The sequence below is a fragment of the Streptomyces sp. NPDC001220 genome (assembly GCF_053597895.1).
In genome coordinates this window covers 1-57,671 of sequence record NZ_JBSFJE010000020.1, presented here as the reverse complement: position 1 = coordinate 57,671, position 57,671 = coordinate 1, and the positions used below count along the sequence as shown (strand labels likewise).

The 57,671-nt window shown below is 71.1% G+C and carries 37 protein-coding genes (1 of these 37 running past the window's edge); 27 read left to right on the top strand and 10 right to left on the bottom strand.

What is annotated here, in order from left to right:
• The 4 genes from ACWDGI_RS36950 to ACWDGI_RS36935 all read left to right on the top strand — a co-directional run.
• Positions 1 to 6,797 carry the 3' portion of a polymorphic toxin-type HINT domain-containing protein gene (locus tag ACWDGI_RS36950; protein ID WP_450766763.1) on the top strand. 85 nt of this gene lie to the left of the window's left edge, so only the last 6,797 of its 6,882 coding nucleotides appear in the window; the start codon falls outside the window, past its left edge; it ends in the stop codon at positions 6,795 to 6,797.
• Positions 6,798 to 6,842: 45 nt separating this feature from the next.
• The gene (locus tag ACWDGI_RS36945) at positions 6,843 to 7,055 is read left to right on the top strand and encodes a hypothetical protein (protein ID WP_450766761.1); all 213 of its coding nucleotides are present in this window, start codon (positions 6,843 to 6,845) and stop codon (positions 7,053 to 7,055) included.
• A 407-nt stretch (positions 7,056 to 7,462) separates the two neighbouring features.
• Positions 7,463 to 7,918: a hypothetical protein gene (locus tag ACWDGI_RS36940; RefSeq protein WP_450766759.1), complete on the top strand. Its 456-nt coding sequence runs from the start codon at positions 7,463 to 7,465 to the stop codon at positions 7,916 to 7,918.
• Positions 7,919 to 8,155: 237 nt separating this feature from the next.
• Positions 8,156 to 8,617 carry a hypothetical protein gene (locus ACWDGI_RS36935; RefSeq protein WP_450766757.1) on the top strand — a complete coding sequence of 154 codons (462 nt, stop codon included), beginning with the start codon at positions 8,156 to 8,158 and terminating at the stop codon, positions 8,615 to 8,617.
• Between the two features lie 731 nt (positions 8,618 to 9,348).
• Here ACWDGI_RS36935 and ACWDGI_RS36930 read toward each other — a convergent pair.
• A complete protein-coding gene (locus tag ACWDGI_RS36930; RefSeq protein WP_450766755.1) occupies positions 9,349 to 12,192 on the bottom strand; it encodes a glycoside hydrolase family 3 C-terminal domain-containing protein in 2,844 nt (947 codons plus the stop codon).
• Positions 12,193 to 12,547: 355 nt separating this feature from the next.
• On the opposite strand from ACWDGI_RS36930, the gene ACWDGI_RS36925 reads away from it, so the two are divergent.
• The 7 genes from ACWDGI_RS36925 (at position 12,548) to ACWDGI_RS36895 (ending at position 23,637) form a co-directional block, all read left to right on the top strand.
• Complete coding sequence (locus ACWDGI_RS36925) at positions 12,548 to 14,239, top strand: extracellular solute-binding protein (RefSeq protein ID WP_450766753.1); 1,692 nt, start codon at positions 12,548 to 12,550, stop codon at positions 14,237 to 14,239.
• 27 nt (positions 14,240 to 14,266) lie between these two features.
• The gene (locus tag ACWDGI_RS36920) at positions 14,267 to 15,307 is read left to right on the top strand and encodes an ABC transporter permease (RefSeq protein ID WP_450766751.1); all 1,041 of its coding nucleotides are present in this window, start codon (positions 14,267 to 14,269) and stop codon (positions 15,305 to 15,307) included.
• Positions 15,304 to 16,242 carry a carbohydrate ABC transporter permease gene (locus ACWDGI_RS36915; RefSeq protein WP_450766749.1) on the top strand — a complete coding sequence of 313 codons (939 nt, stop codon included), beginning with the start codon at positions 15,304 to 15,306 and terminating at the stop codon, positions 16,240 to 16,242. The genes ACWDGI_RS36920 and ACWDGI_RS36915 overlap by 4 nt, the downstream gene beginning before the upstream one ends.
• A 275-nt stretch (positions 16,243 to 16,517) precedes the next feature.
• Positions 16,518 to 18,713, top strand: a complete 2,196-nt coding sequence (locus ACWDGI_RS36910; RefSeq protein ID WP_450766747.1) for a 1,4-beta-glucanase — start codon at positions 16,518 to 16,520, stop codon at positions 18,711 to 18,713.
• A complete protein-coding gene (locus ACWDGI_RS36905; RefSeq protein WP_450766745.1) occupies positions 18,710 to 20,695 on the top strand; it encodes a beta-galactosidase in 1,986 nt (661 codons plus the stop codon). Before ACWDGI_RS36910 ends, ACWDGI_RS36905 begins: the two co-directional genes overlap by 4 nt.
• Positions 20,692 to 22,887: a glycosyl hydrolase family 95 catalytic domain-containing protein gene (locus ACWDGI_RS36900; protein ID WP_450766743.1), complete on the top strand. Its 2,196-nt coding sequence runs from the start codon at positions 20,692 to 20,694 to the stop codon at positions 22,885 to 22,887. Before ACWDGI_RS36905 ends, ACWDGI_RS36900 begins: the two co-directional genes overlap by 4 nt.
• 36 nt (positions 22,888 to 22,923) lie before the next feature.
• Positions 22,924 to 23,637 carry a glycoside hydrolase family 12 protein gene (locus ACWDGI_RS36895; RefSeq protein WP_450766741.1) on the top strand — a complete coding sequence of 238 codons (714 nt, stop codon included), beginning with the start codon at positions 22,924 to 22,926 and terminating at the stop codon, positions 23,635 to 23,637.
• 47 nt (positions 23,638 to 23,684) lie between these two features.
• Here ACWDGI_RS36895 and ACWDGI_RS36890 read toward each other — a convergent pair whose 3' ends face one another.
• The 3 genes from ACWDGI_RS36890 to ACWDGI_RS36880 form a co-directional block, all read right to left on the bottom strand.
• The gene (locus tag ACWDGI_RS36890) at positions 23,685 to 24,872 is read right to left on the bottom strand and encodes a sulfotransferase family protein (RefSeq protein WP_450766739.1); all 1,188 of its coding nucleotides are present in this window, start codon (positions 24,870 to 24,872) and stop codon (positions 23,685 to 23,687) included.
• A gap of 116 nt (positions 24,873 to 24,988) precedes the next feature.
• Entirely contained in the window at positions 24,989 to 27,043 is a 2,055-nt protein-coding gene (locus ACWDGI_RS36885; protein ID WP_450766737.1) for a glycoside hydrolase family 31 protein, read from the bottom strand.
• A gap of 65 nt (positions 27,044 to 27,108) precedes the next feature.
• A complete protein-coding gene (locus tag ACWDGI_RS36880) occupies positions 27,109 to 28,122 on the bottom strand; it encodes a LacI family DNA-binding transcriptional regulator (protein WP_450766735.1) in 1,014 nt (337 codons plus the stop codon).
• A 324-nt stretch (positions 28,123 to 28,446) separates the two neighbouring features.
• Here ACWDGI_RS36880 and ACWDGI_RS36875 point away from each other — a divergent pair, with 324 nt between their 5' ends.
• Positions 28,447 to 30,381 carry an acyl-CoA dehydrogenase family protein gene (locus tag ACWDGI_RS36875; protein WP_450766733.1) on the top strand — a complete coding sequence of 645 codons (1,935 nt, stop codon included), beginning with the start codon at positions 28,447 to 28,449 and terminating at the stop codon, positions 30,379 to 30,381.
• Positions 30,382 to 30,393: 12 nt separating this feature from the next.
• Here ACWDGI_RS36875 and ACWDGI_RS36870 read toward each other — a convergent pair whose 3' ends face one another.
• Both ACWDGI_RS36870 and ACWDGI_RS36865 read right to left on the bottom strand, forming a co-directional pair.
• Positions 30,394 to 30,813 carry a PIN domain-containing protein gene (locus ACWDGI_RS36870; RefSeq protein WP_450766731.1) on the bottom strand — a complete coding sequence of 140 codons (420 nt, stop codon included), beginning with the start codon at positions 30,811 to 30,813 and terminating at the stop codon, positions 30,394 to 30,396.
• A complete protein-coding gene (locus tag ACWDGI_RS36865) occupies positions 30,810 to 31,019 on the bottom strand; it encodes a type II toxin-antitoxin system VapB family antitoxin (protein WP_217554895.1) in 210 nt (69 codons plus the stop codon). The genes ACWDGI_RS36870 and ACWDGI_RS36865 overlap by 4 nt, the downstream gene beginning before the upstream one ends.
• Positions 31,020 to 31,128: 109 nt before the next feature.
• Here ACWDGI_RS36865 and dxr point away from each other — a divergent pair, with 109 nt between their 5' ends.
• From dxr to ACWDGI_RS36835, 6 genes are all read left to right on the top strand, one after another.
• Positions 31,129 to 32,409: a 1-deoxy-D-xylulose-5-phosphate reductoisomerase gene (dxr, locus tag ACWDGI_RS36860; RefSeq protein ID WP_450766729.1), complete on the top strand. Its 1,281-nt coding sequence runs from the start codon at positions 31,129 to 31,131 to the stop codon at positions 32,407 to 32,409.
• Positions 32,410 to 32,417: 8 nt separating this feature from the next.
• On the top strand, positions 32,418 to 33,710 hold the full coding sequence (locus ACWDGI_RS36855; RefSeq protein ID WP_450766932.1) for a M50 family metallopeptidase: 1,293 nt from the start codon (positions 32,418 to 32,420) through the stop codon (positions 33,708 to 33,710).
• Positions 33,711 to 33,880: 170 nt separating this feature from the next.
• Complete coding sequence (gene ispG / locus ACWDGI_RS36850; protein ID WP_351747546.1) at positions 33,881 to 35,038, top strand: flavodoxin-dependent (E)-4-hydroxy-3-methylbut-2-enyl-diphosphate synthase; 1,158 nt, start codon at positions 33,881 to 33,883, stop codon at positions 35,036 to 35,038.
• Positions 35,039 to 35,404: 366 nt separating this feature from the next.
• Positions 35,405 to 36,253 carry a GNAT family N-acetyltransferase gene (locus ACWDGI_RS36845; protein WP_450766727.1) on the top strand — a complete coding sequence of 283 codons (849 nt, stop codon included), beginning with the start codon at positions 35,405 to 35,407 and terminating at the stop codon, positions 36,251 to 36,253.
• A gap of 177 nt (positions 36,254 to 36,430) precedes the next feature.
• Complete coding sequence (locus ACWDGI_RS36840; protein ID WP_450766725.1) at positions 36,431 to 36,976, top strand: GNAT family N-acetyltransferase; 546 nt, start codon at positions 36,431 to 36,433, stop codon at positions 36,974 to 36,976.
• A 73-nt stretch (positions 36,977 to 37,049) separates the two neighbouring features.
• On the top strand, positions 37,050 to 38,756 hold the full coding sequence (locus tag ACWDGI_RS36835) for a proline--tRNA ligase (RefSeq protein WP_450766723.1): 1,707 nt from the start codon (positions 37,050 to 37,052) through the stop codon (positions 38,754 to 38,756).
• 319 nt (positions 38,757 to 39,075) lie between these two features.
• Here the strand turns inward: ACWDGI_RS36835 and ACWDGI_RS36830 are convergent, their stop codons facing one another.
• The 3 genes from ACWDGI_RS36830 to ACWDGI_RS36820 are packed head-to-tail and all read right to left on the bottom strand — an operon-like array spanning position 39,076 to position 41,022.
• Positions 39,076 to 39,969: an aminoglycoside phosphotransferase family protein gene (locus tag ACWDGI_RS36830; protein ID WP_450766721.1), complete on the bottom strand. Its 894-nt coding sequence runs from the start codon at positions 39,967 to 39,969 to the stop codon at positions 39,076 to 39,078.
• Positions 39,970 to 40,000: 31 nt separating this feature from the next.
• A complete protein-coding gene (locus ACWDGI_RS36825) occupies positions 40,001 to 40,477 on the bottom strand; it encodes a ferritin-like domain-containing protein (RefSeq protein WP_450766930.1) in 477 nt (158 codons plus the stop codon).
• Positions 40,478 to 40,497: 20 nt separating this feature from the next.
• The gene (locus ACWDGI_RS36820) at positions 40,498 to 41,022 is read right to left on the bottom strand and encodes a hypothetical protein (RefSeq protein WP_450766719.1); all 525 of its coding nucleotides are present in this window, start codon (positions 41,020 to 41,022) and stop codon (positions 40,498 to 40,500) included.
• Between the two features lie 216 nt (positions 41,023 to 41,238).
• Here ACWDGI_RS36820 and rimP point away from each other — a divergent pair, with 216 nt between their 5' ends.
• The 9 genes from rimP (at position 41,239) to ACWDGI_RS36775 (ending at position 53,259) form a co-directional block, all read left to right on the top strand.
• Entirely contained in the window at positions 41,239 to 41,748 is a 510-nt protein-coding gene (gene rimP / locus ACWDGI_RS36815) for a ribosome maturation factor RimP (protein WP_450766717.1), read from the top strand.
• A 2-nt stretch (positions 41,749 to 41,750) separates the two neighbouring features.
• Entirely contained in the window at positions 41,751 to 42,737 is a 987-nt protein-coding gene (gene nusA / locus ACWDGI_RS36810) for a transcription termination factor NusA (RefSeq protein ID WP_450766715.1), read from the top strand.
• Between the two features lie 135 nt (positions 42,738 to 42,872).
• The gene (locus ACWDGI_RS36805; RefSeq protein WP_362572456.1) at positions 42,873 to 43,142 is read left to right on the top strand and encodes a YlxR family protein; all 270 of its coding nucleotides are present in this window, start codon (positions 42,873 to 42,875) and stop codon (positions 43,140 to 43,142) included.
• Positions 43,143 to 43,296: 154 nt separating this feature from the next.
• Complete coding sequence (gene infB, locus ACWDGI_RS36800; protein WP_450766713.1) at positions 43,297 to 46,428, top strand: translation initiation factor IF-2; 3,132 nt, start codon at positions 43,297 to 43,299, stop codon at positions 46,426 to 46,428.
• A gap of 159 nt (positions 46,429 to 46,587) precedes the next feature.
• The gene (locus tag ACWDGI_RS36795; RefSeq protein WP_450766711.1) at positions 46,588 to 46,881 is read left to right on the top strand and encodes a DUF503 domain-containing protein; all 294 of its coding nucleotides are present in this window, start codon (positions 46,588 to 46,590) and stop codon (positions 46,879 to 46,881) included.
• 40 nt (positions 46,882 to 46,921) lie between these two features.
• Entirely contained in the window at positions 46,922 to 47,401 is a 480-nt protein-coding gene (gene rbfA, locus ACWDGI_RS36790; protein ID WP_450766709.1) for a 30S ribosome-binding factor RbfA, read from the top strand.
• Positions 47,398 to 48,303, top strand: coding sequence for a tRNA pseudouridine(55) synthase TruB (gene truB, locus ACWDGI_RS36785; protein WP_450766707.1), 906 nt, complete (start codon positions 47,398 to 47,400; stop codon positions 48,301 to 48,303). The genes rbfA and truB overlap by 4 nt, the downstream gene beginning before the upstream one ends.
• 255 nt (positions 48,304 to 48,558) lie before the next feature.
• A complete protein-coding gene (locus tag ACWDGI_RS36780; RefSeq protein WP_450766705.1) occupies positions 48,559 to 52,188 on the top strand; it encodes a trypsin-like peptidase domain-containing protein in 3,630 nt (1,209 codons plus the stop codon).
• 120 nt (positions 52,189 to 52,308) lie between these two features.
• Positions 52,309 to 53,259: a bifunctional riboflavin kinase/FAD synthetase gene (locus ACWDGI_RS36775; protein ID WP_450766703.1), complete on the top strand. Its 951-nt coding sequence runs from the start codon at positions 52,309 to 52,311 to the stop codon at positions 53,257 to 53,259.
• A gap of 81 nt (positions 53,260 to 53,340) precedes the next feature.
• Here ACWDGI_RS36775 and ACWDGI_RS36770 read toward each other — a convergent pair whose 3' ends face one another.
• On the bottom strand, positions 53,341 to 56,994 hold the full coding sequence (locus ACWDGI_RS36770) for an SCO5717 family growth-regulating ATPase (RefSeq protein WP_450766701.1): 3,654 nt from the start codon (positions 56,992 to 56,994) through the stop codon (positions 53,341 to 53,343).
• Positions 56,995 to 57,671: the final 677 nt, after the last annotated feature.

Here is a 57,671-nt window from a genome sequence, read left to right as displayed (position 1 = left end):
CGGTGTGGGCAACCCAGCCACACGGGCACCACACGGTGCACGCACCGGATGTCAAGAACGGCACCGCCGTGCCCTTCAAGGCCAAGAAGGCCACGAGGAAGGACCCCGCCAAGGCGGCCGCCACCCGTACCGCCAGGCAGATCGCGCAGCCGGCACACTGGCCGACCGCGTCCGCCGTCACCGTACCCGTGGCAGCCGAGAAGGCCCGTGCCAAAGCCACTTCGGTGGGCGGTGTGCCGGTCGAGGTGAGCGCGCCGGCCACCGGCACAGCCCCGGCCAAGGTGGCAGTCAAGGTGGCTGCACACCGCACCGCAGCCGCCCTCGGCATCAACGGCACCGTACTGTCTCTCGCCCGCGCCGACGGGAGACAGGGAACGGGCAAGACCCGGGTGACCCTGGACTACTCCGGCTTCGCCCACGCCTACGGTGGCGACTACGCCTCCCGGCTGACCTTGATGCGTCTGCCCGCCTGCGCGCTCACCACCCCCAGCGTGAAGAAGTGCCAGGCCACGACCCCGATTGCTACCCAGAACGACGTCACACACCACACCCTTACGGCCACCACCGCCGTCAGTGCCTCCGCTGCGACGGCCCTCGCCGCGACCGCCGCCGCCAAGTCCGGAGCCGGCTCCTTCCAGGCGACCTCCCTCAACCCGTCCGCTTCCTGGAGCGCGGGCGGCTCCAGCGGTGACTTCACCTGGTCGTACCCGCTGGCCGTGCCGCCGTCCAACGGCGGGCCGGCCCCCAACCTGGCCATCACCTACGACGCACAGAGCGTCGACGGACGGCTGCCGTCCACCAACAATCAGCCGTCCTGGATCGGCGAAGGCTTCGACCTCACCACCGGATACATCGAGCGCTCTTACGACTCCTGCGACGACGACGGCCAGTCCGGCAAGAACGACGAGTGCTGGGCGAACGACAACGCCACCCTGGTCCTCGGCGGCAAGTCCAGCCCGCTCATCAAGGATTCGACGACCGGCGAGTGGCATCCCAAGGCCGACGACGGTGAGCGTGTCACCCACTCCACGGGCGCGACCAACGGCGACGACGACGGCGAGTACTGGACCGTCACCACCCCGGACGGCACCCAGTACGTCTTCGGCAAGAACCGTCTGCCGGGCTGGGCCACGGGGGATGCGGTCACCAACTCCACCTGGACCGCCCCGGTGTTCGGGGACGACTCCGGTGAACCGGGTTACGACCAGGGCAGCAGTTTCTCGAGCCGGGCGCTGACCCAGGCCTGGCGCTGGAACCTGGACTACGTCGTGGACCCGCACGGCAACGCGATGTCGTACTGGTACACCAAGGAGAGCAACTACTACGCCAAGAACGGCACCACGACCGACAACGGTACGGTGTACGACCGCGGCGGCTACCTGAGCCGGATCGACTACGGGATCACGTCCTCGACGGTGTTCAGCAAGGCGCCGGAGAAAGTCTCCTTCACCACCGCCGAACGCTGCCTGGTGACCAGCACCGAGAACTGTTCCTCGCTCACCTCCAGCACCGCCTCGCACTGGCCGGACGTGCCGTTCGACCAGGTCTGTGCCTCCGGAAAGGTGTGCACGGCGACCGGACCGACGTTCTTCTCCCGCAAGCGGCTGACCGGTGTGACCACCAGCGTCTGGGACGCGAGCCTGACCACCCCGGCCTACCGGGACGTCGACACCTGGGCTCTTGACCAGTCCTTCCCCGACCCCGGCGACGGCACCTCCGCAGGCCTGTGGCTGAAGTCCATCACCCGCACCGGCAAGGACGGCTCCACCAAGGACATGCCACCGGTCACCTTCGCCGGCGTCCAGTTGTTCAACCGGGTCGACACCACCCACGATGACATCGCGGCGCTGGTCAAGTGGCGGGTGCGGACGATCACGTCGGAGACCGGATCGGTCCTGACCGTCAACTACTCCGACCCGCAGTGCGTGGCGGGTAAGACCATGCCGAGCGCGCCGGATTCCGACAACTTGCGCTGCTTTCCGACGTACTGGCAGCCGCCGTTCACGGCCGATCCCCAACTCGACTGGTTCCACAAGTACGTCGTCACCCAGGTCACCGAGTCCGACCCGACCGGCGGGGCCCCGCTGAAGGAGACCGACTACACCTACAACGGCTCCCCGGCCTGGCACTACGACAGCGACAACGTCACCGCCCCGGCCAAGCGTAAGACCTGGTCGCAGTGGCGCGGCTACGGCAGCGTCACCACGACCACGGGCGATGCGCAGTCCACACGGACGAAGACCGTAGCCACCTACTTCCGCGGCATGGACGGCGACAAGCAGTCCGACGGCACCACACGCAGCGCCAAGGTCACCGACTCCACCAAGACCTCGGTGACCGACGACGATCCGCTCGCCGGAAACGTCCGCGAGTCGATCACCTACAACGGCTCCGCCGAGGTGTCAGGCACGATCACCGACCAGTGGACCCACCAGACAGCAACGGACGGCACCCGCAGCAGCTACTTCACCCGCCCGGCGGCCGTGCACACCCGTACCGACCTGGCCTCCGGCGACCCCCGCAACACGCTGGTCTCGACGACGTACGACCCGACGACCGGTGCGGCGCTGACGGTCGACGACCAGGGCGACACGGCCGTCCAGGGCGACGAGCAGTGCACCCGCACGACGATCGCGAACAACACCACCGACTGGCTGATGGCCTTCCCCACCCGGGTCGAGACGGTCGACGTGGCCTGCGACGCGGCGACGACCCGCCCCGACGACGTGGTCTCCGACGTTCGTACCCTCTACGACAGCCAGTCCTACGGCGCCGCCCCGACGCTCGGCGACGAGACGTCGACACAGCGCCTGTCGTCGTACAGTAACGGCAGCCCGGTCTACCAGACGGTGTCCACCTCCCACTACGACACGCAGGGCCGGGTCGACTCGGTCAAGGACGCGGACCAGAACACGGTCAGCACCACCAAGTACACGCCCACCACCGGCGGCCCGTTGACCAGCACGGTCACCACAGACGCCAAGAACTACTCGACCACCACCACCTTCGACCCGGCGCGTGGCCTTGCCACCTCGGTCGTCGACCCCAACAGCAAGCGCACGGACTACGCGTATGACGGCCTCGGCCGGCTGACCAGCCTGTGGCTGGCCAACCGCAGCAAGTCCTCGGGACAGTCCGCGAGTCTCGTCTACACCTACGCGATCTCCAACACCGCGGCCTCCGCGGTCTCCACGGGCAAGCTCAACAACGACGGCACGACGTACGACACGACGTACGCCCTGTACGACGCGCTGCTGCGACCTCGCCAGACCCAGACCCCGGCGCCGGGCGGCGGCCGGGTCATCGCGGAGACCAAGTACGACAGCCTCGGTCTGGCAGTCGAGTCCGACGCCGACTACACCGACAACACCTCCCCGTCCGGGACCCTGGAGAACATCACCTCCGCGGTCCCGTCCCAGACCCTGACCACGTTCGACGGCGCGGGCCGCGCCACCGCGAAGGACTTCTACGCCCTCGGCACCAAGCGGTGGACGACGTCCACGGCGTACGGCGGTGACCGCACCACCGTGACCCCGCCCAAGGGCGGCATCGCGACGACGACCCTGACCGACACCCTCGGCCGCACCATAGAGACCCGGCAGTACGACAACGGCACCCCGACCGGCACCTACACGTCCATCAAGTACCACTACGACGCGAAGAGCCGGCTGAAGGAGGTCGTCGACGACGACGGCAACACCTGGTCGTACGGCTACGACCTGATGGGCCGCAAGACGACGTCGACGGACCCCGACACGGGCACGACGCAGACGACGTACGACGACCTGGACCAGGTCGCCTCGACCACCACGGCACTCGGCACAGCTGACGAGAAGACGCTCAGCTACAGCTACGACATCCTCGGTCGCAAGACCGACATGTACGACGGCAAGGTGAAGGACGCGGCGCACGAACTGGCCAAGTGGACCTACGACTCGGTGGCCAAGGGGCTGCCCACGTCGGCGATCCGGTACGTCGGCGGCAGTTCGGGCTCGGCGTACGTCACCCAGGTCGGTGCGTACGACTCGCTTTACCGGCCGACCCTGACCCGCGTCACCATCCCCTCCGTCACCGGCGAGGAGGCGCTGGCCGGCGCGTACACGTCGACGACCGGCTACAACCTCGACGGAACCATCCAGGTCACCTCCGACCCGGCGGCCGGCGGACTTCCCGCCGAGTCGCTGGAGTACGGCTACAACGACCTGAGCATGCCGACTACGCTGAACGGCGCCACCGGCTACGTCCAGAACACCAACTACACCAAGCTCAGCGACATCAGCCAGCTCACGCTGGGGGTTTCCTCCTCGGACACCGCCAAGTGGCTCCAGATCACCAACACCTACGAGGACGGCACCCGCCGCCTCCAGCGGGAACTGGTCACCGACGACGCGCAGAGCGCACCCGTCCAGGACACGACGTACACCTACGACGACGCGGGCAACCCGACGAAGGTCGCCACGCACGCCGACGGCCTCGACGACGTCCAGTGCTACCGCTACGACGGCCACGACCGGCTCACCGAGGCCTGGACGGCCACCGACGGCTGTGCCGCCGCGGCGTCCACGGCGGTCCTCGGCGGCCCGGCACCGTACTGGCACAGCTACGCCTACGACGACCTGGGCAACCGCAAGACCGACGTCGACCACGCGACCACGGCCGGCGGTTCCGACACGTCGACCTCGTACGGGTACCCGCCAGCGGGCGGCACCCAGCCGCACACCCTGTCGTCGTCGACGACGACCAAGGGCTCGACCACCACCAAGAACAGCTACACCTACGACGCCGCGGGCAACACCCACACCCGTACGCTGGACGGCAAGACCCAGACGCTGGACTGGGACGGCGAGGGCCACCTCACCAAGGTGACCAACGCGGATGGGACGTCGGCCTCCTATCTCTACGACGCAGACGGCAGCCGGCTCCTCTCTCGCGACGACTCCGGCACCACCCTCTACCTCGGCGACACCGAACTGCACGTCGCCAAGGGCGCGGCGACGGCCACGGGCACGCGCTACTACACGTGGGCCGGCCAGACCATTGCCGTGCGCACGAGCACGGGCGGCCTTCAGTGGCAGGTCACGGACGCCCACGACACCGCCGAGATCGCGGTGGACGCGACGACACAGTCGCTGACCCGGCGGCGGCTCGACCCGTTCGGTAACGCCCGCGGCACCCAGCCGAGCTCGGGTTCCTGGCTGGGTGACAAGGGATTCGTCAGTGGTGTCGTAGACGCCACCACGGGGCTGACACACCTCGGGGCGAGGGACTACGACCCGACGATCGGCCGCTTCGTCTCGGACGACCCGGTCCTCGAGCTGACCGACGCCCAGCAGATCGACGGGTACACGTACGCGGCGGACAACCCGATCACGGGCAGCGACCCGACGGGCCTCATGAACGTGATGGATCCCGGTGGCGACGGCGGCTGCCCTTCCACCGGATGCACAGCCCCCTCCACCACAAGTGACGGCGACGGAGGCGGCACCCACCACAGCAGTGGTGGCGGCGGTGGCAGCTCGCACCACAGCTGCGGCTGGTCTTTCTCCTGCTACGCCAAGAAGGCCTACCACGTCGTCCAGCGGCACCCGGTGATCGCGGCCGTGGTCGCCACGGCGGTGGTGGTCGGCGCGGTCGCCTGCGTGGTGGCCACAGCAGGAGGTTGCGCAGCTGTCCTGGTCGCAGGTGCGACGGGCTTCGCCGAAGGTGCTGAGGCAGGCAGCCTCGCTGCTGCCGTGGTCGGTGCCTCAACCGGAGTTGCGGCTGAGGGCGGCGCTGTCGTCGCTGGTACGGCGAGTATCGCCAGCGCGGGCGCCGGTGCGATAGAAGAAGGTGCCCAAACCGCCTCCGCGTCCAAGGCGGCAACCGAATCCGGCGCCAAGGCGGCCGACAGCGCGGCGGAGGGAACTGCCGGTTCCGGTGCGGCCAAGGGTGGCGAACGTGCCGACACTGCCGCGCCCAAGACCGGCGCAAGCGGCTGCAACCACAGCTTCCTGCCCGCGACCAAGGTCCTCATGGCCGACGGTCATGACAAGAAGATCAAGGACATCAAGGCTGGCGACAAGGTCCTGGCCACCGACCCGGAAACCGGAAAGAGCCAGTCCCGCACAGTCGAGAAGCTCATCACCACGAAGCACGACAAGGACTTCGCCACCGTAACCGTCCGCAGTGGCGGCAAGTCATCGAAGATCGTTGCGACGGTCACCCACCCCTTCTGGGTCGCAACCAAGAGGGCATGGATCGACGCCGGCCACCTCAAGCCCGGAATGCGCCTCCTGTCCGCTTCCGGCGCCACCGTCGTAGTGTCGTCGGTCAAGATCTGGCACCACCAGCACCTCACACACGATCTGACCGTTGATGTCACGCACACGTACTATGTGCTGGCGGGGGCGACGCCGGTCCTGGTCCACAATTGCGGAACCGAGACACTTGGACCGAACACCTATTCCTGGGAGCATGAGGAATCGGGAAGCCTGTTCGAGGCAGAGGTTGATGAAAATGGGACAATGACGATGCTGGCTGGGACAAAAGAGAGCCCTGTGCGAGGCATCGACTTGTTCAACAGGGCGCTTGATCACTTTGGCGATCGAGTCACATCTATCAATGGCAATCTCATTGAAGAGAATAGGGCTACATTTAATGCGCTCACGGGCGGAGGTATGTCGCCAGAGGAGGCGATCCTCGAGACATGGACAGGGAAGCTGGCCACCAGAAGCGGGTTCAGTACGCTGAAGTCTCTTAAGCTTATTGGCGAGCCTGGAAATTATTCCAAGGTTGAGCCGATCTTCACAAAACCCTAGGGGGACGTGGTGACTCTAGATGACTGGATCGTACGAGCTCTCCGGATGCAGCAAGACGGGGCGACGATCGTCGACCTAGCCGGCTTCCTTCGAGAATTCGAGGAGGGCGGCGGCAGGAAAATTAACGCAGCATCCGCCCTTGGTAAGGAATACGGCTGGTCAGTAAAGCAGAAGCTTGAACTGCTGAGCTGGGTCGAAGGTGGAGTCACTGATGAAGAATTGATCTCCTTCGGCTCGCCCTGGTTTCCTGGTGAATAATCTGTATTTCTCGCTGGTGATGCCGGAATGCAGTACGTCGGGAACGGATTTATGCAATCCATGCAGGCTCTGATTTCTGAAACCTGGGACAAGGCCTTCTTCTGAAGGGCGTAGTCTCAAATCCTGCATGAGGGTCCGCCGGTTTGTTGGTGCGTCGCTTGTGCGTCTACGTGGGACGCCACGGCGTGGTGCTGCCGGCGGAGTTCTTCGAGCGGATGCGGGGGTTAGGGTGGAAGCTGCCTGCAGAGGCCGTCGACGCGTCGCTGGCGCGCCTGGGCTTGACCGCCTGGCAGGTCGGCTGACGTGTTCAGCGGCATGACGGATGAGATCACGGATATCAGTCACCGCGTGAATTCGGACCGCCGCGGGAATTTCGTCGGCACGGTACTGAGGTTGGGGAGTGGGAAGTGACAGGCGCACGCGCGGAACGCCGTTCCGCAGGCACCGAGACTCTGGTGGACGTACTGCTGCGCTGGGCGTGGATCCGGCGCCGCACACCGGCGCGGGACATCGTGGACTTCGACGGCGGGCAGCCGTTGCGGGTCGTCGGGTTCACGCAGAGTATCGGTGGGACGGTCAAGGTCTCGGTCGGCAGGGGCAAGCAGATTGCGCGGTTGAGGCAGGGCTACCTTCGGCTCGCCGCCGGGGAGGCGCCGGTCTGGAACGACGCGCGAGGAGGCCGGAGTGCGACCCTCCAGGCGCCGTTCCGGTTGAAGCCGGCGGCCGGGAAGGTACGCCTGGCCCGGAAGTTCGAGCGATACGAACTCGTCACGGGCGCTGGGACGTATGACCTGACGGTGCCCAGGAAGGACGGGGAGCTGATACGGCACGCGTTGGGCGGCGATGTTGGGACTCGCTGTTGATTCTCGGCAAGCTCTAGCAATTCGCTAATCACTTCAGCTTCCACGGCACGTCATCATGTCGCACGGAGTTAGTCCCTGGAACACCGTCGGACCGATGGCTGGTATGTAGTCGAGGGAGGTCGTGCACCAGCGTGGAGTGACCCCTTGAGGTCCGACACTTCCGTTTTATGCGGCGAGGTGGAGTCGTTGTCTGTAGCGGGTCCTGGCCTGGTGTGGGGTGAGGTAGCCGATGGTCGAGTGGATCCGCTCCCGGTTGTAATACTGCGCGATCCATCCGAATACACGACCGCCCAGGAGCGATGGGGCCCGTGCGCGGACGATGGCGACGCGGAGTTGTTCGGCGGCCGGGCCCTGCTCCACACCGACTTACGGCCGGACAACATCCTCATCACCGACAGCCAGGCATGCCCGGTCGACTGGGCGTCTTCCACCCGGGGGGCGGCCTGGATCGAGCCATTCCTGTGGGCCCTGCAGATCATGCAAGCAGGGGAGGCGGTGGCAGTGGCGGTGAGCTGGGCGCGTCAACTGTGGTCCTGGCGCGAAGCAGCCCCCACAACGCTGCGGGCGTTCGCGGCTGCTGTCGCACGCTTATGCCACAGCACTGCCGCCACCGAGAAGTCCCGTGAGGCGATCCATGCGGCGGCCTGTGCCGCTGAACTACGGGCCTACCTCACCCTGGGTCCTGAGACCGGAACATGACCGCCACGCCCGGGAGTTACGGGCGCGTGTTCGACAGCGAACATCCTGGACTAACTCATATGGGTGACTGAGGGGCGTTGTTCACATTCATCTAGTCACGGTGCATAGTTCGCGGTTAAATGTCATCCGTGTTTCTGGCCGACGGCCGTTACATCTGACAAGCTGCCGCGCTGAGACGCGGTGGGTGGTCCCTCGTTCATGCTCCGCAAGTTGGACAGAGGGCACCACGGTGGGGCCCGGCGGCGGGACGTGCCGCCGGGCCCCATTGCGTTCTACGGCAGGAAAAGGCTTGCTGGTTGCAGGAGGGCCTGAAACTCCGCACAAGCGGACGCAGCCTGTCGACCGCGCGCCCCCTGCGGGATGCCTTTTCGGTCGTCTTGCTGGAGTCCCGCCCCGTGAGCCGTCCAGCGTGAAGAATGCGCAGGTGGGAACGGCGGCCCGGCTGGATGTTCTCGCCGGTGTTCCCACGGGAACACCCTTCGACGCGTGGACGGCTTCAGGCGGGCTGAAGCGGCTCAGTCCGGGCTCAGACGGGACGGATTCGCCCTGGTCACAGCAAACCAGCAGGTCAGGCCCCCTGTAGAGGGCTCACTGTGCGGGGGCTCCGGCCGCGGTGAGCCGTGGGGGCGCCGGTGAGCTTTGTCGACGGGTGATCGTCGTCCCCTCGAAGGGGCCCGGCGCCGATGCCTTCCGGTGCCGGGCCCCTTCTCGGTGCCGGCCGCTCCGGACCCTCAACCGGAGAAGCCGACGTGCGCGAGCCGCAGCGGGCCGCGCAGTCTGAGGTGGACGTCGTGCACACCCTCGGCGACGATGCCGGCGGTGAGCGAGGTGTACGCATACGGACCCGGCGTCGGCTCGGCGAGCGTCAGCACCGCCAGCGACGGGCCGCCGTCCAGGGAGAGTTCCAGCGAGCCGGCGCCCGACACCCGCGCGGTCACCTGCGCCACCCCCTGACCGAAGTCGCAGTCTCGGTAGACGAGTTCACCGAGGCCGTCGCCCTTCGGCGTGACCGCGTCGCCCGCCGTCCTCGTACGGTCCACGATCGCGATCCCCGACTGCTCGTCGAAGCCGGCCGCATCCAGGCCGCGTTCGGAGGTGACATCACGCGGTGCCGCCTGCTCGCCGTCCAGGACCACCGTCGTACGCAGCCGGATGTCCTCGCTGGACGCGCCGACCAGGACGTCGTACGGCCCCTGCTCCAGGCGTCGTCGGTCCCGCGCCACGTCCCAGAACGCGAAGGCGGAGAGCGGGACTTCGAAGGCCAGCCCGGTCCGCTCGCCGGGGGCGAGGGTGATCCTGCGGTGGGCCAGGAGTTCGCGGCGCGGGCGCACCGACGACGGCTCGACCGCCCGGGAGTAGAGCTGGGCCACCTCGTCCGCCGTCACGTCACCGGTGTTGGTGACCGTGAACGACACGTGGAGCGTCCCCGTCGCCGCCTCGGCGACCAGGCCGGCGTAGGAGAAGGACGCGTACGACAGTCCGTGGCCGAACGGGAAGAGCGGGGTGCCCTCGAAGTAGAGGTACGTCTGCCGGGCGCCCAGTACGTCGTAGTCGAGCAGGTCGGGAAGGTCCGCGTCGGCGGCGTACCAGGTCTGCGGAAGACGGCCGGCGGGGGAGACGTCACCGGCCAGGACGCGGGCGAGCGCGGAGCCGGCCGCCTGGCCGCCGTGCGCCGTCCACAGGACGGCGGGGAGGCGGCCCACGTCCACCGCGTAGGGGTAGGCCGAGGTCAGGGCCAGGACCGTCCGCGGGTTCGCGGACCGGGCCGCGCGCAGCAGGCGCTCCTGGTGCGGGGGCAGGGCCAGGGTCGTACGGTCCTCGGTCTCGCGGCCGTTGATGTGCGGGTCGTTGCCCGCGACGACCAGGACCGCGTCGGCCGCCGCGGCCACCCTGGCGACGGCCTCCGTGCCCCGCTCGACGATGATCAACTCGAAGATCGACGCGTTGTCGGCGGCAACCCGTACGCCGTCGGCGGCGACACAGAGGTGGTGACCGGTGCCGAGATGCCGGAGGAGGTGACCGTTCTCGTGGGGTTCCAGGCGGAACGTCTCCTGGACGACCCAGCCGCCGGGCTGGTCGGCGGAGGCGCGGACCCGGCCGTCGTCGGCGACCGACAGATAACGGCCGTCGGGGGCGCGGAGCGTCAGCACGCCCTCGCCCCAGTCGACGAGGGCGAGTTCGGTGCCCGTGGCGTCGGTGGTCAGCGGGGGCAGGTCGGTACGGCCCGCCAGCAGCGCCGGGTCCAGGGCACCCGCCGCGCCGCGTGCCTCGTCGGCGGCCTCGGGGGCGGGCGGCACCTGCAGGAAGGTGCCGTCCGCGAGCCTCAGTCGGACCCGGTCCACGCCCTCCGCGAACTCCACCCGCTCCGCGCCGAACCGTTCGTACAGGCCCTCCAGCGGGGTGGAGCGGTGCAGCAGCGTGCCGCTGTACCAGTCGAGCTTGCACTCGTCGGCGAGCAGGCCGACCACCGCGATCCGGGTGTCGGGCGCGAGCGGCAGCAGGTCGTCGTCGTTCTTGAGGAGGACCACCGCCTGTTCCGCGGCCTCCTGGGCCAGCGCGCGGTGGGCCGGGGTGTCGAAGTCGGACGTGTGCGCGTACGGGTCGTCGTGCGGGTCGAACTCGCCGAGGCGGAAGCGGACCGAGAGCTGGCGGCGCACGGCCGTGTCGATGTCGGCCTCGGTCAACAGGCCCTGCTCCAAGGCCCCGTTGATCCGCGCGACGATCCGCGAACCGTCCGTGCCGTGGTCGGTGAAGCTGTCGACACCGGCGAGCAGGGCGGCCGCGGTGGCTTCCTCGTGGGTGTCGAAGTAGTGCTCGTGGTCGACCAGGTTGCTGGGCGCGCCGGCGTCCGAGCAGACCAGCAGATCCTCCTCCGTCCAGGTCCGCAACCGCTCGCGCAGATACGGGGAGACGTGGTTGGGGCGGCCGTTGACCAGGTTGTACGCGGGCATCACCCCGGCCACCGCGCCCGCCCGTACGGTCTCCTCGAAGGCGCGCAGGTCGTACTCGTGCAGCACCCGCGGGCGGACCGAGGAGGAGGAAGTGGCGCGGTCCGTCTCGTTGTTGTGGGCGAGCCAGTGCTTGAGGACGGGCGCGGTGCGCCAGTACACCGGGTGGTCGCCGCGCAGGCCGCGGGTGTAGGCGGTGGCGATGGCGGAGGTGAGCCTCGGGTCCTCGGAGTAGCCCTCCTCGTTGCGGCCCCAGAGCGGGTGGCGCAGCAGATTCACCGTCGGTGCCCAGACGTTGAGGCCCACGCGGTCGTCGCGGGCGCGCATCGCCCGGACCTCCTTGGACACCGCCTCCCCGACCCGTCGTACGAGATCGGTGTTCCAGGTCGCGCCGAGGCCGACCGCCTGCGGGAACACCGTCGCCGGGCCCATCCAGGCGACCCCGTGCAGGGCCTCCTGACCCGTGCGGAAGGCGGCGACGCCCAGGCGTTCCACGGCGGGCGCGCACTGGTGCAGGAAGGAGACCTTCTCGTCCAGGGTGAGCCGTGCCAGCAGGTCGTCGATGCGCTTCGCGAACGGCAGGTGCTGATCGCGGAAAGGCGGCGTAGGCGGCGTTTGAGCGGTCACGTGCGGTTCCCCTTGCGATGGAGCGACGAGGAGCTTTCGAAGCGCTTCGATGCTCATTCGACGCACCGTCGGGTGTCAAGAGACGCTCACCAAAAATTCAAGCGGCACATACGAAGAGGTCATCCCCGGCACCTCGGAGGAATCTTGGGAGCGACCCTTGTGCACCCCCGGGTGTTCACTTAACCTCGCAGCAACATCGAAGCGCTTCGACTAGCCGATTCGCCGGTCCGCCCAGGGACGCACGACGGTGGTCGACCGTGGTCGGGGGATCGCTTCGGCTCAGCCAGTTCCACTCGAGACACCGCAGCCGACGGCCACCGCCGGGTGTCCTGGTGCGCCATGAAGGGTTGACGCAATGACGCCGAACGCCACTTCCGCCCCCTCCGGGCCGAGCCGGAGAAGTTTCCTCGCCTCCACGGCCGTCGCCACCGCAGCGGTGGCGGGCGGGATGCCGCTGCTCGCCGCCTGCGGAGCGTCGGACAGCGGGTCGGGGGGCGGCTCCTCCTCGGGCAAGGACGCGAAGAAGCTGCTGCCCTCCTACGTCGCCAACAACGTGGTGACCCCGGACATCCCGGCGAAGAACGGCTCGGCGATCGGCTTCACCGCGAAGCTCGACCTGGCGACCCTGAAGACCTCGGTGCCCAAGAAGCTCGGCAAGGGGGGCAAGGTCACGGTCATGTCCCCGTTCTGGGGCTCCCCGCCGAAGGACGACAATGCCTACTACCAGGCGATGAACGACCTGATCGGCGTCGACGTCCAGTGGCAGAACCAGGACGGCAACACCTACGACCAGAAGCTCGGCGCGGTCCTCGCCTCCAGCGACGTACCGGACGTGGTCGTCGTCCCGAACTGGAACATGGGCGGCAAGATACCCACCGCCATCATCAGCAAGTTCGCCGACCTCGGGCCGTATCTGTCGGGTGACAGGGTCAAGGACTACCCGAACCTCGCCGCCATCCCGACCGACGCCTGGCGGCGCTGCATCTTCGGCGGCAGGCTGCGCGGACTGCCGATGCCGTCCTCCTACGTCACCAACATCGTGCCCCTCTACCGTAAGGACGTCTTCGACAAGGAGGGCTACGAGGTCCCGCGCTCGGCCGACGAGTTCCTCTCCCTGGCCAAGGAGATCACCAACGCCAAGGCCAAGCGCTGGGCCTGCACGGACATGAAGTGGACCGCCTGGCAGATGTTCAGCGTCCTCTCCGGCAGCGAGAAGCCGCTCGGCTGGAACCTGGTGGACGGCAAGCTGGTCAACCGCATCGAGACGGACGAGTACCTCGAAGCCCTGGAGTGGACCCGCAAGCTCTTCGCCGCCGGTGTCGTGCATCCCGACGCCAAGCTGGGCAAGAACGCCCCCGACCCGGGCCCCAAGTTCGCGGCCGGCGAGTTCCTGATCTACGCCCAGGACATCAGCCAGTGGTGGAGCCGTACCGCCGAACAGGCCACCCAGAACCCGGACTACAAGATCTGGGGCATGGACGTCTACGCCCACGACGGCGGCGACCCGCAGGTCTGGGCCGAACAGCCGGCCGGCATCTTCGCCTTCATCAACAAGAAGGCCTCGGAGTCCGTCATCCACGACGTGCTGGCCGTCGCCAACGTCACCGCCGCGCCGTACGGCACCAAGGAGTACATGGCCACCAACTACGGCGTCGAGGGCACCCACTACACCGTCAAGAACGGTGTGCCCACCAAGACCACCCAGGGCAACAACGAGGTCCTCAACGCCTACGTCATGGTCGCCAGCCCCGCCGCCACCATCGCCCACCCCGACTTCCCCGACGTCGCGAAGGCACAGGTCGAGTGGCAGCAGCGGATGGGCTCCTTCACCAGGAAGTCCAGCTTCTTCGGCCAGATGATCACCGAGCCGTCCCGGTACACCAACCTCATGAACGACTTCGAGACGTTGGAGGACGACATCACCCGCGGCCGCAAGAAGATCAGCGACATGCAGCAGGCCGTCTCCGACTGGAAGAGCAAGGGCGGCGACCAGCTGCGCGACTGGTACCACAAGCTGCTCGACGACAACGGTTCTTCGGCGAGCTGACCAGGCACCGAGGCAAGGAGAACGGCCGTGTCCCACAGCACGGTGCCTCGCAGCAGAGCCGAGGCAGACGACGACAGGGCGGGGAGGACTCCGGTGGCGTCCGACGGCACCACCGGAACCGGGAAGAAGGAGAAGACCGGGAAACCGGGCCTGCGCCTCAGATTCAGACGCGACCGCGCGCTGATCCTGATGACGCTGCCGGCGGTCCTGCTGATCCTGGTCTTCAACTACCTGCCGATCCTCGGCAACATCGTCGCCTTCCAGGACTACGACCCGTACGTCAGCGACAACGGCATCGTCTCCATGCTGCACAGCCCCTGGGTGGGCTTCGAGAACTTCCAGCGGATCTTCGCCGACTCGGCGTTCTGGGACGCGGTGAAGAACACGCTGGTGCTGTTCTCCCTGCAACTCGTGCTGTTCTTCCCGATCCCGATCGCGCTCGCCCTGCTCATCAACAGCGTGGTCCGGCCCCGGGTACGGGCGATCTCCCAGGCGGTCCTGTACCTCCCGCACTTCTTCTCCTGGGTGCTGGTCATCTCCGTCTTCCAGCAGATCTTCGGTGGCGCGGGCGTGCTGTCGCAGCTGCTCAGACAGCACGGCTACGACGGCCTCGACATCATGACCGACCCGTCGACCTTCAAGTTCCTGGTCACGGCGGAGGGCGTCTGGAAGGACGCGGGCTGGGGGATCATCGTCTTCCTGGCCGCGCTCGCCTCCGTGAGCCCCGACCTCTACGAGGCGGCGGCGATGGACGGGGCGGGCCGCTGGCGCCGCATCTGGCATGTCACGCTTCCCGCCCTGCGGCCGGTGATCGCCCTGCTGCTGGTGCTGCGGGTGGGCGACGCCCTGACGGTCGGCTTCGAACAGATCCTCCTCCAACGCGACGCGGTCGGCCCGGGAGCCGCCGAAGTCCTCGACACCTTCGTCTGGTGGAACGGCGTCCGCAACCAGGACTTCGGCTACGCGGCCGCCGCCGGTCTGATCAAGGGCGTGGTCAGCCTCGGCCTGGTCCTCGCCGCGAACAAAGTGGCCCATCTCATGGGCGAGCAGGGGGTGTACAAGAAGTGACCGCCGTCATCGACGAGCCACCCGTACGGGAACCCTCCCGGTGGGCCGCGCCACCCCGTCCGGCATGGGAGGAGGAGCCCGGCCGGGCAGGCGCGGCCGGCAAGGGGCTCGTGCTCGCCCTCGCCTGCCTGGGCATCCTGTTCCCTCTGTGGATCATCATCGTGACCAGCCTCTCCTCGCGGAAGACGATCGACGAGGCCGGCGGACTGGTGATGGTACCCAAGGGCATCACCTTCATCGCCTACAAAGAGCTGCTCAGCGGCGGCCAGGTCACCCGGGCCACCGTCATCAGCGTCCTGATCACCGTCGTCGGCACGCTGTTCTCGATGGCCGTGTCGGTGCTGTGCGCGTACGGCCTCTCGCGCATCGGCTCCCTGGGCCACCGCTGGTTCCTGATGCTGCTGCTCGCGACGATGTTCTTCAGCGCGGGCCTGATCCCGACGTACCTCCTGGTCCAGTCCCTCGGCCTCACCGACAGCTATCTCGCCCTGATCCTGCCGAGCGCGGTGAGCGTCTTCAACATCCTCGTCCTGCGCGGCTTCTTCATGGGCATCTCGCAGGAGCTGATCGACAGCGCGCACATCGACGGCGCCGGCGACTTCCGGATCCTGTGGCAGATCGTCATGCCGCTGTCGCGTGCGGTGCTCGCCGTGATCACCCTCTTCTACGCGGTCGGGTACTGGAGCGCGTGGTTCAACGCGTCCCTGTACCTCAACGACCAGGAGAAGATGCCGCTGCAGAACGTCATGATCCAGCTGGTCCAGAAGCAGGAAGCCCCGGTGGGGCTGGGACAGGCGATCAAGACGGGTCAGCTGTCGGGGCTCGCGGTGCAGATGGCGGTGATGGTGCTGGCGCTGCTGCCGGTGGCGGTGCTGTCGCCTTTCGTCCAGAAGCACTTCAAGAAGGGCATGCTGACGGGGGCGGTGAAGGGGTAGCCGACGGTGCCTTCTTTGGGGGGTGGCCGATGGTGCCTTCTGCGGGGGGTGGCCGACGGCGCCTTCTGTCGGGGGTGGCCGTGGGGCGTCGGCGGCTGCGGGTGGTTCGTGGCCGGTCGCGCAGTTCCCCGCGCCCCTGGAGGGGCGCTTCGCCCGCCGTCTCTCCTTGGCTGCGGGCAGTCGTGCCTCCCCCCCAGAGCCCGAGCGTCGGTGAGGGACATACCCCACCCCCAGTCAGGATCACCCACCCAACCCACGCCCACCGAAGGGTCCCCATGCCCAGCCTGAGCCGCAGAACCGTCCTGGCCGGCACCGCCACTGCTGCCGCGCTCACCACCCTTCCCGCCCTCACCGCCAACGCCCGCGCGGCCGAGCGCCGGCCGCAGGCGTACCGCTGGCGCAACGCGGTCATCGGCGGCACCGGATTCGTCACCGGTGTGCTGTTCCACCCCACCACCCCCGGCCTCGCCTACGCCCGTACCGACATCGGCGGCGCCTACCGCTGGGACACCCGCACCGCCCGCTGGACCCCTCTCACCGACCACCTCGGCTGGGACGACTGGAACCTCCTCGGTGTCGAGGCCCTCGCGGTCGACCCCGCCCACCCCGACCGGCTCTACCTCGCCCTCGGCACCTACGCCCAGTCCTGGGCCGGCAACGGCGCGATCCTCCGCTCCGAGGACCGCGGCGCCACCTGGACCCGTACCGACCTCGCCGTCAAACTCGGCGCCAACGAGGACGGCCGGGGGATGGGCGAGCGCCTCCTCGTCGACCCGCGGGACAGCGACACCCTCTGGCTGGGGACGAGGCACGACGGACTGCTCAAGTCGGCCGACCGCGGCGTCACCTGGGCGGCAGCCACCGGCTTCCCCGCCACCCCCTCCGTCTCCGGCCAGGGCGTCGGCCTTCTCGTCGCCGTCGGCCGTGCCGTCTACGCCGGCTGGGCGGACGGTGACGGCGGCGCGACCGCCGTCACCCTGTACCGCACCACCGACGGGACCACCTGGGAGGCCGTCCCCGGGCAGCCCACCGGTGCCTCCGCGAGGATCCCGGTGCGCGCCGCCCACGACCGGCACGCGCGCGAGCTGTACGTGACCTACGCCGACGCCCCCGGCCCCAACGGTCAGGCCGACGGCAGTGTGCACAAGCTGTCGACCGTCACCGGCCGCTGGACCGAGGTCACCCCCGTCCATCCCGGCGGCAGCGACACCTTCGGCTACGGCGGGGTCGCCGTCGACGCCCGTCGGCCCGGTACCGTCGTCGTCTCGACGAACAACCGGTGGGCGGCCGTGGACACCCTCTACCGGACCACCGACGGCGGCCGTACCTGGACGTCCCTGAAGGACACCGCCGTCTTCGACGTGTCGGAGACCCCATTCCTCAAGTGGGGCGGTGACCGGCCCAAGTTCGGGTGGTGGATCCAGGCCGTCGCCCTGGATCCGTACGACTCGTCGCACCTCGTCTACGGCACCGGCGCGACCCTCTACGGCACCCGTGACCTCGTCCACTGGTCGCCGTGGATCCGCGGTCTGGAGGAGACGTCCGTACTGCAGCTGGTGTCGCCACCGGTCGGGGAGGCGCACCTGCTGAGCGGCTCGGGCGACATCGGCGTCCTGTACCACGAGCGGCTCACCGCGTCGCCGTCCCGCGGTATGGCCACGAACCCCGTGTTCGGGTCGGCGACGGGACTCGCGCAGGCCGCGGGCAGGCCGGCGTACGTGGTCCGCACCGGCTGGGGCGACAACGGCAACGGCGCCTTCTCGGACGACGGGGGCCGGACCTGGGCGCCCTTCGCCGCCCAGCCCTCCCTCGCCCACGACGCGCCGGGGCCGATCGCCGCCAACGCCGACGGCAGCGTGCTGCTGTGGTCCTTCGTGCACTGGGACGGGACGAAGTACCCCGCCCACCGCTCGGAGGACAACGGCGCCACCTGGACCGAGATCCCCTCCTTCCCGAAGGGCGCCACGCCGGTCGCCGACCCGGCCGACCCGACGCTCTTCTACGCGTACGACACCGACACAGGAACGCTACAAGCCAGCACTGACAGTGGCCGCACGTTCACGGCGCGTGCGACCGGACTCCCCGCCGGGGACAGCCAGTTCCAGCTGGTCGCCGCCCCCGGCAGATCCGGTGACCTGTGGCTGAGCGTGAAGTGGAACGGGTTGTACCGGTCCGTCGACGGGGGTGCGAGCTTCACCGCGGTCGTCGGCTGCCGGGCCGCCCACACCCTCGGCTTCGGCAAGGCCGCCGACGGCGCCGGCTATCCGGCGATCTACCTCGTCGGCTCCACGGAGACCGTCACCGCCGTCCACCGCTCCGACGATGAGGCCGGGTCCTGGATCCGTATCAACGACGACCGGCACCAGTGGGGGTGGACCGGACAGGCGATCACCGGTGACCCGCGCGTGTACGGCCGCGTCTACCTCGCCACCAACGGGCGTGGCATCCAGTACGGGGAGCCGCTTCGATGACCGGCGAACGGAAACGACCGAGCCTCTCCGACGCCACCCGCGGCCGCATCCTCTTCGGCGGCGACTACAACCCCGAGCAGTGGCCGGAGGAGACCTGGCCCGAGGACGTCCGGCTGATGAAGGCCGCCGGCGTCAACTCCGTGACCATCGGCGTCTTCTCCTGGGCGAAGCTCGAACCCCGGCCGGGGGAGCGGGACTTCGGCTGGCTGGACCGGCTCATGGACCTGATGTACGACAACGGCGTCGGGGTCGTCCTCGCCACCCCGACCGCCGCGCCGCCACCGTGGCTGGGCCGGCTGTACCCGGACACCCTGCCCCGGGACGCGGACGGCCGCACCGAGTGGTGGGGCGGCCGCCAGCACTTCTCGCACTCCAGCGCCACCTACCGCCGGTACGCCGCCGCCATCACCGAGGACCTCGCCGCCCGCTACCGCGGCCACCCCGCCCTCACCCTGTGGCACATCAACAACGAGTACTGCACCTTCGACTACGGCGACGAGGCGGCCGCCGCCTTCCGTCGCTGGCTGCGCGAGCGCTACGGCACCCTCGACGCCCTCAACTCCGCCTGGGGCACGGCCTTCTGGAGCCAGGGATACGACACCTGGGAGGGCGTCCTGCCGCCGCGCCACGCCCACTACATGAAGAACCCCACCCAGGTGCTGGACTTCCGCCGGTTCACCTCCGACATGCTCCTGGAGTGTTACGCGGCCGAACGGGACATCGTCGCCCGGCACACCCCGCACATCCCGGTGACCACCAACTTCATGCCGCTGTGGATCGGCCAGGACGCCTGGCGCTGGGCGGCGGAGGAGGACGTCGTCTCCGTCGACCTCTATCCCGACCCGCGCGATCCGCGGGGCGCGCAGCGCGGCGCGCTCGTCCACGACCTCACCCGCTCCCAGGCGCGCGGCCCCTGGATGCTGATGGAGCAGGCCGCCGGGCCGGTCAACTGGCGCGGCGTGAACCACCCCAAACCCCGTGGCCTCAACCGGCAGTGGTCGCTCCAGGCCGTCGCCCGGGGCGCGGACGCCGTCTGCTACTTCCAGTGGCGGCAGTCCCGGCAGGGCGCGGAGAAGTTCCACTCCGGGATGGTCAGCCACGCGGGGGAGGAGGGCCGTACCTACCAGGAGGTCAAGCAGCTCGGCGCCGAACTCGCCGCCATCGGCGGCGAGGTGACCGGCACCCACCTCACCTCGGACATCGCCGTCCTCCACGACTGGCACTCCTGGTGGGCCGGCGCCCACGAAGGCCGGCTCTCCGGCGAGGTCGACCTCCCCGACGTCCTGCACGCCTGGCACCGCGCCCTCTGGGAGGCGAACCTCGCCACCGACTTCGCCCACCCCGAACACGACCTGTCCGCCTACAGGTTGGTGGTCGTGCCCCAGCTGTACCTCCTCACCGACACCGCTGTCCGCAACCTCCTCGGCTACGTCCGGGGTGGTGGCACCCTGGTCAGCGGCTTCCTGACCGGCGTCGCCGACGAGGACGACCGGATCCGCCCCGGCGGCATGGACGCCCGGCTGCGCGAGCTGTTCGGCATTCGCACGCTGCACGAGTGGTGGCCGCTGGACCCGGGGGAGAGCGTCGGGTGCGAGGGCTTCCGGGGGACCCTGTGGTCGGAGGAGATCGAGGCCGCTCCGGGGGTCTCCGAGACCGTGCCGTATCGGGGCGGGGAACTCGACGGGCTGCCCGCCGTGCTGCGCAACGGGCGTGCCTGGTACCTCTCCACGCTCCCCGAACCGGAGGCGCTCCGGGAGCTGGTCGGCGGGATCGCCGCGGCGGCGGGGGTCCGTCCGGTGCTCGACGGGCTGCCGGCCGGGGTCGAGGCGGTGCGCAGGGGTGAGCTGCTGTTCCTGTTCAACCACGGGCGTGAGGCCGTGCGGGTCCGGGTGCCGGGCACGCACCGCGACCTGCTGACCGGTTCCGCGATCGCCGGCGAGGTGACCCTCGGCCGATACGGAGTGGCGGTGCTCAGGCCATGACCCCGACCGGACCCGTCCACGGCACCTGGGAGCCGGCCCCGGCCGCCCGCTGGGAGGACGCCTTCCTGAGCGGCAACGGCCACCACGGTGCCCTGGTGTTCGGCGACCCGAACGATGACCGTGTCATCGTCACCCAGCACACCCTGGTCCGCCCGAACGGCGGCGAACACGCCCGTCCGCCCCACCTGGCCGCCGAACTCGCCTCGCTGCAGGACCGGTTGCTCGCGGGCGACCTCAGGGCCGCCGAGAGCTTCACCGACGGCCGCCCGCTCCAGTGGGTCCAGCCGTTCCATCCGGCCTTCCGGATACGGCTGCGCAGGCCGGAGGGCCAGGCGGACGGCTATCGCCGGAGCGTCGACTTCGGCACCGGCGAGGTCGACGCCACCACCGCCGACTGGACCAGCCGCCTCTTCGTCTCCCGCGCCGACGACGTGATCGTGCAGCGGGTCACCACGCCCGCTCTCGACATCGCCCTCGATCACCGGCTCCCAGGTGTCCCCTCCGGCCTGGGGATCGGCCACGGCGCTCTCCGCACCCCCGAGGGCGCCCTGCTCAGCCTCCAGGCCCGCTACCCCGGCAGCGACCGCGCCTACACCGGTGTCACCCTCGTCGCCGTGACCGGCGGCGCGACCGGACTCGTGCCGCCCGGCGTCCGCGTCACCGGCGCCGACTCCGTCCTCCTCCTCACCCGGGTCCGCCGCCACACCGGCGAACTCGACGTGACCGCCGAGGCGCGCCGACTGCGCGGGCTGCTCGAGGACGCGCCGTCGTACGAGACCCTGCTCGCCCGGCACCTCGAACCGCACCGCACCGCCTACACCCGGGTCACCCTCGACCTGGCCGCCGATCCCGCCGAACGAGCGCTACCCGGCTCGGAGTTGCTCAAGCGCACGCGCAGCGCGGCCCTCCTGGAACGGCTCTTCGCCGCCGGCCGCTACCACCTGCTCTCCTCCTCCGGCCTCAACCCGCCCCGCCTGACCGGACTGTGGACCGGCGAGTGGGACACCGCCTGGTCCGGAGCCTTCACCAACGACGCCAACCTCAACCTCCAGACCGCCTCCGCGCCCGCCGCGGGTCTACCCGAAGTCACCGACGCCCTGGCCGCTCTGATTCGGCGTCAGGGCGACGACTGGCAGGAGAACGCCCGTACGGTCTTCGGCGCCCGGGGCATGGTCGCGCCCGCGCACACCGACGGTGAGTCCGGGCTCGCCTACCACTTCAGCCGGGAGTACCCCCTGCACCTGTGGACGGCCGGCGCCGACTGGCTGCTCAAGCCGCTCGTGGACCACGACGAGATCCGCGGCGAGCGCGATCCGCGTACGGCCGCGCTGCTGGCCCAGGTCGCCGTGTTCTACGAGGACTTCCTCACCCGGACCGACGCCGCCGGCCACCTGGTGGTCGTCCCGTCCTACTCGCCCGAGAACCGGCCGGCCAACGGCAGCTGGGGTGCGGTCGACGCGGCGATGGACCTCTCGGCCGCCCGGCACGCCCTGCGTACGGCCGCCGACTACCACCCGGGCCCGGACGCCGACCGCTGGCGCGCCCTCGCCGACCGGCTGCCCCCGCACCGGATCAACGCCGACGGCGCACTCGCCGAGTGGGCGCGGCCCGGCCTCGACGACACCTACGACCACCGCCACCTCAGCCACCTCTACGGCGTCTGGCCGCTCGACGAGATCACGCCCTACGACACCCCGGAACTGGCGGCCGCCGCCCACCGTGCGCTCGAACTGCGCGGAGCCGAGAACGACTCGGCGCACGGACACCTCCACCACGCGCTCGTCGCCGCCCGGCTGCGGGACGGTGAACGGGTCGCCGCCGCCCTCGGCCGGGTCCTGGACGGCGACTTCTTCCACGCCTCCCTGATGAGCGCGCACTACCCGAACCGGGACGTCTACAACGCCGACGCCGCGCACACCCTGCCCGCCGTCCTGATCGAGGCCCTCGTCCAGTCGACCCCGGACCGGCTGGTCCTGCTCCCCGCGCCCTCGACCGCCCTCGGCCGGGGGCGGCTGACCGGGATCCGCACCCGGTTCGGAGCCGAACTCGACCTCTCCTGGACCCCCGCCGGCGCGCGAGCCGTCCTGCAGCCGCACCGGACGCTCCGTGTCGACCTGTGGACTTCCTCCGGCACCCAGCCGCTCGACCTCGTCGCCGGAGAAGACCGCGTCCTCACCCTGGGGACGTGGTAGCCACCCGCACCTCCCCCCACCCATGGAAGGGACACCATGGCATCACGCACGCTCGGCAGGGCCGCCACGGCCCTGATCGCCCCCGCACTCGCCCTCGGCGCCACCGTCGGCCTCGCCTCGGCGCCCGCCTCGGCCGCCGTCTGGAGCTCCTGCGACCAGTGGGGCAACACCACGCTGGACGGCTACACCCTCTACAACAACATCTGGGGCTCCGGCGCCGGCACCCAGTGCATCTGGGCCAACTCCGGCACCAACTGGGGCGTCACCGCCAACCACCCCAACACCGGCGGCATCAAGTCGTACCCCAACTCCAAGAAGGTGATCAACAAGACGATCACCTCGCTGTCCTCGCTCACCAGCAGCTACAACGTGACCGTCCCCTCGTCCGGCGCGTACAACACGTCGTACGACATCTGGGACACCGGATACGCCAACGAGATCATGCTCTGGGTCAACAAGACCGGGGCCGTCGGCCCGCTCGGCACCTCGCAGGGCACGCTCACCCTGGGCAGCAACACCTGGACCGTCTACAAGGGCAACAACGGCTCGAACAACGTCTATTCGTTCATCCGGAGCTCCAACTCCAGCTCCGGCACAATCGACATCCTGCCGATCCTGAAGTGGATCAAGGACACCAAGGGCTGGTTCGGCAACGTGACCATCGGTGACGTGCAGTTCGGCTACGAGATCACCAGCTCGTCCGGTGGCCTGAACTTCACCACCAACAGCCTCACCGTCAGCAGCAGCTGAGCCGGACGGGCCGGTCCCGTGCGCGTCGCGGGGCCGGCCCCACGCGGTCACGCCCGGTCGACCTCCGCGCGCAGCGCGTTGTAGTCGGCGAAGGCCGTGTCGACGTCCGCTCGGGTGAGGCCGTAGCGGGCCAGGTCGTAGCTGTGCACGCGGGTGCCCCTGGGGCGGGCGGCGACGGCGGGGAGGCGGGCCGCGTCGGCCTCGGTCCAGCGGGCGCCGACGGCCGCGTAGAGCTTCGGGGCGCCCGCCGCCGGGTCGGCGCCCAGCCAGGTGTACGGCACGTCCACCAGCGCCTCGCGGGGGATGTGCGCACGGGCGGCCAGGCCGCGGGCGGCCGAGCGGCTGAGCAGCTCCAGCCAGGTGGCGCCGATCCAGTTCAGGTCGAGGGGGCGGGTGTTGACCGCCATGCCGTGCTCGACCAGGCTGCAGAACGAGGCCACGGCGGTGGCCGGATCGCGGTGCGTCCACACGATCGTGGCGTCCGGGAAGACCGCGCGCAGCGCGTCCAGGTTCTCCAGGTGCAGCGGGGACTTCAGCACCCAGCGGCGGCGCGGGCGGCCGTACTGGAGCACCTGGTAGATCTGCTTGAGGTAGCGGTAGTCGGCCACGAAGTCATGGCTCTCGTGCCAGGGCAGGTACTCCGGGACGACGGCCTGGGACAGCGGCATCACCGTGTGCGGCAGCGCGAAGGTGCACTCCTCCGGGCCCTCCGGGCGCAGGTTGTGGATGTGGCGGAAGCCAGGGGCGAAGAGGTTGATCCCGCCGACCAGACGGCGGGCGGTGGTGACCGCCCGCTCCCGTTCCGCGGGGTCGGGTTCGAGGCCGGGGGTGAGCAATTCCCAGAGCAGCGGGCAGCGGTGGTCCGCGGAGAGGGACAGCACGCTGTGCGTGAGCGTGGTGGCGGTGCGGGGCAGGCCCACCACGAACACCGGCCGGTCGACCGGCTCCCGCTCGATCCCGGGGTGTTCGGCGAGCAGCCGGCGGATCCGGGCCCGGTTGGCGAGGTGGCGGCCGACGTGGCCGCGCGCCGACAGCCAGCCGACGGGGGTGAGGTGCCCGGCGCGGGACCAACATCGCAGCAGGTGACGGAAGCCGTCGGCGAACGGCTCGTCGCCCTCCGCCGGCCCGGCCGCGGCGAGCAGCCGGTCGAAGACCCGGTCCGGCGTGCGGCGGGTGCGGGAGGCGGGTCCGAGCAGCAGATTGGCGAGCGTGAGGGAGAGCGGTCCTGAGGACACGGCAACGGGGCCCTTCGCGGGGGACAGGGAGAGGGGATACGTACTACCCCCTCCAACTGCCCGACCACACCGTTGAGTTGAGACATTAACCGGCCGGTGACCGTGGCCTGACGGCGCTACTCCGTGACCGGCAGCTCCGCCCCGTCCCGCAGGAACAGCGGGATACGATCCAGCGGCGCGTCCACCGTCACCGCCGTACCGCCCTCGTACGACTCACCGGTCCACGCGTCCGTCCACCGGGCGCCCGCCGGCAGATACGCCGTCCGGGCCGTGGCGCCCGCCGTCAGCACCGGTGCCACCAGGAGGTCCCGGCCGAACAGATAGGCGTCGTCGACCGTCCAGGCCGTCTGGTCCTGCGGGAACTCCAGGAACAGCGGCCGCATCACCGGCAGGCCCTCCTCGTGGGCCTCCCGCATGACCTGGAGGACGTAGGGCCTGAGGCGCTCGCGCAGCCGCAGGTACTTCTCCAGGATCGCGCCGGCCGTGGCCCCGTACGACCAGACCTCGTTCGGGCCGCCCGTCATGTCCGGACCCAGCGGCGTGCCCGGGTCGCGGAAGCCGTGCAGCCGCATCAGCGGGGAGAGGGCGCCGAACTGGAACCAGCGGACCATCACCTCGCGGTAGGCCGGGTCGTCCGGGTCGCCGCCGTGGAAGCCGCCGATGTCCGTGTTCCACCAGGGGATGCCGGACAGGGCCGTGTTGAGGCCGGCCGCGATCTGCCGGCGCAGGGTGGCGAAGTCGGTGCCGATGTCGCCGGACCACAGCGCGGCGCCGTAGCGCTGGCTGCCCGCCCATGCCGAACGGTTGAGGGTGACGACCTCCTCGCCCTGGGCCCGCAGGCCCTCGTAGAAGGTGCGGGAGTTCTCGGCGGGGTAGCTGTTGCCGACCTCCAGGCCCGGGCCCGTCCAGTACCGCAGGTTCTCCTGGAAGCCGGGCTTCAGCTCGGGCTCGCAGGCGTCCAGCCAGAACGCCGTGATGCCGTACGGGTCGAGGTAGTTCTCCTTCACCCGGGACCACACGAAGGCGCGGGCGTCGGGGTTGGTGGCGTCGTAGAAGGCGACCTGGACCGTCGACGCCACCTCCTTGTCCGGCCAGTCGGCGTGCGCCATCGGACCGTACTGGGTGCCGATGAAGTAGCCGTGCTGCTCCATCGCCGGATGGTTCTCGGACAGCGGGGAGACCGACGGCCACACGCTCACCACCAGCTTGACGCCCAGCTCGGCGAGTTCGCGGACCATCGCGGCCGGGTCGGGCCACTCCTTCGGGTCGAACTTCCAGTCGCCGAGGTGGGTCCAGTGGAAGAAGTCGCAGACGATCGCCGAGAGGGGCAGCCCGCGCCGCTTGTACTCCCGGGCCACGGACAGGAGTTCGTCCTGGGTGCGGTAGCGCAGCTTGCACTGCCAGAAGCCCGCCGCCCACTCCGGCAGCATCGGCGAACGGCCGGTCACCGCGCTGTAGTTGCGCTGCCCGTCGGCCGGATCGCCGGCGGTGATCCAGTAGTCGAGCTGGCGGGCCGAGTCGGCCACCCAGCGGGTGCCGTTGCCGGCGAGTTCGACGCGGCCGATGGCGGGGTTGTTCCACAGCAGGGTGTAGCCGCGGCTGGAGACCAGCACCGGGACCGAGACCTCGGCGTTGCGCTGGACCAGGTCCAGGACCAGGCCCTTCTGGTCCAGGCGTCCGTGCTGGTGCTGGCCCAGGCCGTACAGCCGCTCGTCCTCGTGGGCGGCGAACCGCTGCTCCAGCCGGTGGTGGCCGTTGCCCACCGCGGTGTAGAGCCGCGAGCCGGGCCACCAGAAGTGGGCGCGCTGCTCCGCCAGGATCTCCGTGAGGTCGTCGGTGCGCAGGAACCGGACCAGGCCCTCGGCGGACACCTCGACGGTGAGGCCGCCGACCGTCAGCCGCCCCTCGCCGTCGACGATCTTGACGGTCGACCCGGTGGCCGGCGGCTCGTCGAGCAGGGCGCCCGGCATACCGTCGAGGACCGGACCGCCGAGCCGGGCACGTACCCGGACCGCGTCCGGCCCCCACGGCTCGATCCGCAGCGTCTCCTGGCGGCCGGTCCACTCCAGGGCACCGTCCCGCTCACGGAAGGTGCCGACGGTGGGGGAGGACTGCGCGAGGCTCACCTTGGGCGGTGCCCCGGCGGGCGGGATTTCGGCAGGCTGATTCACGAGGCGGGCTCCTGAATGAGTGCAGACATGGGGGTGCCCCAGAACGGCGGGGCACTGCGAAGGGGTCAGGACCCGGCGGGCGCCGGGCCCGTGCTCGCCCGTACCGTCAGCTCGGGCGCGATCAGGACGACTTCGTCGCCGCCCCGGCCGTCCAGCTTGGCGACCAGGTGCTCCACGGCGTACCGGCCCATCTCCTGCGCGGGGATGGCGACCGACGTCAGCCGCACCGAGGCCTGGACGGCGACCTGGTCCGGGCAGATCGCGACCACCGACACGTCCTCGGGCACGGCCCGGCCCTGCTGGCGCAGCAGCGCGAGCAGCGGCTCCACCGCGGACTCGTTCTGGACGACGAAGCCCGTGGTGCCCGGGCGCTCGTCGAAGATCCGGGCCAGCGTGACGGCCATCGCGTCGTATCCGCCCTCGCACGGCCTGTGCAGCACCCTGAGGCCCAACTCCCGGGCCCGGGACCGGAGTCCGTCGAGGGTGCGCTCGGCGAAGCCGGTGTGCCGCTCGTAGACCGCGGGGGCCTCGCCGATGACAGCGATGTCGTGGTGGCCGAGCTTGGCGAGGTGCTCCACGCACAGCGCCCCGGTCGCCCCGAAGTCGAGATCGACACAGGTCAGTCCGGTGGTGGAGGCGGGCAGTCCGATGAGCACGGAGGGCTGGTCGGTCCCCCGGAGCAGCGGCAGCCGTTCGTCCTCCAGTTCCACGTCCATCAGGATCATCGCGTCGGCCAGCCCGCTGCCGGTGACCCGGCGCACCGCGTCCGGCCCCTCCTCACCGGTGAGCAGCAGGACGTCGTAGCCGTGCGTACGGGCCGCGGTGGCCACCGCGATCGCGATCTCCATCATCACCGGCACGTACATGTCCGTACGCAGCGGGATCATGAGCGCGATGATGTTCGACCGGCTGCTGGCCAGGGCGCGGGCACCCGCGTTCGGGTGGTAGCCCAGCTCCCGGATGCTCTGTTCGACCCGCTGCCGGGTGGTGGTGGAGATGGACCGCTTGCCGCTGAGGACATAGCTCACCGTGCTCGCCGAGACTCCGGCGTGCTGGGCGACCTCGGCGAGGGTGACCATCCAGCTCTCCAAGTTTGTGAAGCGCTTCGACAGTGCGCATTGCTGACAAGGGTGGGTGAGGGTGGTTCGACAGTAGCTTCAGTGGGGGTGGGTGTCCATAGGCTGTCGAAGCGCTTCGACAGCGAATTGGCGGCGCACTCTCGCCGAACCGTCCCCCGGAAGAACCCCCCGATGCAACACCGCGGACCGCGCCGACGGGTCCGGGTGACCCGATCGGACCGCGAGGGCTGGTGGGGGCGGCCCGTTTCGGGTACCAACGATCCAGTAGCACTGGTCGGTAACGAACGGTCCTCAACATCCCCTTTCGCGGCGAGGTGAGCCCCAATGTCCGCCCCCACCACCAAGAAACCCACCGTCACCGAGCGCGAGGCCCGTCAGGTGGCGGAGGCCGCCCGGGAACAGGACTGGCACAAGCCCAGCTTCGCCAAGGAACTGTTCCTCGGGCGCTTCCGGCTCGACCTCATCCATCCGCACCCGCTCCCCGCGGACGAGGACGTGCGCCGCGGCGAGGAGTTCCTCGTCCGGCTCCGCGAGTTCTGCGAGACGAAGATCGACTCGGCCCGCATCGAGCGCGAGGCGCGCATCCCGGACGAGGTGATCGCCGGCCTCAAGGAGATCGGCGCCCTCGGCATGAAGATCGACACCAAGTACGGCGGCCTCGGCCTCACCCAGGTCTACTACAACAAGGCCCTCGCCCTGGCCGGCTCCGCGAACCCGGCGGTCGGCGCGCTGCTCTCCGCCCACCAGTCGATCGGCGTCCCGCAGCCACTGAAGATCTTCGGCACCCAGGAGCAGAAGGACGCCTTCCTGCCACGCTGCGCCCGCACCGACATCTCGGCGTTCCTGCTCACCGAGCCGGACGTCGGCTCGGACCCGGCGCGTCTGGCCACCACCGCCGTGCGGGACGGGGACGACTACGTCCTGGACGGGGTGAAGCTCTGGACCACCAACGGCGTGGTCGCCGACCTCCTCGTGGTCATGGCCCGCGTGCCCAGGACCGAGGGCGCCAAGGGCGGCATCACGGCCTTCGTCGTCGAGGCGGACTCGCCGGGCATCACCGTCGAGAACCGCAACGCCTTCATGGGCCTGCGCGGCCTCGAGAACGGCGTCACCCGCTTCCACCAGGTCCGGGTCCCGGCGGCCAACCGCATCGGCCCCGAGGGCGCGGGTCTGAAGATCGCCCTCACCACCCTCAACACCGGCCGGCTCTCGCTCCCCGCGATGTGCGTGGGCGCGGGCAAGTGGTGTCTGAAGATCGCCCGCGAGTGGTCGGCCGCCCGCGAGCAGTGGGGCAAGCCGGTCGCGCTGCACGAGGCGGTCGGCTCCAAGATCAGCTTCATCGCGGCGACCACCTTCGCCCTGGAGGCGGTCGTCGACCTGTCCTCCCAGATGGCCGACGAGAGCCGCAACGACATCCGTATCGAGGCCGCCCTCGCCAAGCTCTACGGCTCCGAGATGGGCTGTCTGATGGCGGACGAGCTGGTGCAGATCCGCGGCGGCCGCGGCTTCGAGACGGCGGAGTCCCTCGCGGCACGCGGCGAACGCGCCGTCCCCGCCGAGCAGCTCCTGCGCGACCTGCGCATCAACCGCATCTTCGAGGGCTCCACGGAGATCATGCACCTGCTGATCGCGCGCGAGGCGGTGGACGCCCACCTGTCGGTCGCGGGCGACCTCATCGACCCCGACAAGTCCCTCCAGGACAAGGCGAAGGCGGGCGCGAACGCGGGCGTCTTCTACGCCAAGTGGCTGCCGAAGCTGGTCGCGGGACCGGGCCAGCTCCCCACGTCGTACGCCGACTTCAAGCACGGCGTGGACCTCTCCCCGCATCTGCGCTATGTCGAGCGGCACGCCCGCAAGCTCGCCCGGTCCACCTTCTACGCCATGTCCCGCTGGCAGGGCCGGATGGAGACCAAGCAGGGCTTCCTGGGCCGGATCGTGGACATCGGCGCCGAGCTGTTCGCGATGAGCGCGGCCTGTGTCCGCGCCGAACTGCTGCGCAGCCAGGGCGACCACGGCCGCGAGGCCTACCAGCTCGCCGACGCGTTCTGCCGGCAGGCCCGGGTCCGCGTCGACGAGCTGTTCACCCGCCTCTGGTCGAACACCGACGAACTGGACCGCAAGGTCGTCAAGGGCGTTCTCGGCGGCTCCTACGAATGGCTGGAGCGGGGGATCGTCGACCCGTCGGGCGAGGGCCCGTGGATCGCCGACGCGACCCCCGGACCGTCCGCGCGGGAGAACGTCCGCCGCCCGTTCGGATGAGGACGGCTGCTGCTACAGGCTGCCCGGTGGCATGAGCCACTGGGCGGGCTGGCCGGTGACCGACGCGATGGTCTCGAAGTCGTTGTCGTAGTGCAGCACGGTGAGGCCCTGTATCTCGGCGGTGGCGGCGACGAGCAGGTCGACCGCTCCCGCCGAGCGGTGCTGGCCCTTGACGGTCAGCTCCTCCTGGACCTGCCATGCCCGCGTGACCGCGCGGTCGTCCATCGGTGTCCAACTGAACAGGGTGTCCAGACGCTGGATCGTCTGCTCGCGATCCTCGGCGTTCTTGGCGCTGTAGAGGAACTCGATCTCGGTGATCGGGCAGCGAGCGATGAGCCCCTCGGCCAAGGGCTTCTGCCAGTCGGCACGTGCCGGGTCCCTGAGGATGCGGACCAGGGCGCTTGTATCGATGAGGAATTTGGCTGCGCTCATCGCCGATAGTTCGCCTTGTCCAGGAGGACGTCGAAGTCGCCCGCGTCGGCCTTTGCGGCCAGCCAGGCCAGCGCGAGAGCGCGCTTCTTGCGCTCGACGCCATCCCGCAGGGCCGCGTTGACGGTGTCCTTCTTCGTCTTGGTCCCGAACGCTATGGCCGCCTGCGCCAGCAGTTCCTCGTCGATGTCGATCAGAGTCTTGGCCATGGCGACACTCCTCGTATATCAAGCCGGGCCCTGCGTATATAGCGTATCGCACCGCCCATGGAGGGGACGCCCTGTCCTTCCGGCCACCCGTTGCCGCCACAATGGGGGGATGACCGACAGTCCTGCCAGTCCGGCCCCCCTCGCCGACCCGCACCTGGTGTACGACCCGCTCGCGGGCGACGGACCCAAGGGCGTGGTGATCCTCGGCTCCACCGGATCCATCGGCACCCAGGCCATCGACCTCGTCCTGCGCAACCCCGACCGCTTCCGGGTCACCGCCCTGTCCGCCAACGGCGGCCGGGTCGCCCTCCTCGCCGAGCAGGCGCACCGGCTGCGGGTACGGACCGTCGCGGTCGCCCGCGAGGACGTCGTACCGGCGCTGCGCGAGGCACTGACGGCGCTCTACGGAACCGGTGAACCGCTCCCCGAGATCCTCGCCGGGCCCGACGCGGCCACCCAGGTCGCCGCGTCCGACTGCCACACCGTCCTCAACGGCATCACCGGCTCCATCGGCCTCGCGCCGACCCTCGCCGCACTGGAGGCGGGCCGCACCCTCGCACTCGCCAACAAGGAGTCGCTGATCGTCGGGGGCCCCCTGGTCAAGGCGCTGGCCAAGCCCGGCCAGATCATCCCGGTCGACTCCGAACACGCGGCGCTCTTCCAGTCGCTGGCCGCGGGGACGCGGGCCGACGTCCGCAAGCTGGTCGTCACGGCGTCCGGGGGGCCCTTCCGGGGACGCACCAAGGCCGACCTGGCCCGGGTGACCGTCGACGAAGCGCTCGCCCACCCCACCTGGGCGATGGGGCCGGTCATCACGATCAACTCCGCCACCCTGGTCAACAAGGGACTGGAAGTCATCGAGGCGCACCTCCTCTACGACATTCCCTTCGATCGGATTGAGGTGGTCGTGCACCCGCAGTCGTATGTCCACTCGATGGTCGAGTTCACGGACGGATCCACGATCGCGCAGGCGACGCCCCCCGACATGCGAGGGCCGATCGCCATCGGTCTCGGCTGGCCCGAACGGGTCCCGGACGCGGCCCCGGCCTTCGACTGGAGCAAGGCCTCCACCTGGGAGTTCTTCCCGCTGGACAACGAGGCCTTCCCCTCGGTGAACCTCGCCCGGCACGTCGGCGAGCTCGCGGGCACCGCCCCGGCGGTGTTCAATGCGGCCAACGAGGAATGCGTCGAGGCGTTCCGGAGCGGTCTGCTGCCCTTCAACGGGATCATGGATACCGTCACCCGGGTCGTCGAGGAACACGGCACACCCCGTACGGGCCGGACGGGAACTTCGCTCACCGTGCCGGACGTACTCGAAGCGGAGACCTGGGCACGAGCCCGGGCCCGGGAACTGACAGCACAGACGGCGACCGCGGAGGCGCGTGCATGACAGCCCTGATGATGATCCTCGGCATAGTCGTCTTCGTGATCGGCCTGCTGGTCTCGATCGCCTGGCACGAGCTGGGGCATCTCTCCACCGCCAAGCTCTTCGGCATCCGCGTCCCGCAGTACATGGTCGGCTTCGGCCCGACCATCTGGTCGCGGCGCAGGGGCGACACCGAGTACGGCTTCAAGGCCATCCCGGCCGGCGGCTACATCCGCATGATCGGCATGTTCCCGCCGGGCGCCGAAGGCCGTATCACCGCGCGCTCCACCTCCCCCTGGCGCAGCATGATCGAGGACGCCCGCTCGGCCGCCTTCGAGGAGCTCCAGCCCGGCGACGAGAGCCGCCTCTTCTACACGCGCGCTCCCTGGAAGCGCGTGATCGTGATGTTCGCGGGCCCCTTCATGAACCTGATCCTCGCGGTGGCACTGTTCCTCACGGTCCTGATGGGCTTCGGCATCAGCCAGCAGACCACCACCGTCAGCTCGGTCTCCCAGTGCGTGATCGCCCAGAGCGAGAACCGCGACACCTGCAAGAAGACCGACGCGGCCTCCCCGGCCGCCGCCGCGGGTCTGAAGGCCGGTGACAAGATCGTCTCCTTCGACGGGGTGCGGACCACCAGCTGGAACCAGCTCTCCGACCTGATCCGCGCCACCCCCGGCAAGGACGTCGCGGTCGTCGTCGACCGCAAGGGCCAGGACGTCACCCTGCACGCGAAGATCGCCAGCAACCAGGTCGCCAAGAAGGACTCCGGCGGTCAGATCGTCCAGGGCCAGTACGTCACCGCCGGCTTCCTCGGCTTCAGCGCCGCCACCGGCATCGTCCGCCAGGACCTCGGCCAGTCGGTGACGTGGATGGGCGACCGGCTCGGCGAGGCCGTCGACTCCATCGCGGGTCTGCCCGGGAAGATCCCGGCCCTGTGGGACGCGGCCTTCGACGGCGCCCCCCGGCAGCCGGACTCCCCGATGGGCGTGGTCGGCGCGGCACGGGTCGGCGGCGAGATCTTCACGCTCGACATCCCGCCCACCCAGCAGCTGGCCATGGCCCTGATGCTGGTGGCCGGATTCAACCTCTCGCTGTTCCTCTTCAACATGCTCCCGCTGCTCCCGCTGGACGGCGGCCACATCGCGGGCGCCCTGTGGGAGTCACTGCGCCGGAACCTGGCGAAGCTACTGCGCCGCCCGGACCCCGGCCCCTTCGACGTGGCGAAGCTGATGCCGGTGGCCTACGTGGTGGCGGGCGTGTTCATCTGCTTCACTTTGCTCGTCCTGGTGGCCGACGTGGTTAACCCCGTGAAAATCTCGTAGCCATACGGCGTTCGAAGCGGCCCGGAACGCTGTGTTCCGGGTCGCTTCCATTGAGTGGGTTTACCCGTAGGGGATGTGCTGGCGCCTGGCCCGGTGCCGTAATCTCGGAGTCTGGAACCCGCTTTCGACGGGACCTGGACCTAGATCCACGACTTGGGGTTGCACAGCAGATGACTGCGATTTCTCTCGGCATGCCGTCCGTTCCGACCAAGCTCGCCGAGCGCCGGAAGAGCCGGCAGATCCAGGTCGGCTCCGTGGCTGTCGGCGGAGACGCCCCGGTCTCGGTGCAGTCGATGACCACGACCCGTACGTCGGACATCGGCGCCACCCTCCAGCAGATCGCCGAGCTGACCGCGTCCGGCTGCCAGATCGTCCGCGTCGCCTGCCCCACCCAGGACGACGCCGACGCCCTCGCCACCATCGCGCGGAAGTCCCAGCTCCCCGTCATCGCGGACATCCACTTCCAGCCCAAGTACGTCTTCGCGGCCATCGAGGCCGGCTGCGCGGCCGTCCGCGTCAACCCCGGCAACATCAAGCAGTTCGACGACAAGGTCAAGGAGATCGCGGCGGCCGCGAAGGACCACGGCACCCCGATTCGCATCGGCGTCAACGCCGGCTCCCTGGACCGCCGGCTGCTGCAGAAGTACGGCAAGGCGACCCCCGAGGCCCTGGTCGAGTCGGCCCTGTGGGAGGCGTCCCTCTTCGAGGAGCACGACTTCCGGGACATCAAGATCTCCGTCAAGCACAACGACCCGGTCGTGATGATCGAGGCCTACCGGCAGCTCGCCGCCCAGTGCGACTACCCGCTGCACCTCGGCGTCACGGAGGCCGGCCCGGCCTTCCAGGGCACGATCAAGTCGGCGGTCGCCTTCGGCGCGCTGCTCTCCCAGGGCATCGGCGACACCATCCGGGTCTCCCTGTCGGCTCCTCCGGTCGAGGAGGTCAAGGTCGGCAACCAGATCCTGGAGTCCCTGAACCTCAAGCAGCGCGGCCTGGAGATCGTCTCCTGCCCGTCCTGCGGCCGCGCCCAGGTCGACGTCTACAAGCTGGCCGAGGAGGTCACGGCGGGCCTGACCGGCATGGAGGTCCCGCTGCGCGTCGCCGTCATGGGCTGCGTCGTGAACGGCCCCGGCGAGGCCCGCGAGGCCGACCTCGGCGTCGCCTCCGGCAACGGCAAGGGCCAGATCTTCGTCAAGGGCGAGGTCATCAAGACCGTCCCCGAGTCGAAGATCGTGGAGACCCTCATCGAGGAGGCCATGAAGCTGGCCGAACAGATGGAGGCGGAGGGCACGGAGTCGGGAGAGCCGTCGGTGTCGGTGGCGGGCTGAGGAATCGGGAGAGCCGTCGGTGTCGGTGGCGGGCTGAGGAAGCTCTTCGGGCGGCGGCGGGAGTCACCCGCCCCCGCCCGTCCCGTCCTGAAGGGGCTGAGCCCCTTCGGCCCCGCCGGGTCCAGGCGCCCGAGAGGGGCGCGGGGAACTGCGCGACCAGCCCCCGACGACCCGCACTCGCACACACCCATGCCTCCCGAGCTCGCAGGCGACACAGAGCGGGGATCCGGGGGCGGCGGCCCCCGGCGACGGGACTACGGCCACCGGTACGGCAAGGCCGGCGGTCACCCACACGGGGCGGCACCGCCAAGCTTCCGCAGGTACAGTGCGGAGATCAGCAGAACCCCTCAGCGTGAGGCCCCGCACGTGTTGACGCAGACCACCTCTCGGGTGCTCGAACCGAGCGACCTGGACGCCGCGCTCGCCGTACTCGACCGCGAGCCGGTCACGAACGCCTTCGTGACCTCCCGCGTCCAGGTGGCCGGCCTCGACCCCTGGCGCCTGGGCGGCGAGATGTGGGGCTGGTACGAGGACGGCATGCTCACGTCCCTCTGCTACGCCGGCGCCAACCTGGTCCCGATCTGTGCCACCCCGCGCGCGGTCCGCGCGTTCGCCGACCGCGCCCGCCGGGCCGGCCGCCGCTGTTCCTCGATCGTCGGGCCCAGCGAGGCCACCACCCAGTTGTGGCGCCTCCTCGAACCGCACTGGGGCCCGGCCCGCGAGGTCCGCGCCCACCAGCCCCTGATGGTCACCGAGCGGATGCCGGTCGGCATCGCCCCGGATCCGTACGTCCGCCGCATCCGCAAGGACGAGATGGAGACGATCATGCCGGCGTGCGTGGCGATGTTCACCGAGGAGGTGGGCGTCTCCCCGCTGGCCGGCGACGGCGGCCTCCTCTACCAGGCGCGGGTCGCCGAACTCGTCGGCTCCGGCCGCTCCTTCGCCCGGCTCGACGACAGCGGCCGGGTGGTCTTCAAGGCGGAGATCGGCGCGGCGACCTCTCAGGCCTGCCAGATCCAGGGCGTGTGGGTGGCTCCCGAGTACCGGGGCATGGGCCTGGCGGCTCCCGGGATGGCGGCGGTGCTGCGCTACGCGCTGGCCGATGTGGCCCCCGTGGTCAGCCTCTACGTCAACGACTTCAACACGGCGGCGAGAAGGACGTATCTGCGGGTGGGCTTCCAGGAGGTAGGAGCCTTCATGAGCGTGCTGTTCTGACAGTTCGTTTTTGGCAGCCGTCACGAGCTCCTTTCTGACAGTTCGTTTTGGCAGCCGTCACGAGTTCCTTTCTGACAGCCGGCACGAGCAGCCGACCCGGGGCGCGCGGAACTGCGCGAGCGACCACAACGCACTCGCACCCGGACGACGGCGCTCCACCCCCTGTACCCTCCCCACATGGACCTCGTGATCGGCCCCCTGGACCTCTCCTCCCACGTGGACGAGGCCCTGGCAGTCCAAGCGATCGCCTTCGGCCTGGGCCCCGACGAGGTAGCCGTACGCCGTCAGATCGTCGTGCGCCACATGCAGTACCCCGGCGCCAGAGCCCTCGGCGCGACCGCCGACGGCCTGCTCGTGGGCTTCGTCTACGGCATGCCGAACAGCCGCACCCACTGGTGGTCCACCGTCGTGGAGCCCTACCTGCGCGTCCAGGGCCACGCCGGCTGGCTCGACGACTCCTTCGTGATCACCGAACTGCATGTGCACCCGCGTCACCAGAACCGCGGCATCGGCCGCCGGCTGATCACCACGATCACCGACGGCACCGCCGAGCCCCGCTCGATCCTCTCCGCGATCGACACCGACAGCCCGGCCCGCGGCCTCTACCACTCCCTCGGGTATGTGGATCTCGCCCGCCAGGTCCACTTCCCGAGCGCGCCCAGGCCGTACGCCGTGATGGGCGCCCCCCTGCCGCTGCGCCGCAGGGGTACCGAACGCCGTTAACCGATTTCCACCGGCACAGTGAGCCCGGCTAACCTCCTAGCCATCAACCTTTTCCGGCAGGAGTACGAGAACCATGGCGAACGCACCGGTCCAACGCATGTCCAAGTTGATGGCGAAGACGCTGCGTGACGACCCGGCGGACGCCGAGGTCCTCAGCCACAAGCTCCTCGTCCGCGCCGGCTACGTCCGCCGCACGGCCGCCGGCATCTGGTCCTGGCTGCCCCTCGGCCTGAAGGTGCTGTCCAACATCGAGCGGATCGTCCGCGAGGAGATGGACGCGATCGGCGCCCAGGAGGTGCTGCTCCCGGCCCTCCTGCCCCGGGAGCCGTACGAGGCGACCGGCCGCTGGGACGAGTACGGCCAGGAGCTGTTCCGTCTCCAGGACCGCAAGGGCGGCGACTACCTTCTCGGCCCCACCCACGAGGAGATCTTCACCCTGCTGGTGAAGGACCAGGCGTCCTCCTACAAGGACCTGCCGGTCATCCTCTACCAGATCCAGAACAAGTACCGGGACGAGGCCCGCCCGCGGGCCGGCATCCTGCGCGGCCGTGAGTTCCTGATGAAGGACTCCTACTCCTTCGACCTGGACGACGAAGGCCTCGCCAAGTCGTACGCCCTGCACCGCGAGGCGTACCAGCGGATCTTCGAGCGCCTCGGCCTCGACTACCGCATCGTCGCCGCCACCGCCGGCGCCATGGGCGGCTCGAAGTCGGAGGAGTTCCTGGCCCCGGCCGAGGCCGGCGAGGACACCTTCGCCGACTGCCCGAACTGCGACTTCGCGGCCAACACCGAGGCGATCACGTACGAGCTGAAGGCGGTGGACGCCTCCGGCGTGCCCGCCCTCGAGGAGATCCCGACCCCGGACACCCCGACCATCGAGACCCTCGCCGCCCACCTCGGCGTCCCGGCCTCCGCCACCCTGAAGAACCTCCTGGTGAAGGTCGACGGCGAGATCGTGGCCGTGGGCGTACCGGGCGACCGCGAGGTCGACCTGGGCAAGGTCGAGGAGCACTTCGCCCCGGCCGCCGTCGAGCTGGTCACCGAGTCCGACTTCGCCGGCCGTCCCGACCTGGTCCGCGGTTACGTCGGCCCGCAGGGTCTCGGCGAGAAGGTGAAGTACATCGCCGACCCGCGCGTGGCCGCGGGTACCGCCTGGATCACCGGTGCCAACAAGGTGGGCACGCACGCCAAGAACGTCGTGGCGGACCGTGACTTCACCGTCGACGAGTACGTGGATGTCGTCGTCGTGCTGGAGGGCGACCCCTGCCCGAAGTGCGGCACCGGCCTCAAGCTGGACCGCGCCATCGAGATCGGCCACATCTTCCAGCTGGGCCAGAAGTACACCAACGCGCTCAAGCTCGACGTCCTCGGCCAGCACGGCAAGCCGGTCCGCGTGACGATGGGCTCCTACGGCATCGGCGTCTCCCGCGCCGTCGCCGCCCTCGCCGAGCAGACCGCCGACGAGCACGGCCTGGTCTGGTCCCGCGAGGTCGCCCCGGCCGACGTGCACGTCGTCGCCGCCGGCAAGGCCCTGCAGACCGAACTCGCCCTGGACGTCTCCGAGAAGCTGCGCGCCGCCGGGCTGCGTGTCCTGGTCGACGACCGGGCCGGGGTCACCCCGGGGGTGAAGTTCACGGACGCCGAGCTGATCGGAGTGCCGCAGATCCTGGTCGCGGGCCGCCGCTCCGGCGAGGGCGTCCTGGAGCTGAAGGACCGCAAGACGGGCGAGCGCGAGGAGCTGACGGTGGACGAGGCGATCGCCCGCCTCACCGCGAACTGAGCTTCAACTCCCGCTGCGGCGGCCCCTGGTGACACACCGGGGGCCGCCGCGGCTTTTCAGGAACGTCTCAGACGGTTCTTCCGCTCCGCGGGGGCCAGGGTGTTCGCCCCGGACGGCACGGAGCGGGCGGACGCCGCCACGACGGCGAGCGGCAACACCGGCAGCCGGTCGCCGCCACGACGGCGAGGGGCAACACCGGCAGCCGGACACCCCGGAAGGGGCACGGGGCTGTGCCGATGTGCGGCTCCGCCGCGCGGGCGCGACCGGTCACGACATCCCCGCGGTCCGCGGACGACCGAGGCCGCCCGATCCGTCCGCCCTAGAGCCACCCGGCGAATTCGAGCAACAGCTCGGAGTCCTTCGGCCGCCCCACCCGAAGCGCCCGCACACCCGACTCCACCGCCCGGAACAACGTCCACCCCCGCAACCGCTCCTGGTCCACCTCGAGCGACTCCGCGAGCCGCTTGATCCGCCGTCGCGTGATCGTCGCCCCCGACGAGGAGGCGATCAGATCCTCCACCCGGTCGCGCACCAGCCGCGCCAGATCGAACGCGCACTCCCCGACCACCGGGTCCGGCCCCACCGCCAGCCACGGCAGCCGCTCCCCGGCCAGCACCTTGCTCTGCCGGAACGTGCCATGCAGCAACCGCCGCTCGGGAGGCGCGGCCAGCAATTCGTCCCGGGCCACGAGCGCCGCGTCCACCAGCGGGGTCACCTCGAGGTCGGCGGACGCCCGCATCGCCGTGGCCTGCCGCCCGGTCCGCTCCGCCACCGTCTCGAAGACGGGCCCGTCCGGCGGCTCCACCCACAGGCGCCGCAACGTCCCCGCCGCCTCCAGCAGCGCCTTCGCCTCGGGCAGCGACCGCACCGAGACCTCCGGATGCAGCCGCTCCAGCAGCAGCACCCCGTCGGCCCGGTCCGCGTCCAGCAGCCGTACGGCACCCAGGCCGCCCCAGTGCGCCAGCGCCGCGGCCTCGCTCTCCGGCCGGGCCCGCCGCGGCGCCAGCTTCAGCACCGCCGGTGTCCCGTCCGCCCGTCGCACCAGCAGGACGACGCTGCTGCGCCCGCCGGGCACCTGCACCCGCTCCACGGTCAACTCGCGTAGGGCGAGGGCGTGTTCCACCGCACCCGGCAGCTTCTCCAGCCACTCGTCACCGTCCGGCGCCGTCTCACCGAGCGCCCTCACCAGGCGCCGCGGCGGTTCGAAGGCCATACGCGAGTCGTTCCTTTCCTGCTCTGGTGCTCTACGGAGTTGACGTGACCGAAGGTGTGGCCGAAGGCGAGGCCGGACCGCCGGCCCGGCCCAGCGGCGCGTCCCGTTCGGCGAGCCCAGGGAAGGCTACGCTCTGCCCGCTCCACCGCACGGCCCGCACCGCGGCCTCCCGCAGCGCCCCGGCCGCCGACCCGCGCCGCGCGCCGGAGGAGGCCCGGACCAGGTCGGAGTACACGTCGGCCACCCGCTCCTCCAGCTCGGCGGCGAGCCGTACGGCCGTCACCGCGTCGGTGACGGCGAACGGCAGCGCGTAGGCCGCGCTCGCGGCGACGGGCGCGGCGCCCAGGTCCCGCACCTCGCGGGCGAGCGCGTCCCGGCGGGCCCGGTGCGCGTCGTAGGCCGAGCGGGCCTCGGTCAGCCGCCGCGTGCCGATCCGGCCGCCGACGACGCCGTACCCGTAGACCGCCGCGTGCTCGGCCGCCAGTGCCGCCTGGAGTGCCCTCAGCATCCCGGCCTCGGCCTCGTCGCTCACTTCTCACCCTCCGTCAGCAGGTAGGCGTGCGCGGACCCGGACGCCGCCACCCCGGCCAGCAGCCGCGCCAGTTCGCCGGGCACGTCCAGCAGTTCCCTGGCCCGCCGGTCGGCGAGGGCGCGCTCGGCGGCGGCCAGCGAGGCGAGCGCGGACTTCTCGTCGGCCGGAGCCTCGGGGGCCGATGCCGCGGCCGAGGGGGAGCCCGTCGCGGTGGGCGAGGCCGTGGTCGCCGAACCCTCGGTGAAAGCCGCCGCGTGGGCCGCCACCTGGGTCCGCAGCGGCCGCAGCCGCTCCGCGAGCCCGGGGTGGGCGGCGAGGACGGCGTCGTACTGCCGGAGCAGCGCCTGGCTGTCCCGGGCCGCACGCGCGCGTGCCCGCGCGGTGACCGACGTGCTGCCGCCGCGGCCGGCGGAGTCGGTATCGGCGGAACAGCCCGCCAGCACGGCGGCCGAGGCCGCCGAGACGATCAGGCTCCTTCTGCGTACTCCCCAAGGGGTACGCGGCGGCGGGGGGAACGGCACGGCAGACGTCCTCGGGGAGCTGGAAACGAAGAAACGCGAAAGCAATGGGACACGGGACGGACCCGCCCGTGATCACCGTACCCGCGCACCTGTCCGAAGCCACTCATCGGCACCGTCCGTACCCGGGTGGACGGCAACACTCCTCACGACCGGATACCCTTTGACCAGACACGCGACCCAACCCACAACAGCACACGCGGCCGAGGAGTCACCCGGATGAGCACGACCCACAGCGAGAGGCTGCGAGAGCTCCTGGAACCGCTCGTCACCTCTCAGGGCCTGGACCTCGAAGAGATCGCCGTGGACTCCGTCGGACGCAAGAGGGTGCTGCGCGTGGTCGTCGACTCCGACACCGGGGCCGACCTGGACCAGATCGCCGATGTGAGCCGTGAGCTCTCGGCGAAGCTCGACGAGAGCGACGCGATGGGCGAGGGCGAGTACACCCTCGAGGTCGGCACCCCGGGCGCGGAGCGCCCCCTCACCGAACACCGGCACTACGTGCGTGCCGTGGACCGCCTGGTGAGATTCCAGCTGGCCGAGGGCGGGGAACTGGTCGCGAGAATCCTGGACGTCGACGACGAGGGCCTCGATCTCGAAGTGCCCGGCGTCAAGGGCCGCAAGGCCACCAGCCGCAGACTCGGCTTCGCCGGCATCGAGAAGGCACGTGTGCAGGTCGAGTTCAACCGCAAGGACAAGAAGGACATGACGGAAGAAGAGGAGGCGTAGCCGTGGACATCGACATGAGTGCCCTGCGGGGCTTGGTTCGGGAGAAGGAGATCTCCTTCTCCCTGCTGGTCGAAGCGATCGAGTCGGCCCTCCTCATCGCCTACCACCGCACCGAGGGAAGCCGCCGACACGCGCGCGTGGAGCTCAACCGGGAGACCGGGCATGTGACCGTGTGGGCGAAGGAGGACCCCGAGGACCTGGAGGAGGGGCAGGCACCCCGCGAGTTCGACGACACCCCGTCGGACTTCGGGCGGATCGCCGCCACCACCGCCAAGCAGGTCATCCTGCAGCGGCTCCGGGACGCCGAGGACGACGCCACGCTCGGCGAGTACGCCGGCCGTGAGGGCGACATCGTCACCGGTGTGGTCCAGCAGGGCCGCGATCCGAAGAACGTGCTCGTCGACATCGGCAAGCTGGAGGCCATCCTGCCGGTGCAGGAGCAGGTGCCCGGCGAGACCTATCCGCACGGGATGCGGCTGCGCTCGTACGTCGTCCGGGTGGCCAAGGGCGTCCGCGGACCCTCCGTCACGCTGTCCCGCACCCACCCGGCACTGGTGAAGAAGCTCTTCGCGCTGGAGGTGCCGGAGATCGCCGACGGGTCCGTCGAGATCGCCGCCATCGCCCGCGAGGCCGGTCACCGCACGAAGATCGCGGTCCGCTCCACCCGTTCGGGCCTGAACGCCAAGGGCGCCTGCATCGGCCCCATGGGCGGCCGGGTCCGCAATGTCATGGGCGAGCTGAACGGCGAGAAGATCGACATCGTCGACTGGTCGGACGACCCGGCCGAGATGGTGGCGAACGCGCTGTCGCCGGCCCGGGTCTCCAAGGTGGAGGTCGTGGACCTGGCGGCCCGGTCCGCCCGGGTGACCGTGCCCGACTACCAGCTGTCACTGGCGATCGGCAAAGAGGGGCAGAACGCCCGTCTCGCCGCCCGGCTCACCGGCTGGCGGATCGACATCCGACCGGATACCGAACAGGTGTCCGAGTAGAGCACTCTTCCCCTCGTCGGGGGTTCACCCGGACGAGGGGAATAGTTCCAAGCCGCAGGTCGCTTGGATTACGACAACAGCCGTTCGATCTTTGCCCCGAAGGGGTGAGGTCGGTGCGGGGAGGTAGACTTAGCAGTGTCTGGCCGGACGCGTGCCCGCGCATGCCCTGAGCGCACCTGTGTGGGGTGCAGGCAGCGAGCGGCCAAGACCGAACTGCTGCGGATCGTGGCGGTCGAGGACGAATGTGTCCCCGATCCTCGCGGTACGCTGCCCGGCCGGGGTGCATATGTACACCCCGCCCAGGTCTGTCTGGACCAGGCGGTGCGCCGCCGGGCACTCCCGAGGGCGCTCCGCGTCCCGGGTCCGCTGGACGTAAAGGCGTTGCGCCCCTACGTCGAGCAGTAACACCGTAAGAAGCGTCGTACGGAACGTCCGTGCGGCTCTGGTACCCCGCGAGTTGGAAGTAGGTCGAGATTGCGATGAGCACTCGATGAGCACGCGATGAGTACGCCCATGAAGTAGCGACGGTCCGGACACACCCGGACCTAAAAGGAGCGAAGTGGCTAAGGTCCGGGTATACGAACTCGCCAAGGAGTTCGGGGTTGAGAGCAAGGTCGTCATGGCCAAGCTCCAGGAACTCGGTGAATTCGTCCGTTCGGCGTCCTCGACGATCGAGGCGCCCGTTGTACGCAAGCTGACAGATGCCTTCCAGGGCGGTGGCAACGGCAAGTCCGCCCCGCGCAAGGCTGCCCCCAGGCCCGCCGCGCCCTCTCCGGCGCAGGCGGCACGCCCGGGTGGTGCACCCAAGCCGGGCGCGCCGCGTCCGGCCGCCCCGCAGCCGCCGGCCCCTGCGGCGCCCGCCCCCGCGGCCTCGGCCTCGGCGGCGCCCTCGGCTCCGGCTCCGGCTCCGGTCACCCCCGCGCCGGCCGCCTCCGGCCCGCGCCCGGGCCCGAAGCCCGCTCCGCGTCCGGCCCCGGCCGCGCCCGAGTTCACCGCCCCGCCGGCCCCTCCGGCCGCCCCGGCGCAGAGCCCGGCCGCCGCACAGGGCCAGCGTCCCGGTGGCGCTCCCCGTCCGGGTCAGGGCGCCCCGCGCCCCGGCGGTCGTCCCGCCCCCGGTCAGGGACAGGGCCAGGCCCGTCCCGGTCAGGGCGGCCAGCGTCCCGGTGAGCGCGCCCCCCGTCCGGGCGGTGCCCGTCCGGCCGGTCCGCGTCCGGGCAACAACCCCTTCACCTCCGGTGGCTCCACCGGCATGGCCCGCCCGCAGGCCCCGCGCCCGCAGGGCGGCGCGCGTCCCGGCCCCGGCGGTCCCGGCGGTGCTCCCCGTCCCCAGGCGCCCGGCGCCCAGGGCGGCGGCCCGCGTCCCCAGGCTCCCGGCGGTTCCCGTCCGAGCCCGTCCGGCATGCCCCGTCCGCAGGGCGGTCCGCGTCCCGGCGGCGGTTCCGCGGGTCCGCGTCCGAACCCCGGCATGATGCCGCAGCGTCCCGCTGCCGGCCCGCGTCCCGGCCCCGGTGGCGGCGGTCGCGGTCCCGGCGGTGCGGGTCGTCCCGGCGGCGGCGCCGGTCGTCCCGGTGGCGGCGGCGGCTTCGCCGGTCGTCCCGGCGGCGGCGGTGGCGGCGCCCGTCCGGGCGGTGGCGGCGGCGGCTTCGCCGGTCGTCCCGGCGGTCCCGGCGGCGGTGGCGGCGGCTTCGGCGGCGGTCCCGGTGGTGGCGGCGGCGGTCGTCCCGGCTTCGGCGGGCGTCCCGGCGGTCCCGGCGGCCGTGGTGGCACGCAGGGCGCCTTCGGCCGTCCCGGCGGTCCGGCGCGTCGCGGTCGCAAGTCGAAGCGGCAGAGGCGCCAGGAGTACGAGGCCATGCAGGCCCCGAGCGTCGGCGGCGTGATGCTGCCGCGCGGCAACGGCGAGACCATCCGTCTCTCCCGCGGCGCGTCGCTCACCGACTTCGCCGAGAAGATCAACGCCAACCCGGCGTCCCTCGTCGCGGTCATGATGAACCTCGGCGAGATGGTCACGGCCACGCAGTCCGTCTCCGACGCGACCCTCGAGGTCCTCGCCGGCGAGATGAACTACACGGTCCAGATCGTCAGCCCCGAGGAGGAGGACCGCGAGCTGCTCGAGTCCTTCGACATCGAGTTCGGCGAGGACGAGGGCGACGAGGACGACCTGGTGGTCCGTCCGCCGGTCGTCACCGTCATGGGTCACGTCGACCACGGTAAGACCCGGCTCCTCGACGCCATCCGCAAGACGAACGTCATCGCGGGCGAGGCCGGCGGCATCACCCAGCACATCGGTGCCTACCAGGTCTCCACCGAGGTCAACGACGAAGAGCGCAAGATCACCTTCATCGACACCCCGGGTCACGAGGCGTTCACCGCCATGCGTGCCCGTGGTGCGAAGTCGACCGACATCGCGATCCTGGTCGTCGCGGCCAACGACGGCGTCATGCCGCAGACGGTCGAGGCGCTCAACCACGCCAAGGCGGCCGACGTCCCGATCGTCGTCGCGGTCAACAAGATCGACGTCGAGGGCGCCGACCCGACCAAGGTGCGCGGTCAGCTCACCGAGTACGGGCTGGTGGCCGAGGAGTACGGCGGCGACACGATGTTCGTCGACATCTCCGCCAAGCAGGGTCTGCACATCGACTCCCTGCTGGAGGCCGTGGTCCTGACGGCCGACGCCTCGCTCGACCTGCGGGCCAACCCGAACCAGGACGCGCAGGGCATCTCGATCGAGTCCCGCCTCGACCGCGGCCGTGGTGCCGTGGCGACGGTCCTCGTCCAGCGAGGCACCCTGCGGGTCGGCGACACGATGGTCGTGGGCGACGCCTACGGTCGCGTCCGCGCCATGCTCGACGACAACGGCAACAACGTCGCCGAGGCCGGGCCGGCGACGCCGGTCCAGGTCCTGGGTCTGACCAACGTCCCGGGTGCCGGCGACAACTTCCTGGTGGTCGACGAGGACCGTACGGCCCGTCAGATCGCCGAGAAGCGTGCCGCCCGTGAGCGCAACGCGGCCTTCGCCAAGCGCACGCGCCGTGTCTCCCTCGAGGACCTGGACAAGGTGCTCAAGGCCGGCGAGGTCCAGCAGCTCAACCTCATCATCAAGGGTGACGCTTCTGGTTCCGTCGAGGCGCTCGAGTCGTCCCTGCTCCAGCTGGACGTCGGCGAAGAGGTCGACATCCGCGTCCTGCACCGCGGCGTCGGTGCGGTCACGGAGTCGGACATCGACCTGGCGATGGGCTCGGACGCCATCGTGATCGGCTTCAACGTCCGCGCGGCAGGCCGTGCGGCGCAGATGGCCGAGCGCGAGGGCGTGGACGTCCGGTACTACTCGGTCATCTACCAGGCGATCGAGGAGATCGAGGCGGCCCTCAAGGGCATGCTCAAGCCGGAGTACGAAGAGGTCGAGCTCGGTACGGCGGAGATCCGCGAGGTCTTCAAGTCGTCCAAGCTGGGCAACATCGCGGGTGTTCTCATCCGCTCCGGCGAGGTCAAGCGCAACACCAAGGCGCGCCTGGTCCGTGACGGCAAGGTCATCGCGGAGAACCTCAACATCGACGGTCTGCGCCGCTTCAAGGACGACGTCACCGAGATTCGGGAAGGCTTCGAGGGCGGTATCAACCTCGGAAACTTCAACGACATCAAGATCGACGACGTCATCGCGACGTACGAGATGCGCGAGAAGCCGCGGGTGTAACCCGACGGTTGGTGCCGGCCGACGGGACTTCGGTTCCGTCGGCCGGCGCTTTTCCCGGCCGCCTGCGGCCGGGAAAGTCGGTCGAGCCCCCGCCGGGGACGGGGTACCGTTCCTGACAGGGCCATCGATCCCGTACCGGCGGGTGAACCGGATACATACATGTACGTGGGGACTCTGTCCTTCGACCTCCTCCTCGGCGACATCCATTCGCTGAAGGAGAAGCGCTCCGTCGTCCGCCCGATCGTCGCCGAACTCCAGCGGAAGTTCGCCGTGAGCGCGGCCGAGGTGGACCACCTGGACCTTCACCGCAGGGCCGGCATCGGCCTTGCCCTGGTCTCCGGCGACGCCGCGCACCTGACCGACGTGCTCGACCGGTGCGAACGGCTGGTCGCCGCCCGCCCCGAGGTGGAGCTGCTGTCCGTCCGACGGCGCTTCCACGGCGACGACGACTAGACCTGAGAACGACACAGAAGAAAGAACGGGAGACGGACCAGTGGCCGACAACGCGCGTGCCAAGAGGCTGGCGGACCTCATCCGAGAGGTGGTGGCCCAGAAGCTGCAGCGTGGGATCAAGGACCCGCGGCTCGGCACCCACGTCACCATCACGGACACCCGGGTCACGGGTGACCTCCGGGAGGCGACCGTCTTCTACACGGTGTACGGCGACGACGAGGAGCGGGCAGCGGCCGCGGCGGGCCTGGAGAGCGCCAAGGGCGTGCTCCGCTCGGCGGTCGGCGCCGCGGCGGGCGTGAAGTTCACGCCGACCCTGACCTTCGTCGCGGACGCCCTTCCGGACACCGCGAAGACCATCGAGGACCTGCTCGACAAGGCACGGGCCTCGGACGCGAAGGTCCGCGAGGTCTCCGCGGGCGCCGCCTTCGCCGGTGAAGCGGACCCGTACCGGAAGCCGGGTTCCGACGACGAGACGGACATCGCCGCCGACGCCGACGAGACGGACGACGCCACCGAATGACCAGCAAGCCCACCCCGCCCGACGGCCTTGTCATCGTCGACAAGCCGTCGGGCTTCACCTCGCACGACGTCGTCGCCAAGATGCGGGGGATCGCCCGCACCCGGCGCGTCGGGCACGCCGGCACCCTCGACCCGATGGCCACCGGCGTCCTCGTCCTCGGCATCGAGCGGGCGACCAAGCTCCTCGGGCATCTCGCCCTCACCGAGAAGGAGTACCTGGGGACCGTCCGCCTCGGGCAGAACACCCTCACCGACGACGCCGAGGGCGAGATCACCTCGTCCACCGACGCCTCCGGGGTCACCCGCGAGGCCGTCGACACCGGCATCGCCAAGCTGACCGGCCGCATCATGCAGGTGCCGTCCAAGGTCAGCGCCATCAAGATCGACGGTGTCCGGTCGTACAAGCGCGCCCGGGAGGGCGAGGACTTCGAGATCCCGGCCCGGCCGGTGACCGTCTCGTCGTTCACGGTCTACGACGTCCGGGACGCCGTCGCCGAGGACGGCACCCCCGTGCTCGACCTGGTCGTCTCGGTGGTCTGCTCCTCCGGCACCTACATCCGTGCCCTCGCCCGCGACCTGGGCGCCGACCTGGGCGTCGGCGGCCACCTCACGGCTCTGCGCCGGACGCGCGTCGGACCGTACAAGCTGGACTCCGCGCGCACCCTCGACCAGCTCCAGCAGGAGCTGACCGTGATGCCGGTCGCCGAGGCGGCCGCGGCCGCGTTCCCGCGCTGGGACGTCGACGCCAGACGGGCCGGTCTGCTCACCAACGGGGTGCGGATCGACATGCCCGAGGAGTACGCCGGCGTCGGTCCCGTCGCCGTGTTCGACCCCCAGGGGCGCTTCCTCGTGCTCGTCGAGGAACAGAAGGGCAAGGCCAAGAGCCTCGCCGTGTTCGGCTGACCGTCCGGTGTGCCCGTGGAGCGGCGACCACGGGGTCTGGCGCCGCCGCCGCTCCACGGTCCCCCCTCGGTTCCCCCACCCCTAGGGTGTATCCACCTGTCCCGGGCTATTCACCCGACCGAGCAGGCGCTCGGAGTGAACCGGGGGAGCGGAGGGGGGCGCGTTCGCCACCCGCTCTGTCCCGCTGATCATTTCGCGCCTACCGTCGAGCTCAAGGGCCCAAGGGCACGGATGTACGGGCGGGGAGGTTCGATCATGGCGGGACGGGGCCCGCGGACCGGGAGCGGTCGCCGCACGGCGGACAGTGCGCGGGAGGCACGGCCGGACACCTGGCCGGAGCCCGACGACCGGCTGGTCCGGGTCCGCGACCTCGCCGGGCGCCCGCGCGGCACCGGCTTCCTCGCCGACCACCACGGCACCCTGGTCACCAGCCACGAGGCCGTCGACGGGCTGGCCCGGATCGTGCTGCACGCGGCCGGGGACCGCACCTGCGTGGTCGACTCGGACGCGGTCACCCCGCTGCCCGCCCACGACCTGGCCCTGATCCGCACCGAGGGCCTCTGCGTGGACCCGCTGCCGATCACGGTACGGGAGCGGATCCCGGCCGGAACCTACGTCCGGATCGCCGCCGACCGCTGGCGCGAGGCCCGGGTACTGGCCGCGACCCAGGTGACGTACACCGCCACCGACCGCTTCCATCTCCTGCACGAAGCCCTGGAGTTGGCGATGGGCACGGCCGGCCGGGACGCGCTGCGCCTGGGCGGCGGGGCGGCCGGCGGCCCGGTCCTCGACGCGGAGACCGGCGCGGTCCTCGGTGTGCTGGGCACCGCCCTCCAGTCCGGCCAGCGGGACGTGGGCTTCGCCGTCTCGCTCCACCACCCCGACAGCACCCCCCTGGCCGACCTCCTCCGCCGCAACGCCGCGACGGTCCCCGCCTACGGCACCGACCTCAACCTCGCGGGCATCCTGGAACTGACAGCCACATCGGTGGGCCAGGACGGCCCCCCGGGCACCCTGGCCGGTCATGTGGGCCGCACCGGAGCGCCCCGCGGGGGCGCGGGGAACTGCGCGACCAGCCCCCACGCGCCCGCAGACGCTCCACCACCTTTCACGGCACTCGCCGGCGAACACACAGACCCGGTTCAGCCGGTCGAGCGAGCGGCAACCGCTCAGGAGCTGGCGGCCTTCGCCGAAGACACCGGAACCGACAAGGCCAACGGGACCGTCCTGGCCCTCGTCGGCGCCCCCGGCACCGGCCGCACCACCGAACTCGCCGCCCTCGCCGCCCGCCGCAACCGCGGACCGCACCCCGCCCCCACCCTCTGGCTCCGTGGCGCCGACCTCAAGGACGCCGACGACTCCGTCGCCGACGCGGCCCGCCGCGCCCTGGAGCGCGCGGTCCGGATCGTCGCCGCCTCCCGCTCCCAACTCCCGGGCGACCTGGGCGAACTGACCGTGGAGCGGCTGGCCCGGCTCGCCACCCGGGCCGGACGGCCGCTCCTCCTCCTGCTGGACGGCCCGGAGGAGATGCCACCGGTCCTCGCCCACCGGCTCTCCGCATGGACCGCGGGCACCGCCGCATGGCTGCGCGACACCGGCGCCCGGCTCCTCGTCGCCTGCCGCGAGGAGTACTGGGAGCGGGCCGGTGCCGAGTTCCCGCCCGACCTGCTGCACCGGGGCACCGGTAACCCCTCCTGCGTCCGGCTGGCCGACCTCACCCCCGACGAGGCCCGCCGCGCCCGCTCCCGCTACGGCGTGCCCGACGGCGCCCTCACCGACCGCGACGCCCGCCACCCCCTGACCCTGCGCCTGCTCTCCGAGGTCCGCGCAGCCCTCCCGGACGCCCCCGCCGACGGCCCGATCGACCGGCACGACGTCTTCGCCGCCCACCTCGACCTGCTGTGCCTGCGCATCGCGGTACGGCTGGCCGCCGAGAACGGCCTGCGCGGTACGGCCGTACGACGGCTCGCCGCCCGCGTCTCCGGCCAGGTGCACGAGGCCGCCCGGCGCAGCCTCGGACCCGGCCTGGGCGAGCTGGACCGCGAGTCGTTCGAGGAGGTGTTCCCCTGGGGGCCCGTCCCCGCCCACCTCGGCGGCGGCTCCGGCTGGGCCTCCGCCGTGCTCACCGAGGGCCTGCTGGTCCCGGCGGGCGGCGGCTACCGCTTCGCCCACGAGGAACTCGCCGACTGGATCCAGGGCATGCACCTGGACCTGGACGAGGCCCTGCACGCCCTCGTCCACCGCCCCCGGACCGCCCGGAGCGCCCACCCCCTGCCCGTGCCGCACCACCGGGTCGGACCGGTCGTCCAGGCGCTGCTGCTCCTCGACCGCCAGTACGGGCCGGCCCAACTCGCCCCGCGGCTCAACGACCTGGCGCACGCCCTCGACCTCGACCCCGGCTCCTGGTGGGCCGCCCGGCTGCTCGCCCAGACCCTGCTGCGGCTGCCCGACGCCACGCCGTACACCGGGGTGCTGCGGCTGCTCGCCGACCGGGTCGTGGGCCGGCAGCGCACCGCGGCCACCGAGTTCGGGCCGGACTTCTGGACCGCGCTCACCCTGCCCGACGCCGAACGCTTCGATCTGCTGCGGAGGCTGGTGCGCGCGGACGAGCCGCTCCCGGAGACCGCGGGCCTCGGCCGCTTCGGGGCCCGGCCGACGGGGGAGGCCCCCGAGGGCACGGCCCCGCGCCACCTGGACGCCGTAGCCCGGCTGCTCGCCGCCGACCCCGCCGCCGTACAGCCGTATCTCACCCGGTGGTTCGACGACGAGCGGCCGTTGCCCGCGATGCCACACGCCACCGTGGCGACCGCGGCCCAGGCGCTGCTGCACACCCACCGGCACCGGGCGCTGGACGATCTGACCGAGGTGCTGGTCGACGCCGCGCACCGGCGGGGCGACGAACTGCTCGCCGTGCTCGCCGAGGACGAGCCGTCCGCGGTGTGCCGGGCCGTCGACCGCTGGGCGCACGACGAGCGCCCCGCCCGCCGGGTGGCCGCCGTGGCCCACGGGCTGCGCGCCGCCCCGCACGTCCGCACCGAGCCCGACCGTGAACTGCTCCGCTACGCCGCGCTCGCCCTGCTCGCCCGCCCCGCCGACTGCACCCTGCACGGCGGCGCCCTCGCGCTGCTGGTCCGGGACCCGCGGACCCGGGCCCGCCATCTCCCGCAGGCGTTGGGGCACTTCGCCACCGGCGACCCGCAGCTCGCGCCGAGCGCCCTGGTCCCCGCCCTGGCCACCCACCCCGACGACGTCCTGGAGGCCTTCCGCAGCAGGCTGCGCGGGCCCGGCGCCGGACAGGTGCTGCGCGCCCTCGCCGACGTCACCGCACCGGCCCTCGCCCACCGGGTCACCGAGCTGGTCCTCGAGGCCGTCGAGCTGCGCCCGGAGACCGCCGGGCAGGTGGCCGGGTTCGTCGAGCGCCGCCTCGAACAGGGCCCTGGGGCCCGCGCCGTCCTGCTGCCGCTGGTCACCGGGCTGCTCGAGGACGGCCCCGAACCGGTCCGGGCGGCTCTGGCCACCGTCCTGGGCGCGGCCGGCACCCCCGTCTCGCGCCCGCTGCGCCGGGAACTGCTGGAGCTCCTGCTCGCTCACGAGCGGGATCCGGGTGTCCTGGACGCGCTGCTGCACGCGGCCGCCGTACAGCGCGAGGACGACGGCGACCAGATGCGTGAGCTGGTCAGGCGCACCGGTCTGCTGCTGGTCCGCACCCCGGACGGGGCGACCCGGTTCGACCGCGGACTGGTCGACCTGGGCCGGCACGTGCCCGGATTCGCCGCCCTGATGGCCCGCTGGCTCACCGACACCCCGGAGGAATGGGCCGCCGTGGTGGGGCCCAGCACCCGGCGGATGCTGGGCAACCTGGCCGGTGTCCGGGTGCCCGCGTGAGGCGCCGGACACGTGCGCCAGGTCACAGCGACCGTGCCGGTGTGAGACGGGTCCGGCAAACATGGCACCCTTAGACCTGCGTAAGACGGACAACGGACACAGGTTCGAGGAGCGGTCACAGTGCAGCGCTGGCGTGGCTTGGAGGACATCCCCGAGGACTGGGGGCGCAGCGTCGTCACCATCGGTTCTTATGACGGGGTGCACCGCGGTCACCAGCTGATCATCCGGCATGCCGTGGACCGCGCCCGTGAGCTGGGCATTCCGGCGGTCGTCGTCACCTTCGACCCGCACCCCAGCGAGGTCGTCCGCCCCGGCAGCCACCCGCCGCTGCTCGCCCCGCACCACACCCGCGCCGAGCTGATGGCGGAGCTGGGCGTGGACGCGGTGCTGATCCTGCCCTTCACCACCGAGTTCTCGCGGCTGTCGCCTGCCGAGTTCGTGGTCAAGGTGCTGGTGGACAAGCTGCACGCCAAGGCCGTCGTCGAGGGTCCCAACTTCCGCTTCGGCCACAAGGCCGCGGGCAATGTCGAGTTCCTCGCCGAGCAGGGCAAGGTCTACGACTTCGAGGTCGAGGTCGTCGACCTGTACGTGCGCGGCGAGGCGGGCGGCGGCGAGCCGTTCTCCTCGACCCTGACCCGGCGCCTGGTCGCCGAGGGTGACATGGCGGGCGCCCGGGAGATCCTGGGCCGCCCCCACCGGGTGGAGGGCGTGGTCGTACGCGGCGCCCAGCGCGGCCGTGAGCTGGGCTTCCCGACGGCCAACGTCGAAACGCTCCCGCACACCGCGATCCCGGCCGACGGCGTCTACGCCGGCTTTCTGCACGCCCAGGGCGAGGTGATGCCGGCCGCGATCTCCGTCGGCACCAACCCGCAGTTCGACGGCACCGAGCGCACGGTGGAGGCGTACGCCATCGACCGCGTCGGCCTCGACCTGTACGGACTGCATGTCGCCGTCGACTTCCTGGCCTTCGTCCGCGGCCAGGCCAAGTTCGACTCGCTCGACGCGCTGCTGGAGCAGATGGCCGAGGATGTCAAGAAGTGCCGTGAGCTGGTCGCGGCCGAGGACGCCTGACCAGGGCTTCTTCCAGGGGTTCGGTTCTACGCCGAAGGGCGGCCGGTGCGGTGAGGCACCGGCCGCCCTTCGGCGTTTCGGCTACTGCTGCGGAGGCTGCGGCGGCTCCTGGGGGTGCGGCGGCTGGGGCCGGCCCTGCTGCGGCTGCTGCGGGAAGCCGTAGCCGCCGGGCGGGGCCGGAGGGGCGGGGGGCTGGGCGCCGGGCTGCGGATAGCCGTAGCCGGGCTGCGGCTGCTGCTGCCCTTGCGGGGGATACGGCTGGCCCGGCTGCTGCGGATGGGGCTGGGCCCCGGGCTGGGGCTGTCCGTAGAGCTCCTGCTGGAGAGGCTGGCCCGCCTGCTGCGGATAGGGCTGCTGCGGGTACGGCTGCTGCGGGTACGGCTGTCCCGGCGCGTACGGCTGCTGCTGGCCCGGGGCCTGCGGCGGGGCGTACTGCTGGGCGGACAGCGGCTGGCCCGGCATCGGCGGGGCGGCGACCGGCGGCGGGTTGCCGTCGCTGGTCCACAGGCCGTGCATCTGCTGGTGGCGCACGAAGTCCTCCGCGACCATCGCCGCGAGGTTGAAGTACGCCTCGCGCACCTTCGGCCGCATCATGTCGAGGTCGACCTCGGCACCGGCGGACAGGTGCTCGTCGAAGGGCACGACCACGACACCCCGGCAGCGCGTCTCGAAGTGCTGCACGATGTCCTCGACCTTGATCATCTTGCCGGTCTCGCGAACTCCGGAGATCACCGTGATCGACCTCGACACCAGGTCGGCGTACCCGTGCGCGGACAGCCAGTCCAGGGTCGTACTGGCGCTGCTCGCCCCGTCCACCGACGGCGTCGAGATGATGATCAGCTGGTCGGCGAGGTCCAGCACCCCGCGCATGGCGCTGTAGAGCAGACCGGTACCCGAGTCGGTGAGGATGATCGGGTACTGCTTGCCCAGGACGTCGATCGCGCGCCGGTAGTCCTCGTCGTTGAACGTGGTCGAGACGGCCGGGTCGACGTCGTTGGCGATGATCTCCAGGCCGGACGCGGCCTGGGAGGTGAACCGCCGGATGTCCATGTAGGAGTTGAGGTACGGGATCGCCTGGACCAGGTCACGGATGGTGGCGCCGGTCTCCCGGCGCACCCGGCGGCCGAGCGTGCCGGCGTCCGGGTTGGCGTCGATGGCCAGGATCTTGTCCTGGCGCTCGGTGGCGAGGGTGGAGCCGAGCGCGGTCGTCGTGGTCGTCTTGCCGACACCGCCCTTGAGGCTGATCACCGCTATCCGGTAGCAGGACAGCACCGGCGTACGGATCAGGTCCAGCTTCCGCTGCCGCTCGGCCTCCTCCTTCTTGCCGCCGAGCTTGAACCGCGAGGGTGCGGCACCGGGCCGGCCGCTCTTCGCCTTCTGCTTCTTGTTGTTGAGCAGCCGGTCGGAGGACAGCTCCACGGCCGCGGTGTAACCCAGCGGCGCCGCACCGGGGTTGGTCATCTGCCGCTGGTCGTGCTGCATGGGCTGCGGCCAGGCGGCACCGACCCGCGGGTCGACCGGGGGCTGGGGGGCCTGCTGCTCCGGGTACGGGGCCGGAGCGGGCGGCTGGGCCGGCGGCTGGACGGGCTGGGCGGCGCGCGGGTCCTGGGAGGCCTGCGGCTGCGGGCCGGGCTGCGGGAAGCCGTAAGCGCCGGGCGGGGCCTGGGGCGCCGGGGGCTGCGCGGCCGGCTGCGGGAAGCCGTAACCGGCGGGCGCGGGCGCCTGGGGCACGGGAGCGCCGGGGTAGCCGTAACCGCCCGGTGCGTCGGGCTGCTGCGGCTGTTCGGCCGGGGGGACGGGGGGCTGGGCGGCGGGCTGCGGGAAGCCGTAACCGGCCTGCGCCTGCGGCGGCAACGGGGCGCCCGACTGCTGGGCCGGGGGCTGGTGCCAGGCGGCGGGCGCGGGCTGCGGTGCCTGCGGCGGCTGGAACGCCGGCTGCTGCCCGGGCCCGCCCGCGGGACCCTGTGCGGGCGCCTGCGGGGGCTGCGGCTGACCGGGCGCCGGCTCCGACGGTGCCGACCGGGCCGGCCAGTGGGCGGCCGGTGCGGGGGCCGCGGGCTGGTAGGACGGCGGCAGCGGCGGCACCACGGCCGGCGGCGTCGGGGGCGTGGGCGGCGTAGGCGGGGGAGTCCAGGCGGCGGGCTGCGCGGCGGCCTCGGGAGCCGGGGGCGCGTCCTGCGGCGCGGGCGCGGTGGTTACGGCGTCCTGGGGCGCCGGGACGGCGGCTACGGCGTCCTGCGGCGCGGCGTGTGCGTCCGCGGGCTCGGCGGTGTCCCCGGGGGCCACGGCGTCGGCGGCATCGTCGGACGCGGAGTGCGCCTCGCCCTCGGCACCGTCGTACTCGCCGGCGTCATCGGCGTCATCGGCGTCATCGGTGTCGGCGAAGGCGTCCTGGGGCTCGTCCTCGTCGGTGTCGTCCACCGGGGCGGCCTCCTGGGCGGGTTCGCCGGTCTCGGCGGTACCGCCGGAGTCGGCGTCGTCGAGGGGGGCCTCGTCCTCGGTGCCGGTCTCGTCGCCGTCGACGTGCGGCGAGCCGTCCGCGGCCTCGGCGCCGGAGTCGACCAGCAGCGCGATGACATCGGCCGCCGACCGCTCCTCCTCGTCGGCGCCGCCTTCGGCCCGGACCTCGTCCTCGTCCTCGGCGCGGCTCTGTTCGGCGGCCGCGTCCTCGGCCGCGGCCGCCCGCTCGGCGGCCTCGGCGATGTCCCGCTTCAGCGCGCCGGCGGAGAACCGCATCGTCGCCCCGCTCTCCAGGTCACCGTTGTCCGGTTCGGGCTCCGGCGCCGGTTCCTCGGCGGCCGCCCGCTGCGGTTCGAAACCGACCGGCAGCTTCGGCACGGCGGCCGCGCCGTCCGCGGGCGGTGCGGCAGGGGTGAACGGCGCGGCGACCGGCGCCGGCGGAGCGGCCGGCGCCCCCGCGTCCGCGCTCGGGGCGGCCGGCGTGAAGGGCGCACCCGGAGTGGTGGTGGGCGCCGGAGTGAACGGTGCTCCCGGAGTCGCGGTGGGCGCCGGAGTGAAGGGTGCCCCGGGCGTTGCCGTCGCCGGAGGGGTGAAGGGTGCTCCCGGAGTTGACGCGGGGGCGGGAGTGAACGGGGCTCCGGGCGTTGACGTGGGCGGCGTGAACGGCGCCCCCGGCCCGGCGGCAGGCGCGGACGCCGACGGCGTACCCGGCGCCGAGCCGGTCGGCGGCGTGAAGGGCGCTCCCGGAGTGGCGGTGGGCGACGGCGTGAAGGGTGCGCCCGGCGTGGCGGTGGCCGGAGGGGTGAAGGGTGCTCCCGGCGTCGCGGCGGGCGGCGGGGTGAACGGTGCCCCGGGCGTTGCCGTCGGCGGCGGGGTGAAGGGTGCTCCCGGAGCCGACGTCGGCGCGGGAGTGAACGGACCACCGGGACCCGGCGTTCCGCCCCCCTGCTGGGCATGCGGCGGGGGAGTCAGCCCGGGGATCGGCGCCCCCGGCGGGAACGGTGAACGGGGCTGCGCGGCAGGCGGCGTACCGGAGGCGGACCCCGGCGCCCCTGTCCCGCCGGGCGCACCGGACCGGTCGCCGGACCCCGGTCCGCCGGCGCCCTCGGCGCCGTCGGCCGCTCCCGGGCCGCCCGCCGCGTTCTGCGTGTACCAGGCGGGCGGCGCGTAGTCGATCGTGAACTCGCCCGTCATCTCGTTGAGTGACTCCGCGTCGGGCTGGTCTTCGCCGGGTGTGGCCCAGCCCCCGCGGATCCCGTCCCGATCGCTGCTCACAGTTCCTCCTGGTGTGGTCGAGCACCCTCATGCCGTGCCGGCGCGACGACCATGTCGTGTCGTTCTCAGCATCCGTATTCGTTTGAGGTAGTCCGATCCACCGGCTCTCCCCCGCGGGGGCACCGACGTCTTGTTCACGGTCCTGACGTCGCGCCCCCCTCCCAGCCTAATCACCGGGAGCCGAACCTCGGCAGGCCCGTCCGTCTCAATACGGACGTCCACCTGGTCACACCCTGCCCTGAACTCCTGTGCAGAGCTTTCGTATTGCCCAACAGTCGATGAACAAAACGGGCAAGAGTCGTCAGTTCGGGCACCAGTTGACCGCGCGAGGGGCGGGGGAGTGCGAGATGTGCGCGGCAAAAGCCGCAGTCTCCCCGGAAGTTCCGCCGTGGGCGGAGCGCGGAGCGGAGAAGAAAAGGGAGGAAAGGGGGCGTTCGGGTTCGGCGTCTCGACCCGCGCACCGGCAATCCGCGCCGGGCCTGCAAGAGCGCCGCCGGTGTCCAGGACGGCTGTACGGCCCCCGGTGCGGCGACCGTTGCTTCTCCGCAGGCTTCTTCGGCCACCTGGACAACGGCGAGGGCGTGGTCGTCGGGCGTCGGCAGCCCCCGGAAGAGCTGAGCCCGGTTGTGGGGCGGCCACCCTCGACGTCATGTATGAGCTCGTCGAGCATGTTTCCT

Bases quoted from the DNA above. Each gene is read 5' to 3' on its own strand.
- ACWDGI_RS36945 (WP_450766761.1), top strand. From the start codon at position 6,843: ATGCAGCAAGACGGGGCGACGATCGTCGACCTAGCCGGCTTCCTTCGA.
- ACWDGI_RS36925 (WP_450766753.1), top strand. From the start codon at position 12,548: ATGACGCCGAACGCCACTTCCGCCCCCTCCGGGCCGAGCCGGAGAAGT.
- ACWDGI_RS36910 (WP_450766747.1), top strand. From the start codon at position 16,518: ATGCCCAGCCTGAGCCGCAGAACCGTCCTGGCCGGCACCGCCACTGCT.
- ACWDGI_RS36905 (WP_450766745.1), top strand. From the start codon at position 18,710: ATGACCGGCGAACGGAAACGACCGAGCCTCTCCGACGCCACCCGCGGC.
- ACWDGI_RS36900 (WP_450766743.1), top strand. From the start codon at position 20,692: ATGACCCCGACCGGACCCGTCCACGGCACCTGGGAGCCGGCCCCGGCC.
- ACWDGI_RS36895 (WP_450766741.1), top strand. From the start codon at position 22,924: ATGGCATCACGCACGCTCGGCAGGGCCGCCACGGCCCTGATCGCCCCC.
- ACWDGI_RS36880 (WP_450766735.1), bottom strand. From the start codon at position 28,122: ATGGTCACCCTCGCCGAGGTCGCCCAGCACGCCGGAGTCTCGGCGAGC.
- ACWDGI_RS36875 (WP_450766733.1), top strand. From the start codon at position 28,447: ATGTCCGCCCCCACCACCAAGAAACCCACCGTCACCGAGCGCGAGGCC.
- ACWDGI_RS36870 (WP_450766731.1), bottom strand. From the start codon at position 30,813: ATGAGCGCAGCCAAATTCCTCATCGATACAAGCGCCCTGGTCCGCATC.
- ACWDGI_RS36865 (WP_217554895.1), bottom strand. From the start codon at position 31,019: ATGGCCAAGACTCTGATCGACATCGACGAGGAACTGCTGGCGCAGGCG.
- dxr (WP_450766729.1), top strand. From the start codon at position 31,129: ATGACCGACAGTCCTGCCAGTCCGGCCCCCCTCGCCGACCCGCACCTG.
- ACWDGI_RS36855 (WP_450766932.1), top strand. From the start codon at position 32,418: ATGATGATCCTCGGCATAGTCGTCTTCGTGATCGGCCTGCTGGTCTCG.
- ispG (WP_351747546.1), top strand. From the start codon at position 33,881: ATGACTGCGATTTCTCTCGGCATGCCGTCCGTTCCGACCAAGCTCGCC.
- ACWDGI_RS36840 (WP_450766725.1), top strand. From the start codon at position 36,431: ATGGACCTCGTGATCGGCCCCCTGGACCTCTCCTCCCACGTGGACGAG.
- ACWDGI_RS36835 (WP_450766723.1), top strand. From the start codon at position 37,050: ATGGCGAACGCACCGGTCCAACGCATGTCCAAGTTGATGGCGAAGACG.
- ACWDGI_RS36830 (WP_450766721.1), bottom strand. From the start codon at position 39,969: ATGGCCTTCGAACCGCCGCGGCGCCTGGTGAGGGCGCTCGGTGAGACG.
- ACWDGI_RS36825 (WP_450766930.1), bottom strand. From the start codon at position 40,477: ATGCTGAGGGCACTCCAGGCGGCACTGGCGGCCGAGCACGCGGCGGTC.
- rimP (WP_450766717.1), top strand. From the start codon at position 41,239: ATGAGCACGACCCACAGCGAGAGGCTGCGAGAGCTCCTGGAACCGCTC.
- ACWDGI_RS36795 (WP_450766711.1), top strand. From the start codon at position 46,588: ATGTACGTGGGGACTCTGTCCTTCGACCTCCTCCTCGGCGACATCCAT.
- truB (WP_450766707.1), top strand. From the start codon at position 47,398: ATGACCAGCAAGCCCACCCCGCCCGACGGCCTTGTCATCGTCGACAAG.
- ACWDGI_RS36780 (WP_450766705.1), top strand. From the start codon at position 48,559: ATGGCGGGACGGGGCCCGCGGACCGGGAGCGGTCGCCGCACGGCGGAC.